Below are 56179 nucleotides of genomic sequence, written 5' to 3'. Positions count from 1 at the left end.
CCGAAGAAAAGGAGTTCTGCAGCCTGGCCGGCGAGGATTGACCCCTCGGCCCCTATTAGCGCGAGCGTGCGTGTTTGTACACGACACGCCGCGAAAACTCAGCCTCATGTGCACGCTCGCGGCCGTGTCGGTGTGGGCAGTTGCGGCGTGTGGCACGGCCGCGCCGCCACCGGCCCCGGCACCCGTCGTCGGCCAGGAACCCATGAAGCTCGGACCGGCAGCGCAGGACACCGTCGGCGGTTGGCTGCCCGACAGTCGCACGCTCAGCCCATTCGACACTCACGATCCGATCGTGGAGTGGCTCGACCCGCAGCTGCGCGAGTCGGTTCAGAAGGCGGCCCGCCGCGCCGAGAGCGACGGCATCGAGATGCGCATCTCGTCGGGGTGGCGATCGAAGGGTTTCCAGGAGAGGCTGTTCGCCGACGGTGTCGTCAAGTACGGAAGCATCGGAGCTGCACGGGAATTCGTGGCCTCGCCGGAGAAGTCGAAGCACGTCACCGGTCAGGCCGTCGACATCGGTCCTGTCGAGGCGGACAAGTGGCTGATCGCCAACGGTCGCGAGTTCGGCCTGTGCCAGGTCTATGCCAACGAGATCTGGCACTTCGAGTTGGCCGTCGTCGACGGGCGCTGTCCGCCGTTGAAGCCCAACGCCGCGGCGGATTGACCGCGCGCTCACGGAGAGCTCAGCGTGCACAAACTGTCGCTGATGCGCGGCGTGTCGTGTGCAAACACGCACGCTCGCGCAACCAAGGAAACAAGGGGAAGCCCAGTCAGTTCTGGTGCAGGGCCTCGTTCAGCGTGATGCCGGTGCCGTCCCGCTTGACCACCTCGACGGCCCCTGACAGCGAATTGCGCCGGAACAACAGATTGTTGGCTCCCGAGAGCTCTCGCGCCTTGACGGTCTTGCCGTCGCCGGTCTGCACCTTGGTGCCCGCCGTGACGTACAACCCCGCCTCGATCACACAATCATCGCCGAGCGAAATGCCAAGGCCCGCATTGGCGCCGAGCAGACACCGCTTGCCGATCGAGATCACCTCGGTGCCGCCGCCCGAGAGCGTACCCATGATCGACGCGCCGCCGCCGACGTCGGATCCGTCGCCGACCACCACGCCCGCCGAGATGCGGCCCTCGACCATCGAGCTGCCGAGCGTGCCCGCGTTGTAGTTGACGAAGCCCTCGTGCATGACGGTGGTGCCCTCGGCCAGATGCGCGCCCAGGCGCACCCGGTCGGCGTCGGCCACCCGCACGCCGGTCGGTAACACGTAGTCGACCATCCGAGGGAACTTGTCCACGCCGTAGACCGTCACGGGGCCGCGCTTGCGCAACCGCGCCCGCACGATCTCGAAGCCGGTGACCGCGCACGGCCCGTGGTTCGTCCACACGACGTTGGTCAGCACCCCGAAGAAGCCGTCGGCGTTCAGGCCGTGCGGCGCGACCAGCCGGTGTGAGAGCAGGTGCAACCGCAGATAGGCGTCGTAGGCGTCGGCGGCCTTGTCATCCAGCGACGAGATCACCGTCCGCACCGCCACGATGTCGACTCCGCGATCCTCGTCGCGCCCGGTCAGCGCGCCCAACTCCTCGGGTACCTCGGCAACCGAGAGCCGGCTGGTGCCCGACGGGCCGTCACCGCCGAGTTCGGGTGCCGGGAACCATGTGTCGAGGACCGATCCGTCGGCGGCGATCGTCGCCAGCCCCATACCTGCAGCAGAAGTCACGCGGATAAGACTAACGTCAGCCGTGTGGGCCTCGATTTGCACGGTGATCCGATCGCGCTGACCGCTGCGCTGGTGGACATCCCCAGCGTGTCGCGCCATGAGACGCGCATCGCCGACGAGGTCGAGGCCGCGCTGCGCGAACAGACGAATCTCGAAGTCATCCGCAACGCCAACGCCGTGCTGGCCCGAACGAACCTGGGCTTGCCATCGCGGGTTCTGCTTGCGGGCCACCTCGACACCGTGCCGGTCGCCGACAACCTGCCGAGCCGCCTCGTCAACGGCGAGTTGCACGGCTGCGGCACCTCCGACATGAAGTCCGGCGACGCGGTGTTTCTGCACCTGGCCGCGACCGTCGCGGAACCGACGCACGACATGACGCTGGTGATGTACGACTGCGAGGAGATCGAGGCGTCCGCCAACGGATTGAACCGCATCGAGAAGGAACTGCCCGACTGGCTGCAGGCCGACGTGGCGATCCTCGGCGAACCGTCCGGCGGCTACATCGAGGCCGGTTGCCAGGGCACGCTGCGGGTCGTGATCAGCGCCACCGGCACCCGCGCCCACTCGGCGCGATCGTGGTTGGGCGACAACGCCATTCACAAGCTCGGCGCGGTGCTCGACCGGCTTGCGTCGTATCAGCCCCGCAGTGTGGAGATCGACGGCTGCACCTACCGCGAAGGCCTTTCCGCCGTGCGCATCGACGGCGGTATCGCGGGCAACGTCATCCCCGACGCAGCATCGGTCACGGTGAATTTCCGGTTCGCGCCCGACCGGGGCGTCGACGAGGCGCTGCACCACGTTCGGGAGGTGTTCGACGGCCTCGACCTCGAGATCGAACTGACCGACGCGGCGGCCGGGGCGTTGCCGGGGCTGACCAAACCGGCCGCGGCGGCGTTGGTTAAGGCCGCAGGAGGCCAGGTTCGCGCCAAGTACGGATGGACCGACGTGTCCCGATTCGCCGCGCTCGGCATTCCGGCGGTCAACTATGGGCCCGGCGACCCGAACCTTGCGCACCGTGTCGACGAGCGCGTCGAGATCGAGAAGATCACCGCCGCGGCCGACGTGTTGCGCCGGTATTTAACCGCTTGACCGCACACCTACCCTGAACACGTGTGAGTTGACGAAGTCTCCGGGTGCTGCCCGGACCGGACCGTCCCTGCTTTCCGTGCGATTCACGAAGAGACCACTCACATGTCTTCCATCGTCTGTTCAGATCTGTCTTTCGCGTGGCCCGATGACACGCCGCTGTTCGACGGCCTGTCCTTCACCGTCGGCGAGGGCCGAACCGGTCTGGTCGCCCCGAACGGTGCGGGAAAGAGCGCGTTGCTCAAGCTCATCGCTGCAGAGCTGACGCCGACGTCGGGCTCCGTCACCGTCGAGGGCCGCCTCGGATATCTGCCCCAGTCGCTGCCCTACATCGCGCATCGCACCGTCGCCGAGCTCTTGGGCGTCGCTCCCGTGATCGAGGCGCTCGACGCCCTCGCCGACGGCAATCCCGACGAGGAGGTCTTCGCCACAATCGGCGACGACTGGGACGTCGAGGAACGCGCGCGGGCGCAGCTGGATCGCCTCGGCCTGAGCCATATCGCGCTCGACCGTCGGCTCGACACGCTGTCCGGTGGCGAGATCGTGAGCATCGGCATCGTCACCCAGCTCCTGATCCGCCCCGACCTGCTCCTGCTCGACGAGCCAACCAACAACCTCGATCTCGACGCGCGGCATCGGCTCTACGGCGCGCTCGACGACTTCGCCGGTTGCCTACTCGTGGTCAGCCACGACCGGATGCTGCTCGACCGGATGGACCGAATCGTCGAGCTGTACAACGGCGAACTCCATTCATACGGTGGCAATTTCACGATGTACACCGAAGCGGTCGAGCTCGAGCAACGCGTCGCCGAGAGCAACGTGCGCAGCGCGCAACAGCTCCTCAAGCGCGAGAAGCGGGAGAAACAACAGGCTCGCGAGCGGGCGGCGCGGCGAGCCGGTACGGCAGCCCGCAACATGAAGGACGCCGGACTGCCGAAAATTGTTGCCGGAGCGCAGAAGCGGCGTGCGCAGGAGTCGGCGGGCCGCGTTGACCGGGTCGGTGCGGCACGGGTAGGCGACGCAAGAGACCGTCTGCAGGAGGCCGAACGCGCGGTGCGAGACGATGACACCCTCGTGCTCGATCTGCCCGACACCGCGGTTCCCGCAGGCCGAGACGTGCTCACCGCTAAAGGGCTACGTTTCTTGGTCGGTGGCCGCTCGGTCCTCGACAACGTCGACCTGTCGGTGCGCGGCCCCGAGCGCATCGCGCTCACCGGTCCGAATGGGACGGGCAAGTCGACGCTGCTGCGCATCGTGACTGCAGATGTGGAACCGGACGGCGGAACGGTGGCTCGCGGTAGCGGTCGCATTGCGTACCTGTCGCAGCGGCTCGACCTGCTCGATCCGCGCGACACGGTCGCCGAGAGTCTGGCCGCCTTCGCGCCGAGCCTCTCGCACACCCGTCGCATGCATCTGCTGGCGCAATTCCTTTTCCATGGCGACCGCATCCATCTGCCGGTGGGCGCGCTGTCCGGCGGTGAGCGACTGCGCGCGACGCTGGCTTGCGTGTTGTTCGCCGAACCGGCACCCGAACTGCTCCTGCTCGACGAGCCCACCAACAACCTCGACCTCGTCAGCGTCGGGCAGCTCCAGGCCGCCCTGAATGCCTACCGCGGCGCGTTCATCGTCGTCAGCCACGACGATCGGTTTCTCGCCGAGATCGGCGTGCAGCGGTGGCTCCGGCTATCCGACGGCAGTCTCCAGGACGTAAGGATGCCCTGATCGCGCGTCGTGCGGGTCGAAATCGGCGCGCGGACAGCTACCGGAGGCACGGTAAGTTTGAGACCCGAAGCGTGTCATCAAGGGGGTCGCGCCATGGGCATCACGCCCGATTCCAGCCCGTACGGTGGCCAGACCGTGACCGGCCCGGGCTGGCCGAACGTCGACGAGGAGACGTTGGCCGCCGCCGCGGCGTCCTACGAGGCGCTCGCGGGCAAGATCAGCGGCAATGTGGTCCCCGAACAGCAGGGCCAGCTGATGAAGCTGTCCGACTCATGGGAGGGCGCGGGCGCGGTCGCCGCGGCGGGCGAGGCCACCACCATCATCGGCGGGCACGAGGCCAATGCGGCGCAGGCGGCCGCGATCGCCGCCAAGCTGCGCGCGATGGAGGCCACCGTCGTGAAGACGAAGACGCTGGCCAACACGATCGCCCAAGAGGTCCAGCAGGAGTGTGAAGCGATTGCGGCGATGCCGTTCAGCAACACCCAGGAGCTGGTGCAGAGCCGGATCAAGATGGGGCTATCTCAGAACATCGCCAACGTCACGGCGAACACCACCGAACTCGCCAACACCCTCGGCGTTCCACCGAGCATCCCGCTGTTCGGCGCTCCGCCGGTGCCCGGCGGCAAGGAGGCGCAAGACAGCAGCAAGGATGCCGCGCAGCAGGCGGGCGACGGCTCCCAACAGGCCATGCAGATGATGAGCCAGATGGGCTCGATGGCCGCGCAGCTGCCCATGCAGCTCGGGCAGTCGCTGATGGCTGTGCCGCAGCAGATGGGCCAGCAGCTCTCGCAGCCGCTGCAACAGCTGACGTCTCTGTTCGGCCAGGGCGGCAAGGCGGACTCGCTCGGGGCCGCGGGGCTTCCGTTCTCGTCGTTCTCCAACCATCCGCTGGCCGGCGGCTCGGGTTCAGGCGGCGGATCGGGCATGGTGCGCGCGGCTTCGCTGCCCGGATCCGGGGGTGCACCGCTGCAGACGCCGCAGATGGCGAATCTTGTTGGCAGCAAGGCCGTCAGCACCGCGCCCGCCCGCGAGGGCGCGACGGCCGGCGCGGCCGCGGCCGGCGGTGCCGTCCCGATGGCCGCCGGTGGCGGGATGGGCGGGATGGCGCCGATGATGGGGCAGCGCGGCGCCAGCGGCGGCACCGTTGCCGGGCTGGCCGTGCCAGCGCCGCTCGAGCACGACTTGGATGATGACGACGATGACGACTGGTGACGAGGAGCGCGCATGGGTGGGCCGCTGAGAAAGCCGGAGGGCATCAGCTGGAACGCGGCGGCGGTCGAGCTGCCCGAGATCCCGACGATCGCGCCGGGACAGGACGCGATGAGCGCCACCATCTCGGCGGTGTTGCCGACCCTGGCCGCTCAGCTGACCGCCAATGTCGCCGCGCTGTCCGCGAAGGAGAACACCTTTTCAGGCAAGGTGGGTGCTGCGCAGGCCGCCTACGAGAATTCCGATGACGTCGGCTCGCAGTCGGTCGGCCAGATCGTCGGGATGCTCGGTCAGGTCGGTCAGCAGGCCGGCCAGATGGGGCAGATGGCGGGTGCGCCATCGCAGGCCCTCGGCGGGCAGACCGGGATGTTCGGCTCGCTGATGCAGCAGGCCATGCAGGGCGCCCAGTCGGCGGGCGGCCCGCCCTCGACCGGCCAGGGTGCCGTGGGCACGGCATCCGGCGGAGGCGCACCTGGTGGTGCCGCAGCCGCGGGCGCTGGTGCCCCGGCGGGACCGACGGCGCAGCAGCCACGCGAGGACGCCCAGCGCGAGGCCGATCAGGCCGACGGTCGCGAGGACCGCCAGCTGCTGCAGCGCGCCGACGACCGCCCGTGGGACGGCGCGTCCGGACCGGAACGTGGCGAGACAGGCGCGGGACCAGTGCCGGTCGCTCCGCCGGAGTCCAGGTCCGACGACGACGCCGCCCGTAACCTGTAGCGCGGGTTTCTGCGGTTAGGGTCGTGATCGCGCCCAGCGAGCAGCCCTCAGCGCAGTATCTGCTGGCTAGCCCACCTGCGGACGCGTCTGCGCAGGCCGCGGCGGCTCTGCGACGACCGGCGGCGCGGAAGGCCGTGCTGGTGTGTCGCCCTGCGGTGCGGCCTGGGCGCTCGGCTCTGCCCGGGCCGCGGGCTCGGGTGGCTCCTCGGGATCCTCGGATCGCGTGTCGGTGTCCTCTGGTTTGCGGTCGCGGCGCTTCGGGTCCTCGGCCGCAGATGTCGTGGCTCCTTGGGCCGCTTGCATGATCTGCTGCGGAACCTGTTGCAGCCCTTGGGCGAGTCCCAGCAGCGGCGCCGTCACCGCACCGGCCAGCGCTCCGACCTGACCGAGCGCCTGGCCGATCATCTGGTTGTTGGCGGCGGCGCCCTCACCGCTCACGGGGACGCCGGCACCCGCAGCCAAATCCGCCACCTGGCCGGGCGTATCCCGTTGATCCGCAAGCTCTTCGGCAGCCATTCGCAACGTCTCGGCGCCCTCGCGGTCGCCTTGTTCGTACAGCTGCTCGGCCTTGCGCAACAGTTCGGAGATTGTCGATCCGTCGTCGGCCGCGCCCTGCACCGTCCCTAGCCGTGCGTTGAGCGCACTCGACAACGCAGCGCCGACGCCGGCCGCGATCGAGCCTTGGCTAGCCTGGACTCCGGCGGCCTCCGGGACACCGCCGCTCAATTGCGAGAGGTCAGTCGCGATGCGGTCGTGGAGGCCAGCCCAGCCCCGCAATCGGTCGGTCCGGGCGAACAATTCGCTCATGGGTGTCAAGCCTAGGACCGCGGCGGCACCGGTCCCGACACCAAATCTCAGCGATGGGCTTCAGCCTGAGCGGCGGCGTCAGAGGCCGCGCCGTGCCACCCGCGCGCCGCGTATCCGTGCGATGCCTCCGCCAGTGCGGCCGCATTCCGGGCCGCGAGCGCCCGACCGTGGCCGAAAGCCAGATGTCCGGCGACACAGTCGCATTCGGCGCTGACCCGCTCGATCGCATCGACAGCCCGCATGTCGCCGAGCCGAACCGCGTCCACCAGAGCGCGCAGCGCGACCGCCGACTGCCCGCCGCGCTCCGCGTTGCGCACCGCCTCACGGGCCGCGGCGACCGCACCGTGCTCGTCGCGACGCGCCCACATCGTCCACGCCCGCGCCAGGGCCAACTCGGGGGCGAACAGCATCGACTTCAAACCGTGTCGAGACTCCGCGCGCGCCAAGGCCTTTCCCGCTTCGGCGCCCGCGCCGAGCTGCCCGAGCGCCTGCGCCAGCAGCATCCACGCCAACGGGCCCCACGAGTAGCCGGTCGGCGACAGTGCGGCCGCCGCCCGACGCAACAGACGCACCGCCTCCTCGAGTTCACCCTTGGCGATCAACACGTCGGCCACCAGCACCTCACCGATCGCGCGCCCGGGTTGCTGCAGCTGCGCGAAGTCGGTGAGCCGCTGCGCCAGCTGTTGCGCCCGGTCCAGCTCACCGGCCATCACCAGCGCCGTCGTCTGACCGAACCCGCTGGTGAACCGCAACAGCCCCGGATGACCCGCGGCCATCGCACGTTCGGCCAACGTGTCGACATCGGCGAAGCGACCGGTCCGCGCCGAACTCAGCGCCGCGGCCGCTGCGGCCCAGCCCACAGCCGTGTCGTCGGCGGCCGGCGAGGCCAGCACCTCTGTGGCGATGTCCATTGCCCGAGTGACGTTTCCGGCGTTCATCGCGAATGTCGCCGACAACGCGTCCAGCGTGGTCTGTGCCATCGGCGTGGACACCCGGTTCCTCGTCGCGCGCAGGAACGCGGTGGCGCGCTCGGGCTCGGAAAGCATCCAGAATTGGTTCGCCGCGCGCGGCAGCGCCCACGCCATCAGCTCGGTCTCCGACAGCGCAGCGCTGTCCACGTCGGCGAGCACCGCGTCCGCGTCGCGGCCGCGCCCCTGCCAGGCCAGCGCGTACGCCAGCGTCAGCCGCGTCGAGAAGTCTTCGGAGCGCTGCAGTGCAGCGCGGCCGAGCCGTTCGCTGAGGACCAGATCGCCGAGTCGCAACGCCTCGGCGGCGGCCGCGGACAACTCGGCGGGCTCCTGCGGGCTGTCGCTGTCCAGCGCCAGCACCGCGCGACGCAACCGGTCGACGACCCCGTATCCGGGCCGCTCGGCCAGCCGGTCGACGAGTTCACCGCGCAGCCTGCGCAACTCGACGCCACCCAACACCCCGCGCACCGCGTCGGCGAACAACGGGTGCGCCGGACGCACCCAGCCGTCGTCGACAACGACCGCGCCCGAAGCCGCTGCGGCCTCGACGGATTCGCGGCCGGTCAACGCTTCGAGCTCACCGATCACCAGCGGATCGTCGACGGCCAGGTACTCCAAAACGCGGTGGGCGGCTGCGGGCAACGCGGCGACGAACTCGTCGACCGAGGCGGCCAGGCGACGGTCGTCGTGACCCGGCGGCTGTAGGTCGATGCGCTCGACGAGGCCGTCGTCCCACAACGCCGAGACCCCGTCGGCCATCACCCCGGCAGGGGCCACCGTCACGATCAGCGTCGCGGCCCCGCTGACCGCGAGCTGGTAGATCAGGACCGCGGACAGCGGGTCGAGCAGATGACCGTCGTCGACCACCAGCAGTCGTCCGTCGCCCAACGTCTCCCGCGCCCTGCGCAGCACATCCGCGGTCTTGCCGGTGTCGGCGACCTCGATCAGCCCGCTGACCGCCGCGAACGGGACCGCGGACATCGGCGCGGTGGCGGTGACCCAGTCGACGCGGTGGTAGTTGGCTGCGAACCGTTCGGCCGCGGCGCGCGCCAGCGATGTCTTGCCCACGCCGGCGGGCCCGATCAGGACGGCACCGGATCGCTTCTGCAGACCGGCTTCGATCGAATCGAGTGCCGGTCCGGGCGGCGAGGTGACCCACTCAATCGGCACCGCCGGAGTCTATGGCTAAATCGATCGCCACACTCCTCAACGCGGCCCAGGGGCCGCTTGATCGTCGTGCCGCTAGGTTGACCTCGTGTCCGGAGAACCCACCCCCCCACGCGAGTCGCACCGTCAGTGGGCGGTCTGCGTCTACTGCGCATCAGGCCCCACACACCCCGAGCTCATCGCGCTGGCCGAAGATGTCGGACACGCGATCGCGGAGCGGAACTGGAGCCTGGTCTCCGGCGGCGGCAACGTATCGGCGATGGGCGCGCTGGCCACCGCGGCCAGGTCCCGCGGTGGGCACACCGTGGGCGTCATCCCGAAGGCACTGGTGCACCGCGAGGTCGCCGACGTCGATGCCGACGAGCTCGTCGTCACCGACACGATGCGTCAGCGCAAGGAGGTGATGGAGGGACGGGCCGACGCGTTCATCGCCCTACCGGGCGGGATCGGCACTCTCGAGGAGTTCTTCGAAGCCTGGACAGCGGGCTATTTGGGTATGCATGACAAGCCGGTCGTGCTGCTCGACCCCATCGGGCACTACGACGGCCTCTTGGCCTGGTTGCACGAACTGCGCGACAGCGGATACGTCGCGCAGGGCGCGCTGGACCGATTGGACGTCGTCGCCGATGTCGAGTCGGCCCTGGCGGCGTGCGCGCCGCGCCAAGAGCACGGTCACTAGGGTGTGCGACAAACGAACAGGGAGGGACGAACGCGCATGACCGAGAAGTCGGGGACTCGCAGCAGCGTCGGGATATTGGACATCGCCGCCCGCGTGCCGGGACTGATCGCGGACGTGCCGACGATAGTCAGCGGCGTGGTTACCGGGTTCAGTGCCCGACCCTCGGCCAAGACATCGATCGGCAAGGTCTTCCAGGAGCGCGCCGCCCGCTACGGCGACAAGGTCTTCCTGCGGTTCGGCGACGATGAGGTCACCTACCGCGAAGCCAACGAGAGCGTCAACCGGTACGCCGCCGTTCTCGCCGCCCGCGGCGTCGGGCACGGCGATGTCGTCGGCATCATGCTGCGCAACTCGGCCGAGCCGGTCCTGCTGATGCTGGCGGCGGTCAAGTGCGGCGCGATCGCCGGAATGCTGAACTACCACCAGCGCGGTGACGTGCTCGAGCACAGCCTCGGGCTGCTGGGCGCCAAGGCTGTCGTCGCCGACACCGACTTCGTCGAACCGATCACCGAGTCCGGGGCCGACACCGACGGCCTGGTCACCATTGACGAGTTGAAGCGTCTGGCCGCCACGGCGCCGACCGGCAATCCCGCGACCACCGCGGCCGTGCTGGCCAAGGACAAGGCCTTCTACATCTTCACGTCGGGCACCACCGGTATGCCGAAGGCCAGCGTGATGACGCACTACCGCTGGCTGCGGGCACTCGCCGGGTTCGGCGGCCTAGGAATGCGGTTGAACAGCAAGGACACGCTGTACTGCTGCCTGCCGCTGTATCACAACAACGCGCTGACGGTCGCGATGTCGTCGGTGCTGAACGCCGGCGCGACGCTGGCCATCGGGAAGTCGTTCTCGGCGTCGAAGTTCTGGGACGAGGTGATCCGCTACGACGCGACCGCGTTCGTCTACATCGGCGAGATCTGTACGTACCTGCTCAACCAGCCCGAGAAGGACACCGACCGCAAGCACAAGGTGCGGGTGATCGGCGGCAACGGCCTGCGACCGGCGATCTGGGACGACTTCACCAAACGCTTCGGCATCGACCGGGTCTGCGAGTTCTATGCCGCCAGCGAGGGCAACACCGCGTTCGTCAACTTCTTCAACCTGGACAAGACCACCGGCATCTGCCCGTCTCCGGTCGCCTTCGTCGAGTACGACCAGGACAGCGGTGAGCCGCTGCGTGACGACAAGGGCCGGGTCAAGAAGGTCCGCAACGGCGAACCGGGCCTGCTGCTGTCCAAGGTGAGCAGCTTCCAGCCGTTCGACGGCTACACCGACGACGAGGAATCAGAGAAGAAGCTGGTGCGCGGCGCCTTCAAGGAGGGCGACGTGTGGTTCAACACCGGCGACTTGATGCGCTCGCAGGGCTTCGGCCACGCGGCGTTCGTCGACCGGCTCGGTGACACGTTCCGGTGGAAGGGCGAGAACGTCGCCACCACCGAGGTGGAGGCGGCCCTGTCGATCGACCCGAGCGTCGACGAGTGCACCGTCTACGGTGTCGAGGTCGAAGGCGCCGGCGGACGGGCTGGCATGGCGGCGGTCAAGCTGAACGACGGCACCGACTTCGACGGCAAGTCGCTGGCGGCGACGCTGTACGACAAGTTGCCCGGATACGCGGTGCCGTTGTTCATTCGGGTGGTCGACGAGCTCGCGCAGACGTCGACGTTCAAGAGCCAGAAGGTCGATCTGCGCAAGCAGGGCTTCGACGCCGAGGAGATCGAGGACCCGATTTACGTTCTCGCGGGCCGCGACGAGGGCTACGTCGAGTTCTACGACGAGTACCCCGAGGAAGTGAAGGCGGGCAAGCGGCCCAAGAATTAGCGATTTGTGCGTGAAAACGTTCGCTGACCGATCGGGATCACGCACGAATCGCACGGCCGTAGCCTGGAAGGCGTGACAACCCACCGCGGCCGATTCCTGGGCCGGCCCGTCGCCGCCGATCGCGCGCTGATCATGGCGATTGTCAACCGAACCCCGGACTCGTTCTACGACCGCGGCGCCGCGTTCACCGACGAGGCCGCCAAGGCGGCGGCGCACCGGGTGATCGAGGAGGGCGCCGACGTCGTCGACGTGGGCGGGGTGAAGGCGGGCCCCGGCAACACCGTCGACGTCGACGAGGAGATCGCGCGCGTCGTCCCGTTCATCGAGTGGCTCCGCGGCACCTATCCCGACCAGCTGATCAGCGTCGACACCTGGCGCTCGACGGTCGCCAAGCAAGCATGCGCGGCGGGCGCCGACCTGATCAACGACACCTGGGCGGGCCACGATCCGGCCTTGCCCGAGGTGGCCGCGGAGTTCGGCGCCGGGCTGGTGTGCTCGCACACCGGCGGCGCCCAGCCCAGGACCAGGCCGTTCCGGGTCAACTACGGCATCACCGAACGCGGCGTCGTCGACGACGTGATCGCCGAAGTGACCGCGGCGGCCGAACGGGCCGTCGCAGCGGGGGTGGCCCGCGACGCCGTGTTGATCGATCCGACGCACGATTTCGGCAAGAACACTTACCACGGTCTTACTTTGTTGCGCCATGTAAAAGAGCTTGTAAACACTGGATGGCCGGTCCTCATGGCGCTGAGCAACAAGGATTTCGTCGGGGAGACTTTGGGTGTGGGTCTGACCGAACGCCTGGAGGGCACCCTGGCAGCCACCGCCTTGGCGGCCGCAGACGGGGCCGCGATGTTCCGTGTGCACGAGGTCGGGCCCACACGACGCGTACTGGAGATGGTCGCGTCGATCCAGGGCGGACGGCCGCCGACGCGCACGGTGAGGGGACTGGCATGACACTCACACCCGAACTTCCCGCTACTGACGTCGTCACCTCTCGGTGGCTCAGCGACCACAGTTGGAACCGGCCCACCTGGACGGTCGCCGAACTGGAGGCGGCCAAACGCGGCCGCACCGTCTCGGTCGTCCTGCCCGCGCTCAACGAGGAAGAGACCGTGGGCAGCGTCGTCGAAACCATCACTCCGCTGCTCGGCGGGCTGGTCGACGAGCTCATCGTGCTGGACTCCGGCTCGACCGACGACACCGAGATCCGGGCCCTGGCCGCGGGCGCGCGGGTGATCAGCCGCGAGGCCGCGCTGCCGGAGGTGACTCCGCAACCCGGCAAGGGCGAGGTGCTGTGGCGCTCACTGGCCGCCACCACCGGCGACGTCATCGTTTTCGTCGACTCGGATCTGATCGACCCCGACCCGATGTTCGTGCCCAAGCTGGTCGGTCCCCTGCTGACCACCGACGGCGTGCACCTGGTCAAGGGCTTCTACCGCAGGCCGCTGAAGGTCAGCGGCAGTGAAGACGCCAACGGTGGCGGGCGCGTGACCGAGCTGGTCGCCCGGCCGCTGCTCGCGTCACTGCGGCCCGAGCTGAGCTGCATCCTGCAACCGCTGGGCGGTGAGTACGCCGGCACCCGCGAGCTGTTGACAGCTGTGCCGTTCGCGCCGGGCTACGGCGTCGAGATCGGGCTGCTGATCGATGCCTACGACCGCCTGGGGCTCGACGGGATCGCCCAGGTCAACCTCGGTGTCCGCACACACCGCAACCGGCCGCTGACCGAGCTCGCCACGATGAGCCGTCAGGTCATCGCGACGCTGTTGACGCGGTGCGGGGTGCCGGATTCCGGGGTCGGGTTGACGCAGTTCTTCTCCGACGGCGAGGGTTACACGCCGCGGACGTCGTCGGTCTCGCTGGCCGATCGCCCCCCGATGGTGACGCTGCGCCCGCGCGGCTGAGCTGTTCTGTGCGCCGAGTGCACGGTTGTTGGCGGACTTTCTCGCGATTCGTGTACACACGCGTGCGCTCGGCGACCCCGCTCGATCGCCGGATGTCAGGACCCTGAGGCAGTATCGAACCCGTGAGCCTGGTTCTGCTGTATCTGGTCGTGCTGGTTCTGATCGCCGTCGTGCTGTTCGCCGTGGGCAGCGCGGTGTTCGGCCGCGGTGAGCCGCTGCCGCCGCTGCCGCGAGACACCACCGCGACGGTGCTACCCGCCTCCGGTGTGACGAGCGCCGACGTCGACGCCGTCAAGTTCACCCAGACGTTGCGCGGCTACAAGACCAGCGAAGTCGACTGGGTGCTCGACCGGCTGGGCCAGGAACTCGACTCGCTCCGCGGTCAGCTCGCCACCCTGCGCGCGGCGCACGGAATCGAGGACGACGAACACATCGAGGGCGGCGCCCACGCCCTTCAGTCGGAGAACGGCGACGAGTCATGACCGCCGCGGTGAAACCCACCGTCGAACCCGACGGCCGCGTCCGCTGCGCCTGGATCGACGAATCTCGTTTGTCGCCAGCCGATTTCCTGCTGTACCGCGACTATCACGACACCGAATGGGGTCGGCCGCTGCGCGACTCGCTCGGCCTGTTCGAACGGGTGAGCCTCGAAGCCTTCCAGAGCGGGCTGTCGTGGCTGGTCATCCTGCGCAAGCGGGAGAACTTCCGCCGCGCTTTCCACGGCTTCGACGTCGACCGAGTGGCCCGCTATACCGAACGCGACATCGCGCGGTTGTTGGCCGACACCGGGATCGTGCGCAACCGCGCCAAGATCGAGGCCACCATCGCCAACGCCCGTGCGGTCGCCGACCTTCGGGACGGCGGCACCGATTTCGCCGAACTGCTGTGGTCCTTCGCGCCGCCGCCCCGACCGCGGCCGGCCACCTTCGCCAACGTCCCGGCTGTAACGCCCGAGTCGACCGCGATGGCCAAGGAACTCAAGCGTCGCGGCTTCCGCTTCGTCGGGCCGACGACGGCGTACGCCTTGATGCAGGCGACCGGGATGGTCGACGATCACACCGCAGACTGCTGGGTACCGCGACCGCGGCGGTGAGGACTACGGATACGAACTTCGAGAAATGAATACGAACTTCGACAACACGACCCCGGTGGCCTCCACAGGCATATTGGTGGCGGCGATCCGGGCCCACGAATCCACGCGCGAAGAGCCGCTGTTCGACGATCCTTTCGCGAGGCGGCTCGCGGGTGACGCGGGCATGCAGATGCTGGCGGGCATGATCGCCGAGGCGGGAGAAGAGGCGACGCTGGAGATCGTGGTGCGCACCCGCTTCTTCGACGAGGCGCTGCTGCGCGCGGCGGCGACGGCCAAACAGGTGGTCCTCGTCGCGGCCGGCCTCGACGCCAGGAGTTACCGCTTGCCGTGGCCGTCGGATACCGCCGTCTACGAGCTGGACCAACCCGGCGTGATCGCCGCGAAGGACGAGCGACTGGAAGGTGAGCAGCCTCGCGCCCACCGCGTCGCGATCGGCACAGACCTCGCGGGTGACTGGGCACCGGCACTGACGACGTCCGGACACGACGCCGCGAGCCCGACGATCTGGTTGATCGAGGGCCTTCTGCAGTACCTCGACGAACCGACGGTTCGCGAGCTGTTCCGCACCGTCGACGCGCTGTCGGCACCCGGCTCGGTGCTGCTCTACGACGCCGTCGGAAAGGCGCTGCTCGAGTCCGACGCGATGGCGGGGCTACTGCAGTCGATGGCCGAACAAGGGTCACCCTGGCTGTTCGGTACCGATGACCCCGGCGAGCTGGCGGAGGCCCACGGGTGGACCGCCGTCGTCACCGACGTCGCCGAACCGGGCTATGCCTGGGGCCGGTGGCCGACACCGCCCGCGCCGAGCGACGCCGAAGGAGTGCCGCGCGGGTACTTCGTCGAGGCGGTCAAAGGCGGCGCCTAGGCACCCGCCTAGCCGACGCAGAAAACCCCCTTAGCCGGGTCTTTGCACACCGAACGGCGCCGATAGGGAACAATAGAGGCGTTCAGTAGCAGTTCAGTGCCGGGAACTGTCAAACGAGTGGGCAGTCTCGGCCCCGACCGAGCCCGCGAATGGGCCGGCTCATGTGGAGGGAGCACTCGATGGCGGCGATGAAGCCCCGGACCGGCGACGGTCCACTGGAAGCAACCAAGGAGGGGCGCGGCATCGTGATGCGGGTACCACTGGAAGGCGGCGGGCGACTTGTCGTCGAGCTGACCCCTGACGAGGCAGCCGCGCTCGGGGACGAACTGAAGAACGTCACGAGCTGACGGTTCGGGTGTGCCCGGCTACGCGGGAGCTCCCACTTTCCGGTAGATCTCCAAGGTCTGATCGGCGATGTGCGCCCAGGAGAACTCTTGGATGCACCGCTGTCGCCCGGCCTCGCCGAACCGTCGGGCCTTCTCGGGGTCGGCGACCAGCTCGTTGACCGTCGTGGCCAACCGACTCTCATAACCCGCCGCGTCCTGCGCGTCGTAGTGCACCAGCCGCCCGGTGTGCCCGTCAGCCACGACCTCCGGAATGCCGCCGACGTCGGAGGCCACCACGGCCGTCGCGCACGCCATCGCCTCGAGGTTCACGATGCCCAGCGGCTCGTACACCGACGGGCATACGAATACCGTTGCCGCCGAGAGTATTTCGCGGATCTTGACGATTGGAAGCATCTCGCGGACCCAGAACACCCCGGTGCGGGCCTGCGACAGTTGCTGAACCGCCTCGGTCACTTCGGCCGCGATCTCTGGGGTGTCCGGCGCTCCCGCGCACAGCACCAACTGCACATCGGGGGCGAAGTCGTGGGCGGCGGCGATCAGATGCGCGACGCCCTTCTGCCGGGTGATCCGGCCGACGAACGCCACCATGGGCCGGGACAGGTCGACGCCGAGTTCGGCCAGCACCGATTCGCCCGGCTCGGGGGCGGCGGGGTACCAGACGTCGGTGTCGATCCCGTTGCGCACCACGTGGACCCGGTTCGGGTCCAGCGCGGGATAGGTCCGCAAGACGTCCTCGCGCATACCGGAACTGACCGCGATGACGGCGTCTGCGGCCTCGACCGCCGTCTTCTCCACCCACGACGACACGCGGTACCCTCCGCCGAGCTGTTCGGCCTTCCAGGGCCGCATCGGCTCCAGCGAGTGCGCGGTCAGCACATGGGGCACGCCGTAGAGCAACGCGGCGAGGTGACCGGCGAGCCCGGTGTACCAGGTGTGCGAGTGCGCCACGTCGGCCCGCGCCGCGGCGTTGACCATGTTGAGGTCCGCCGACAGCATCGACAGCGCGGCGTTGGCGCCGAGCAGCGCCGGATCGGGTTGGGCGACGATCGCGTCGGCGCGCGGAGTGCCCATGCAGTGCACGTCGACCTCGCACAGGTGGCGCAGCTGAGCGACCAGTTCGGTGACGTGCACTCCCGCCCCGCCGTAAACCTCGGGTGGATACTCCCGAGTCATCATCGCCACCCGCATGATTTCGACCCTAGTTCCGGGGGCAAGCCACCGCAGGTGCGGATGGGTTTCGCGCCGGACTCGGGGCACCAATGCCTAGCCCCGGACAGCGGCTGCCGATAGGTTTGTGTCATGAGGGAACTGCCACACGTGCTGGGCATCGTCCTGGCCGGCGGGGAGGGCAAGCGGCTCTACCCGTTGACCGCGGATCGAGCCAAGCCCGCCGTTCCCTTCGGCGGCGCTTACCGTCTCATCGACTTCGTCTTGTCGAATCTGGTCAACGCGCGGTATCTGCGGATTTGCGTGCTGACGCAATACAAGTCGCACTCGCTCGACCGCCATATCTCCCAGAACTGGCGGCTGTCCGGTCTTGCCGGTGAATACATCACGCCCGTGCCCGCACAGCAGCGGCTGGGCCCGCGCTGGTACACCGGCTCAGCGGACGCGATCTACCAATCACTGAACCTGATCTACGACGAGGATCCCGACTACATCGTCGTGTTCGGCGCCGACCACGTCTACCGCATGGACCCCGAGCAGATGGTCCAGTTCCACATCGAGAGCGGCGCCGGCGCCACGGTCGCAGGCATCCGGGTGCCGCGTGCGGAGGCCACCGCATTCGGCGTCATCGACGCCGACGAGTCCGGCCGCATCCGCAGCTTTGTCGAGAAGCCGGCCGATCCGCCGGGGACCCCGGACAATCCCGACGAGGCGTTCGTGTCGATGGGCAACTACATCTTCACGACGAAGGTGCTGATCGACGCGATCCGCGCGGACGCCGACGACGACCACTCCGATCACGACATGGGCGGCGACATCATTCCGCGGCTCGTCGACGACGGCATGGCCGCGGTGTACGACTTCAGCAACAACGAGGTACCGGGCGCGACCGAACGCGATCACGGCTACTGGCGCGACGTGGGAACCCTCGACGCGTTCTACGACGCGCACATGGACCTGGTGTCGGTGCACCCGGTGTTCAACCTCTACAACAAGCGCTGGCCCATCCGCGGTGAGGCGGAGATGCTGGCGCCTGCCAAATTCGTGAACGGCGGATCGGCGCAGGAATCGGTGGTCGGCGCGGGCAGCATCATTTCGGCGGCGTCCGTACGCAATTCGGTGTTGTCGTCGAACGTCGTCGTCGACGACGGCGCGATCGTCGAGGGCAGCGTGATCATGCCCGGCGCCCGCATCGGCCGCGGCGCGGTGGTGCGCCACGCCATCCTGGACAAGAACGTGGTCGTAGGGCCGGGGGAGATGGTCGGGGTCGATCTCGACAAGGACCGCGAACGGTTCGCGATCAGCGCCGGGGGAGTGGTGGCCGTCGGCAAGGGCGTCTGGATCTGAACCCCTAACCCCCTAATCGCGGTCCGTTTCGCAGGCCCCCACCCGCGATCGACGATGGGGTGCTCGCCCCGTTATGTCCAAAAGCCTCTGTGTCTCATGCTGGTTCGACCAGAAGCGGCCGAGGAGGCCACGAACACAGGAGGCATGATGAAACGCACCAGCATCACGGCCGCCGTCGCCGCCGGCGTCATGACCGTCGGCGCGCTGATGGCCGCGACCGCTCCGGCCGCCCACGCGGAGAAGCTGTCGGACCAGACGATCAAGAGCGAATGCAAGGCCGCCGGAGGGACGTATAACAAGACTGGGACGGTGTCCACCTGCGGCTACAAGGACGCCAGCGGCAAGCTGAACATCGACTACTACTCCGGCGGGCATTACGTCACCACCCTCACGTAACGCGCCCGGGGTCAGCCCGGTGCGGCGTTGCGGCGGCGGCGTCGCCGAACAATCCGGAACGCCAGCCACGCCATGGCGGCGATGGCCACCAGCACCAGCGCCGGCAGAAGGATCGCGACGAAGACCAGCCCCGCGCTGACCCCGTCCTCGACGGTGCTCAGCACCGGTGCAGCCACCCCGGCGGTGGCGACGTTGGCGGCCGGCCGAACCGTCGATTTGGTCAGCGACACCACCAATGCGACGACGACGCCGATGACCACCGGGATCCACTGTCCGGATTGGGCGAACGCGCCGGGATCGGTGACCGCCGATGTCTGAGCGGCGGTGCCGGAACCGAACACGATGCCGCCCGCAGTGGGCCGCACGAACGTCTGGACGGCGTCGTTGACGCTGTCCAGGGCGGGCACCTTGTCGGCGACCATTTCGACGACGAGCAGCGCCGCCACGATCGCCATGACCCACCCGTTCTCCAGCCACGTCCAGCCGGCGGGCAGGCTGATGAGGTCGGTGAACCGCGACAGCAGGCCGAGCGCGAGCAGCGGGATGTAGGCGTTGAGCCCCGCCGCGGTGGCCAGGCCGAGGCCGGTCAGCAGTTCCACATCCGCATTATCGGCCGAGCAGAGCCAACCGAAGGTGACTCAACCGATGTGGATCTCCGTCGACCGCGATTCCGGCGATCCTGTCGTCGGCCAGAGTGAACCGCAGCACCAGGCGCAGTCGTCCGGCTGGTGCGACCACGACACCCGGCGCACCGTCGATCACGGCGGGTTCGGCGTACCTGGCGTTCGCGGCGAACCGCTGCGCGTTGCCCGCAATGGCCTGCGCACCGCGAACGGTGGTGGCGGTCCCGCCCGCGGCGGCGTCGACGTGCAGCACCGCGTCGGTGTGCAAGAGCGCGAGAAGCGCCTCGAAGTCACCGTTGCGCGCTGCGGCGAGGAACGCGTCGATGAGCTGTCGCTGCCGCACGAATTCGATGGCCGGCGGGGCGTCCTGGCCGCGGACGCGGCGGCGCGCTCGGGAGGCGAGCTGAGCGGCGGTGTTCTCCGACCGACCGACGATCGGGGCGATCTCGGCGAACGGCAGATCGAACATGTCGTGCAGGACGAACGCGAGCCGCTCGTCGGGCGACAGCGTCTGCAACACGACGAGCAGCGCGACGCCGACGGAGTCGGCCAGGACGGCCTCCTGCTCGGGGTCCAAACCGGAAGCGGGTGGGGCGTCGCTTCCACCGAGATCGTCGAGCGGTTGTTCGGCTCGCGCGGCCCTGGCGCGCAGCATGTCCAGGCAGATACGGGCGACGACAGTGGTCAACCAGCCGCGGAGGTTGCGCACGGCGGTGATGTCGGCGCGCCGCATGCGCAGCCACGTCTCCTGCACCGCGTCGTCGGCGTCGCTCGCCGAGCCGAGCATCCGGTACGCCACCGCATGTAGGTGGTCGCGATGCTCGTCGAATGTCGTCAGCTGTTCGCCGCCCATGATCATCGAGGTGCTCCCGTCGTCATATCGCCCGACCCTGTTCCGTCATCTGTTCGACGGATGTCGACGGCCGGATATGACAGCAGGCGGATATGACCACACTACGAGCGGTTCTCGTGGTGACGGATGGTCACCAGACGTAGGGCAGGAGGCGGTAGCCCACCTGCTTCGTGTACTCGGGGTAGCCCGCCAGTTGCTGACGCAGCACGGATTCCTCGTCGACGATCCTCGCCGCCAGCAGAGGCAGCGCGGCGACGACCGCGATCAGCGCCCAGAACGAGCCGAGCGCAAGAGGGGTGCCGAGCATCATGACCAGCGTGCCGGCATACATCGGATGCCGCACGATGCCGTACATCCCCGTCGTCACCACGGTCTGGCCGGTCTCGACGGTGATCGTCGCTGCGGCGTAGGAGTTCTCGATGACCACCCACTGCGCGGCGACCAAGCCGACCGCTACCAGGATCTCACCGGCGACGACGAGCACGGTCGGCACGTGTGACCACCCGAACCGGTGGTCGAGCGCGCTGATGACGAGAACCGCGACGACGGCAGTGATGATCCCGCTCATGATCAGTTTCTCCGAGGTTCTGGTTTCGGCGCCGGGACCGGCCTTCATTCGTCGCTGTAATGCCGCGGGATCGCGCACCGCGAGGTAGAGGCTCGGCACAAGGGTCGCGACCATGAAGACGGCGATGAAAACCCAAGCGTGCCAATAGTTCAGCGTGCCGGCGGGAACGAACAGCAGCATCGCGAAGAAGGCGATACCGAAGACCGCCGACGCGAACGCCTGTAGAAGGAGCTTCATGAGACCACCCACCTTTCACCAGATGTAGGGCACGAGGCGATGACGAACCCGGCCGGCGTACTCGGAGTATCCAGGTAACTCGTCGCGCAGTAGCTTCTCCTCGTCGAGGATGCGGAGCACGAAGATTGCCGTCCCCGGCACGAGTAGGGCCAGCCCCCAGAGCGAGTCGAGCGCCGGCGGACACCCAACCATCATGATCATCACGCCGAAATACATTGGGTGCCTGACGAATCCGTAGAGTCCATTGGACACCAACTGTTGATCCGGTTGCACCGTCACCGTGGCGGCGGCGTAGCTGTTGACCAGGATCACCGCCATCCCGATGCCCAGCCCGACGGCGACCAGTACCTGACCCACTACGACGACCGCCAACGGAACCGTCGACCAACCGAACCGATGGTCGAGCGCGCTGACGACGGCGATGGCCACGAACAGCAGCGGATAGCCGATGCTGACGTATTTCTGCATGGTTCTGCGTTCGGCGGTCGGCCCGGAGCGCATGCGACGGCTCAGCACATCGGGCCGCCGCAACGCGAGATAAAAGTTCGGCACCGTGGTCGCCAGCGCGAAGATGGCGAGGAATACCCACGCCTGCCAGTAATTCAGCGTGCCCGCGGGCACGAACAGCAGCAGGGCGACGAAGAGGAGACCCGCGATGGTCGACAGTGTCAGCTGGACAAGGAGTTTCATGACCGCCCCATCGCTTCAGATCGCGTCGCGCCTGCGGTACAGGGCACCGGCGAACCACGTCAGAGCCGCGGCGACGACGACCATGACGACGAGCGCGGTCACGGGGTAGTCGCTCGGCGCCGTGGTTCGGCTGACCGGCGACAGGTCGATGACCCACCGGGGCAACCGCAGCAGCGGTCCGAGGTAGAGCGTGACGACGACCGCCGTCACCGCCAGCCAACCGATCCAGGGTCGACGGACCGCGACGGCCAGCGCGGCGACGCCGGCCATCACGGCCATGGCGGGCACGTAGGCGAACCCGGCCACGGTCAGCCGAACCACCGTCGAGGCGTCGCCGACGGTGACGCCGGCGCCCAGGCCGTTGCCGAGACCGGCGACGAACATCAGCAGGACCGAGCCGAGCAGCGCCGAGCCCACCGCGGTGAGAAGCCAGCGCCACCGCGAAACCGACCCGGCCAGCACCACCTCGCCGAGACCCCGCTCCTCGTCGGTGTACACGCGCAGCACCGCGCCGACGACGTACGCGCTCGCCGCGGCCGCAAGGAACTGCGTCATCATGGTCTGGGCGCTGTCGGCACCCTGCTGCGCGATCAGACGCTGGATCACCTCATTGGTCGCGGCCGCGTCGAGCAACGACTTGGTCATCGACCCGAACGCCAGGCCACCGAGGAACAACCCGACGGTCCACCCGATCGTCTGGCCGCGCTGCAATGTCAGGTGCAGCCCCAGAACGGATGTGATGGGACGGGCGTCGGGGCGCTCGCCCGAGGAGGGCAATGTGCCGTCGTCGTACTGGCGTCTGCCCTCCAGCACCGCGGCCAGCACGATCAGGACACCGGTGAGCGCGACCAGCAGCGTGACCGGCCACCACCGCAGGTCCACGAACGCGCGCATCTGCTGGGCCCACGCGATCGGGGAGAACCAACTCAGCGCACTGCCGGAGTTGTCGATCACGTCGCCGACGCCACGGACCACCGCGGCAACAGCCAGCGCGGCCATCGCGGCGCCGGACGCCGTACGCGACTGCCGCCACAGCTGTGCGGTCACGGCGGTCACGGCGCCGAACACCATGGCCACGCCCGTCACACCGATGCTCATCGCCGCGGCATCGACGACGTCGAGCCCGTTGGCGGCCATCGCCAGCGTCAGCGTCACCGCGAGCACGGCGTTGACGGCACCGATGAGGATCAGCGCGGCCGCGGTTCTGGCGTACCGGCCCACGACCGACGACAACACCAACTCTGCTGCGCCGCTTTCCTCTTCGGCGCGGGTGTGCCGAATCACGGTGAGGATCGCGAGAATCGATGCGGCGACGATCAACGTCAGCATCATCTCGTTGGCCATCATCGCGCCGAGATCGGTCTCGTTCCGGCCGAACATGGGGCCGCCCATCATCATGCCGGCGGGGGTCTTGAGCAGCTCGACGCGCGTCAGCCGTTGCAGCTCTTCGGGATAGGCCAGTTCCACTGCGGCGGGCGCGTAGGCCATCAGCGACGTCAACACCGCGATCCAGACGCTGAGCCGTACCTTGTCGCGGCCCAGCGCAAGGCGCAGCAATTCCAAGGTTCCCGTCCACGCGGTCGAAGCGCCGCGCCGTAATTCCGTCGGGGCAACGATCGTCGTCATGGCGCGACCCCTTGGTACTCGCGCAGGAACATGTCTTCCAGCGAGGCCGGGGTGACCGTCAGGTCCAGAATCCCGAGATCGCTCAGAAGGCCCATCGCCCGGTCGAGGTCGTTGCGGTCGACCGCGAAGACGTAGTGGCCGTCCCGGATCGCGAAGTCGTGGACGAAGGGTGCATCCTGAAGACGCCTGCCGTCCTGGCGGGTTCGCGCGGTCACGGTCGTTCGCATCAGGTGGCGCAACTCGTCGAGGGCTCCGGCCCGCACTGTTCGGCCGGCGCGGATGATCGTGACGCTGTCGCAGAGCTTTTCGACCTCGGCCAGGATGTGGCTGGACAACAGCACCGCGGCGCCGCGTTGTGCGACTTCGCCGACGCACTGCTGAAACGCCCGTTCCATCAAGGGGTCCAGTCCCGACGTCGGCTCGTCGAGTATGTACAGCTCGGCGTTGGTCGAGAACGCGGCGATGATCGCGACCTTCTGCCTGTTGCCCTTGGAGTACGTGCGCGATTTCTTGTGCGGGTCGAGTTCGAAGCGCTCGATCAGTTGATCGCGTCGAGAGGTGTCCACACCGTTGCCGCGGAGTCGGGCCAGGAAGTCGATCGCCTGAAGCCCGGTTAGGTTGGGCCACAAGGTCACATCGCCCGGCACGTAGGCGATACGGCGGTGCAACGGCACCGCGTCGCGCCACGGATCGCCACCGAGCAGCCGGACCGTGCCGTTGTCCGCCCGCAACAGCCCGAGCAACACGCGGATGGTGGTCGACTTACCCGCGCCGTTCGGTCCGAGGAACCCGGTGATCTGGCCAGGCGCGACGGTCAGATCCAGGCCGTCGAGCGCTCGAGTGCGCCCGAACGACTTTGACAGGCCGTGGATTTCGACTGCTGGTTCGTCGCCCCGGCGGTCAGCTCGCCGCAGTGGTCCCGCCGTCTGAGCCGTCATCGCGATCTCCCTTCTGGGTGCTGCTGAACGGAATTCCCTTCTCCCGCTGCGCGAGGAACGCGTCGTACATCGTCGAATCGGCCATCAACCCTTGCGTGTAGACCTCGAGCGCGGGAAGAACCATCTCCTCGGCGTAATCGTGAAGCGCCACGCGCAAATCCGCGGACTCGTGCAGCTGCAGATACAGCAGGAAACCCCCGCCGCTGGCCATCGCCAGGAACCGAGCTCTGGCCCGTGGGTCGCGGCTCGGTCTGAGCAGCCCGGACCGGACCCCCTCGTCCAGGTACTGTTCGGCGTTGTCGATCATCCGCTGCCAGAACGACTTGGCCAGCTCGCTGCCCGACTGCAGGCTGCGCACGAGGTAGGCCATCAGCGGCGCGTACGACTCGATCTCGGCCATCTGCGACAGCCAGGTGGCGGGGTCGTGCGTCTGCAGCGATTCGGTCTTGGTTTCGCGGATCACGTCGGCGACATGGGTGTCACACGCCTTGCGCAGGCCTTCCTTCGAACCGAAGTGATGGATCACCAGCGCGGCCGACACCCCGGCCGCCTCGGCGACGGTCCGAAGGCCGACGTTGAAGCCGTGTTGGCCCCACTGTTCGATCGCGGCGTCGCGGATCCGTGCGACCGCCGTCAGATCGTTCGATGCTGAACGCATGTTCAGTAGGCTAAACGAGCGTTCAGCCAGCGGTCAAGAGGGCGCGGCGCGATGGCCGTCGACCAGGTACCGCGAGCAGACGCGAAACTGCCTGAAAATCGGCGAAAAGCGGCAGGTTTACGTCTGCTCGCGGGAAGAAATCTCGCGGGGAGAAATCCCGGGAGAAGTTCAGTCGCGCGCAGCGGCGAGCAGGCCGTCGCCCAGCGGAATCAGCACCGGGGTCAGCCGTTCGTCCTCAGCGATCAGCCGGGCGGCCTCGCGCACGGCGGCAACCTCGGCGTCGTTGGCGGTGGCGTCGCCGGCACGGCCGCCGAGTGCCGCGCGGTGCAGCACGATTGCGCCCCCCGGGCGCAGCAGCCGGACGCCTTCGGCGACGAACTGCGGCTGGTCGACCGGGTCGGCGTCGATGAACACCAGGTCGTACGACTCGTCGGCGAGCCGGGTCAGCACCTCCTGGGCGCGACCGCTGATCAACCGGCTCCGCCCCGGGCCGATCCCGGCCTCGCTGAACGCCTGCTTGGCCAGGCGCTGGTGTTCGGGTTCGAGGTCGATGGTCGTCAGCACGCCGTCCTCGCGCATACCCGACAGCAGCCACAGGCCGCTGACCCCGACGCCCGTGCCGACCTCCACGACTGCCTTGGCCGCCGTCAGCTTGGCGAACACGCACAGCAGGGCCCCGACCGCGGGGGTGACGGCGCCCGCGCCGATGTCGACGGCGCGTTCGCGGGCCGCGGCGACGATCGAGTCCTCGGAGATCGACTGCTCAGCGTGCGACACGATCGATTCGGCACGGTTGTGCGGTCCGATGACGTCGTCGGTGCCCGGCATGCCCGCAGCGTAGCCAACCGGCGGGGGTCAGCATCGCGACACGCCCGTTCTCGAGCGCCGGACTAGACGAAAATCCACTGGGTTCGCGCAGGTCAGAAATGGGTAGAAATGCTTTCTCAGGAAATGCTCAGTTTGCTCATATGCCAAGCACGGAACGGTCGGAGAACGTATGTCCCATGGAAAACGGCGGACGCTGGCATCCAGGGGACCTTGCAGGGAATACCTATGCGGATCTCCGCGTTGCGGCCAATAGCGAACCGCCGCTTATCGATGGCGGCTGCGACCAGGAGGATGTGACGACCACCATCAAGATGGCGCCGACTTCAATGGCCCACCTCGAACAGTTTTCGGACGGGCAATGGGTCGAGCCCACAGACGAGATGACCGGCACCGCGGTGTTCGACGCCACGGGCGATAAATCGACCATGCCATCGTGGGATGAGCTCGTGCGCCAGCACGCCGATCGGGTATACCGGCTGGCCTACCGCCTGTCGGGTAATCAGCACGACGCCGAGGACCTGACCCAGGAGACCTTCATCCGGGTGTTCCGATCGCTGCAGAACTACCAACCCGGCACGTTCGAGGGGTGGTTGCACCGCATCACCACCAACCTGTTCCTCGACATGGTTCGCAGACGCGGACGCATCCGCATGGAGGCGCTACCCGAGGACTACGACCGGGTTCCGGCCGCCGATCCCAATCCCGAGCAGATCTTCCATGACTCGCGGCTGGGCCCCGACCTGCAGGCCGCGCTCGACTCGCTGCCCCCGGAGTTCCGCGCCGCGGTCGTCCTGTGTGACATCGAGGGACTCTCCTACGAGGAGATCGGCGCGACGCTGGGCGTCAAGCTCGGCACGGTGCGCAGTCGTATCCACCGCGGTAGGCAGGCGCTTCGCGACTACCTCGCCAATCACGGCGGCACCTCCGCCTCCGGTCAGCCCGGCGACGTGGCCAAAACGGCCTGACGTTCGCCGTCTTTCGCACAGCGCGCCGCGCTACATTCGAATGGACGCCGTGACACGCAGCGAGAGGAGCTGGGCGATGGTCGACCCGGGACATTTGTTCCGTCGGGCCTTCTCATGGCTGCCCTCTCAGTTCGCCTCCCAGAGCGACTCACCGGTCGGCCCGCGCCAGTTCGGCTCGACCGAACACCTCTCCACGGAGGCCATCGCCGCTTTCGTGGACGGCGAACTGCGACTGACCCCGCATCTTCGCGCCGCGCACCATTTGTCGCTGTGTTCGCAGTGCGCGGCTGAGGTCGACGCGCAGCGCCAAGCGCGCGCGGCGTTGCGGGAATCGCGACCGGTCGCCGTGCCGAGCTCACTTTTGGGCCTATTGTCCGAGATCCCACACCATTCTCCGCCGGAGCCGCCCGTCGAGACGCAGCAGTCGCAGTTTGCTGACGGCACACAGCGTCCGCGGCGCAAGCGCCGGTAGGGTAAGTGCGAAGACGAGCAGCGATCCGCGCCGGCGTTGGCGGGCGCTTTCACAGAGGGTGATGACCGGGTGACCAATCTCGACCAGACCGGGCGCGAGCGCCTGGAACCCCGCCCTGTCTCGCGTCCGCCCGTCGATCCGGCGGCGCAACGCGCGTTCGGCAGGCCCGACGGTGTCGAAGGCTCGTTCGTGGGCCTGGACAAGTACCGCGAGCAGGGTGAGTTCACGCCGACCAACCAGCCGCCCGATCCGGTGTTGGCCGAGGCGTTCGGCCGGCCCTATGCCAACGGCGAGTCGCTGCAGCGCCATCCCGCCGACGCGGGCGCGCTCGAGGCCGAGCGCGACGGGCAGGACGGCGACATGGCCGACGATCCCTGGCGGGATCCGTCCGCGCCGGTCGCCCTCGGCGGCCCCGCGGTCCACGAGGCGCCGCGCCCCCAGGCGAACGTTCCGACGGGCAAGTTGGGCGTGCGCGACGTGCTGTTCGGCGGTCGGGTCTCCTACGTCGCGTTGGCTTCGCTGGCGATCATCGCGTTGGTGATCGGCTTCGCCGGTGGTTGGGTCGGCCGCAAGACCGCAGAGGTGGTCGAGGCGTTCACCACGTCGAAGGTCACGCTCAACACCTCCGACGATGGTCCGCCGCCCGAGGGCCAGATCGCCAAAGTGGCTGCGGCCGTTGCCGATTCGGTGGTGACGGTGGAGGCGACCAGCGATCAGGAAGGTTCGCAGGGCTCCGGCGTCGTCATCGACGGCCGCGGTTACATCGTGACCAACAACCACGTGATCTCCGAGGCCGCCAACAATCCGAGCAAGTACAAGATGAAGATCGTCTTCAACGACGGCAAAGAGGTGCCGGCCAACCTCGTGGGGCGCGATCCCAAGACCGACCTCGCCGTGCTGAAGGTCGACAACGTCGACAACCTGACCGTCGCGAAGATGGGCGACTCGGACAAGCTGCGCGTCGGCGACGAGGTGATCGCCGCCGGCGCCCCGCTCGGCCTGCGCAGCACCGTCACCGCGGGCATCATCAGCGCACTGCACCGCCCGGTCCCGCTGTCGGGTGACGGATCGGACACCGACACCGTGATCGACGGGCTGCAGACCGACGCGCCGATCAACCACGGCAACTCGGGCGGCCCCTTGATCGACATGAACGGCAACGTCATCGGCATCAACACCGCGGGTAAGTCGCTGTCCGACAGCGCCAGCGGACTGGGCTTCGCGATCCCGATCAACGAGGTCAAATCGGTCGTCGAGTCCCTGATCAAGGACGGCAAGATCGCCCACCCGACGCTGGGCCTGACCGCTCGCTCGGTCAGCAACGACGTCGCCTCCGGCGCGCAGGTGGCCAACGTCAAGGCCGGCAGCCCCGCCGAGAAGGCCGGGATCCTGGAGAACGACGTCGTCGTCAAGGTCGGCGACCGGACCGTGGCCGACGCCGACGAGTTCGTCGTTGCCGTGCGTCAGCTCAAGATCGGACAGGACGCGCCGATCGAGGTGATGCGTGATGGTCGGCGGGTGACGCTGACCGTCAACCCGGGTCCCGACAACACGTAGCCATGTTCGCGAACGTCGGCTGGGGCGAGATGCTCATCCTGGTGATCGCCGGTCTGGTGATCCTGGGACCCGAGCGGCTGCCCGGCGCGATCCGGTGGACGACTGGTGCGTTGCGGCAGGCCCGCGACTACATCAGCGGTGTCACCAGCCAACTGCGCGAGGACCTCGGCCCGGAGTTCGACGACCTGCGCGAGCCGCTCAGCGAGCTCAACAAGCTGCGCGGTATGACGCCGCGCGCGGCGCTGACGAAGCATCTGCTCGACGGCGACGATTCGTTCTTCACAGGCAATTTCGACCGGAAGTCCGCCGACCGGCCCGCCGACAAACCTGCCAACACATCGCAGCCGCCGCCGGCCGTTGCACCGGAATCGCCCGCGACGACCCCGTTCGACACCGACGCCACCTAGCGCCGCGCCCCTCTAGATGAAGTAGTGCTCGTCGCCGGTCGGGTAGCCGCCGCCGTTGGTGGCGATGTGCACGTGGTCGAAATGGTTAGCCGTCTCGTTGCCGTAGTCCGCCGTCCAACTCGGCGCGCCGACGCCGGGATAGAAGCCCTGCCGCCAGATCACGTGGATGACGCCCCAGCGCTGCGCGTTCGCCAGCGCGATTCCGGCGATCTGGTTGCCTAGCGCGATGCCCTCTTCGCTGCTGTGGTTGGGGATCATCACGTCGAGCGCCAAACCGTTGGGATGCCACTTCAGCGGGTCCTGGCGATACCCGCCGATCGTCTTGATCTCGGGAAACAACACGCTGATCGCGCGGGCCACCCGAATCGTGTTGACCTGTAAACCGCCTTCGGGTGCCAGACCCGCGGGCAACTCGAACGGGGTCGCCGCGCTGGCAACCGGAGCGCTCGCTGCGAGCAACTCCGCTTCGGTCGGCATCTTGAGCGTCGGCGCACCTGCGGGCGCGTCCTGACGCGCGGCCACCGGCGGGGCGGGATGCTCTTCCGGCGCCTTCGCGGACTGGGCGTAGAACAGGGCGGCAGACAACGCGACCGAGGAGACGAGGGCCAGCAGCTTGCCCCGCCCGTTAGCTAACATCGCCCTACCCACGAACAGCACTGTAACGCCATGTGGGACAGGTGTGACGTAGTTCGGCCTCGAACACGAGACCGTTATCTACCGGCCGGATCCAGGCCCAGCGACATCCCCGCCAGCCCGCGCTTACGGCTGGACAGGGCATCGGCGACGCTGCGCAACTCCTTACCCGCCGCCGAGTCCGGCGCCGACAGCACTAACGGGACACCGGAGTCGCCGGCCGACACCAGGGCCGGGTCGAGCGGAACCTGTCCCAGCAACGGCACGTCGGCGCCGATCGCACGCGTCAGGCGCTCGGCGACCTGCTTGCCGCCGCCCTCGCCGAAGATCTGCATGGTTGTGCCGTCGGGCATCTGCAGCCCGGACATGTTCTCCACCACGCCGACGATGCGCTGACGGGTCTGCAGCGCGATCGCGCCGGCTCGCTCGGCCACCTCGGCGGCCGCCAGTTGGGGCGTCGTCACCACTAAGATCTCCGCGCCGGGAATGAGCTGCGCCACCGAGATCGCGACGTCGCCCGTGCCCGGCGGGAGGTCGAGCAGCAGTACGTCCAGATCGCCCCAGTAAACGTCGGCCAGGAACTGCTGCAGCGCGCGGTGCAGCATCGGGCCGCGCCAGACCACCGGGGTGTTGCCCTGGGTGAACATCGCGATCGAGATCACCCGAACGTCGTGGGCGACCGGCGGCAGGATCATCGACTCGACCTGGGTGGGCCGGTCGGTGATGCCCATCATGCGCGGGACCGAGTGGCCGTAGATGTCGGCGTCGAGCACGCCCACCGAGATGCCCCGAGCGGCCATGGCCGCCGCGAGGTTCACCGTGACGCTGGACTTGCCGACGCCGCCCTTGCCGGAGGCCACCGCGTAGACGCGGGTCAACGAGCCGGGCTGGGCGAACGGGATGACGGGTTCGCGCGAGTCGCCACGCAGCTGTTTGCGCAGCTCGGTGCGTTGTTCGTCGTTCATCACGTCGAGGCTGACCCGCACGGAGCCGGTACCGGGCACGTCGGCGACGGCGCGGCTGACCTGATCGGAGATCTCGGTCTTCTTCGGGCACGCGGCGGTGGTCAGGTAGATCTCGACGTGGACGGCCCCGCCGGATTCGACGGTGACGTTCTTGACCATGCCGATCTCGGTGATCGGCCGCCGCAGTTCGGGGTCGATCACTTTGGCCAGCGCGCGACGGATCGCGGCTTCCAGGTCAGAGGGTGATTGAGACATCACCGTCGAGTCTAGGCCGACTCGACGGCGGCCTTTAACCGACCGGTCCGGGCGCCGGACCCGGCGCGGTGGCTGGACCGGGTGCCGGTCCCGGCGGGGTCTCCGGTCCGGGTGCCTGAGCGGGGGCGGGCGCGCCGACGGCCGGAGCGGGTGCGCCGACCGATGCGGGCCCCGGCGGGACGGCGCCAGGGGCGGGACCCGGCGCGACGGCGCCAGGGGCGGGCGGCGCCAGGGGAGCCGGAGCGGACGGAAGCATCGGCTGGGCGACCGGCGGTCCGCCGAGCGCGGGCTGCAGCGGGGGCGCCGGGTTGTCCTGAATGCAGAACACCGCGCATTCGGGGCGCTGCGGCTGCATCCACGGCGGGGCCCACGGCGGCGGCGCGGGTGGCGCCTGCGGCGAGGCCGCCGGCCCTTGTGGTGCAGGTCCGGGCAGCGGTCCGAGTCGTTGACCTGGGGCGAAGCCCGGCATGTTGCCCATCTGGCTGGCGACGGCGTCGCGTTCGAGCAGCGGCATGAGCGCCAGCGGATCGTTGGACGGCAGCCCGAGCGCGTTGAGCGGAAGTCCAGGGCCCAGACCCTGGTACGCCTTCAGGTCGGTCAGGTGCAAGCTGTTGTCGGTTTCATCGAGCGTCGGCACCGATCCGGTGATCGGGGGCAGGTCCATCGGCACCACGCCGGTCGCGTAGGCCGCGGCCCAACCCAGCACGTTGCGGGCGTAGGCCACCGAGTTGTTGTACCGAAGGATCGCCGTCATGACGTGGTTCGGGTCGCGCAGGTTGAGGTTGCCGCTGCACAGGTAGCGGGCGGCGGCCAGCGTCGAGTCGTAGAGGTTCTGCACCTCGGCCTTGCCGTCGCCGTCGCCGTCGGAGGCGTACCGCGACCAGGTTCCCGGCAGGAACTGCATCGGGCCCATGGCTCGGGCATAGGTGACCCGGTCGGCCACGCGGCTCTGCACGATGACCTCGTTGCCGGGCAGAGTGCCGTCGAGCGCGGGCCCGTAGATGGGGCGGATGGCGGTGCCGCTGGCGTCGGTCGCGCCGCCGTTGGCGTGCATCGACTCGATGCGTCCGATACCGGCCAGCAGGTTCCAGCTGATGCCACAGCCCGGATACGCCGAGGCCATGATGCGCTCGGCGTTGCGGTACGCCGACAGGGCCATCGCCGGAATGCCCAGTGTGCCAGGCGAATTCACCACCGCTGCGGGCGGGGGAGCGGACGCCGTCGAGGCGGCGATGTGAAAGGCCATGGGTTCCTTGGCCACCGCGACCACCGACGCGCCCGAACGCGCTCCCGGTGACGGTTCGACCGCGGCCAGTGGCGTCACCGCCGCATCCGAGGTGGATGTGCGCGGTGACGGCGCCGACGCGCCGACGCTGCCGGCAAGGATGATCGGGGTGATGATCGCGACGCCGAGGCCGGCGCGCATGCCGTTGGCGGATGCCAGTTTCTGCACTCGAGGGCCCGGGATACGCCGCAGACGCCCCGTTTGACGCCGCACGGCCTTGAGGGCGGCTCCTCCCCTTATGTGCACTCAACCGTCCTAGGTCCGCAGTCGCTTGTGAACCAAGTCACCATACCCACTAGACAATCGCCGCGTTACAGCAATGCGTTAGCTGCCCACACTCGGTTTTTTGCTCCGACGCTCGCCCTGCTCGCTTCGGCCGTCGCCGTCGTCGCCGGTTTCGCCTGTCTGTGGCTGCAGCGCGGCGAGCATCTCCCGCATCTCGTCGAGCTCCCTGCGCAGGTAATCACGGGTGACGACCTCGCCGATCGCCAGCCGCAAGGCCGCCAGTTCGCGCGCCAGGTACTCGGTGTCGGCCTTTGTTTGCAGGGCGCGGCGGCGGTCCTCGTCCAGCGACACGCGGTCCCGGTTCTCCTGGCGGTTCTGTGCCAACAGGATCAGCGGCGCCGCGTAGGCCGCCTGGGTGGAGAACGCGAGGTTGAGCAGGATGAACGGATACGGGTCCCAGCGCAGCCCGACCGCGAACAGGTTCAGCGCGATCCAGACGATGACGATGATGGTCTGCCACGCCAGATAGCGGCCGGTGCCGAGGAACCGGGCGATCCGCTCGCTGAAGTTCCCGACCGCCTCGGGGTCGACATTGAACGAGAACCGCCGCGTGGCCAGCGGAGTGTCGAGGCGGCTGCGATCGGTCATGAGGTGCCCTCGGCGCCGGTGAGTTCGGGTTCCTCGGTTTCGCGCCAGTCGTGGGGCAGCAGGTGGTCGAGCACGTCGTCGACCGACACGGCGCCCAGCAGGTGGTTCTCTTCGTCGACGACGGGCCCGCAGACCAGGTTGTAGGCCGCGAAGTAGCGGGTCACCGCGCCCAGCGAGTCGGCGGGGGACAGGTTCGGCAGATCGGTGTCGATGATGCCGCTGACCAGGTCGGCCGGTGGCTCTCGCAGGAGGCGCTGAAGATGAACGCAGCCCAGGTAGTGACCGGTGGGCGTGGCCGTCGGGGGGCGGGTGACGAACACCAGCGAGGCCAGCGCAGGGGTCAGGTCGGGGTCGCGAACCCGGGCCAGCGCCTCAGCGACGGTGGTGTCCGGTGCCAGCACCACGGGCTCGGACGTCATCAGGCCGCCCGCGGTGTCAGGCGAGTGCGCCAGCAGGCGGCGGACGTCCTCGGAATCCTCGGGATCCATCCGACGCAGGAACTGCTCGGCATCGGTCGGGGCCATCGACCCCAGCAGGTCGGCCGCGTCGTCCGGGTCCATCGCCTCGAGAACGTCGACGGCCCGGTCGCCGGGCAGCCGCCTGAGCACATCGAGCTGGTCGTCGTCGGGCAGTTCCTGCAGCACGTCGGCCAGTCGCTCGACGTCGAGGGCGTTGACCAGCTCGTAGCGGCGCTTGGTCGGCAGTTCTCGCAGGGCCTCGGCGACTTCCACGGCGCGCTGGCCCTCGAAAAGCTCGAGCAGCTGCGCGACGCCCTGATCGGGCATCGCCAGACCGGAGGGGGTGAGGCCGTGAACGTTCTGCCAGTCGACCACGTGCACGTTGGCGCGCCTGCCCAGGCGCCGGTGCGGACGCACGGCGACCTTGGTGACCATCCAGTCCCGCGTGCGGGTCTGCTCGATCCCGAGGTCGACGACGATCACGTCGACGTTGGCCAGCTCCGGCAGGTCGGGATCGTCGACGCGGACCCGGGTTTCGATCACCTGCCCGAGCACCAGCACCTCGCCGGGACGCTGGGCGAACCGGCGCAGCGACACACTACCGGTGGCCAGTGTCACGGCGCCGGGCTCGATCGACGTCACCCGCAGGATCGGCACGAAAATCCGTCGCCGCGTGAGCAATTCGACAACCAGGCCGAGCACGCGCGGCTGCTGGCGCACCAGGCTGATGCTGACCACCACATCCCGGACACGGCCGATGGACTCGCCGTCGGGGCCCAAGACCACCAATCCCGCGAGTCGGGCCGCATAGACCCTGTTGACCGCCGCCATGACTCAAAGGGTAGAGAGTGTGGTTGTGGAAAACCGGTATCGACCCCGCCGAACGGTACTTTCCGTTCCCGGGAGCAGCGCAAAAATGGTCGAGAAGGCGAAAACCCTGTCAGCCGACGAGGTGTTCCTCGATCTCGAGGACGCCGTCGCACCGCACGCCAAGGACGAGGCCCGCACGCGGGTGGCGACCGCGCTCGCCGAACCGGGCTGGGCCGGCCAACTACGCGGTGTGCGCGTCAACGACTGGACGACGCCGTGGACCTACGCCGACATCATCGAGGTGGTGTCGACCGCCGGTGCGGCACTCGACATCGTGGTTCTCCCGAAGGTCAGCGACGCCACCCACATTCAGGCGCTGCACTTGGTGCTGAATCAACTCGAAGCCACCCACGGACTGCCCGTCGGCCGCATCGGCATCGAGGCGCAGATCGAGAATGCGCAGGGCCTCACCAACATTGACGCGATCGCGGCCGCACCGCGGGTGCAGGCGCTCGTGCTCGGCCCTGCCGACATGGCCGCGAGCCTGAACATGCGCACGCTCGAAGTCGGCGAACAGCCGGAGGGCTACGACGTCGGCGACGCGCACCACCACGTGCTGATGCGGATTCTCGTGGCGGCCCGCGCGCACGGCGTGCTCGCGATCGACGGCCCGTACCTGAAGATCCGCGACGTCGACGGCTTCCGCCGTGTCGCGGGCCGTTCGGCGGCGCTGGGATATGACGGCAAGTGGGTGCTGCATCCGGACCAGATCGCCGCGGGCAACGAAATTTTCAGCCCCCGGCAAAAGGACTACGACCACGCCGAGCTGATCCTCGAGGCCTACGAGTGGTACACCTCGCGTGCCGGCGGGGCCAGGGGCGCGGCCATGCTGGGTGACGAGATGATCGACGAGGCCAGCCGGAAGATGGCCCTGGTGATCGCCGGAAAGGGCCGCGCCGCGGGCATGGAGCGTCAAGGCGAGCCGTTCCGTCCGCCCGAGTGATGCTCAGGTCCACTGCCACCCGGTGGTGAGCAGGCTCAGATACAGCAGGATGTAGACGAGGAACCCGGCGACCGCAAGTCCGCCGATAATGGTGCCAGCCAACGCAATTCCGAAACCGTCCTGTCCGGTGCGTTTGGTTTCGCGCATGGCCATCACGCCGAGGATGACCCCGACGATGCACGTCACCCCGCAGCAGAAGACGCCGACCAGCGAGCACACGAGCGAGCCGATCGCCATCCCGTTCGTGCCGGGAGGCCTCGCAGGCCGGTACGGGTCGTAGCCGTAACCGGTGGGCGGGTAGTGGCCCTGGCCGGCCGCGGACGTGTAGGGCGGCGGGTAGCCCGACGCCGGTGGCGGATACAGCGGCGGAGGCAACCCCGCATCGGTGGGGTAGTCCACCGATGCGAACGGGTCGGGCCGTTCGGCTCCGTACGGGTCGCTCCCGCTCACCACTCAGCTGCTCATCATGGCGATGGCGAAGATGATGTTGAGCACGAGCGTGACCGCGCCGACGGCGATGCCGGCGATCGCCAGACCGCGGCCGCCTTCACCGGAGGTCTTGATCTGGTTGAGCGCCACGATGCCCAGCACGATGCCGACGAGCGAGCCGACACCGCACAGGACGCCGACCGCCGAGGCCACCAAGGAGCCGATGGCCAAACCGTTCGTCTTGTCCTGCTGTAGGCCGTAACCGCCGCCGTAGCCGGGCGTGCCGTATCCCGGCGCGCCGTAGGGCGGAGGCGGATATCCCTGCCCGACGTTCGATGCGCCAGGGTAGGCCGGGGGATAGGACCCCGGCGGCGGTGGTGGATAGGCGCCCGGCGGAGGGTAGGCAGGAGGCGGCGGATAGGCGCCCTGCGGGGGCGGGGGATATCCCGATGACGGGTCGTACGCCGGCGGCGCCTGGTAGCCGTACGCCGGCTGATCGGGCTGGGCACCCTGTGTCTGTTCGGTCGACGGCGCCTCGTATCCGGACGATGTCGGCTCGGACGCACCTCCGTGGGGTTCGGATGATGCGGTTTCTGCTGCGTCCTCCCCGGGATTTGTCATGCTTGTCAACCTAGCGCAATTCTCGGGCACGATTGCGGCCATCGCGGCGTTGTCCCTTACGAGGCAGCAACTTAACGAATCGCGGCGACAGAGGAGAAAGAAGACCGATGACCAGCCCGTTTCAACCTGGAGCAAGTTCGGGCGCAACGCCTGGTAACCCGAATTTGGGTCGTGGCCCCGCGGGTCTGCCCACACCGCCGAAGGGTTGGCCGATCGGTTCCTACCCGACCTATGCCGAGGCGCAACGCGCTGTGGACTACCTGTCGGACCAGGAGTTTCCGGTGCAGCAGGTGACGATCGTCGGCGTCGACCTCATGCAGGTCGAGCGGGTCACCGGCCGGCTGACGTGGCCCAAGGTGCTCGGTGGCGGCGTGTTGACCGGTGCGTGGCTGGGCCTGTTCATCGGCCTCATTCTCGGTTTCTTCAGCCCCAACCCGTGGGGCGCGCTCGCCACCGGCCTGATCGCGGGTGTGTTCTTCGGCCTCATCACGTCGGCGATACCGTATGCGATGGCGCGTGGCACAAGAGATTTCAGTTCGACGCTGCAACTCGTCGCGGGCCGTTACGACGTGCTGTGCGATCCGCAGAACGCCGAACGCGGACGGGATCTGCTGGCGCGCTTGACCATCTGACATTCCCGTCGCGCGGAGCGCCGAAGTTTGCCCAGGTTCCCGATTGCGTAACGGTGTGCGACGCGCGCCGCTGAAGTGTTGCAAACCACACGGTTGTGGCAATACGGTTTGCGCGCGGGAGATTCCCGTTGGAGCTGCTGCGGCGGCGACATCGAACGCGGCGCCGCCGCGGCGGCGACGTTCGACGGCGACATCGAAGCGGGACGGAGGCGGGTGGTGCGCTTCCCCAGTTCCCCACCGGCGTGGGGGGCCATACGCGGAAGCCAACGGCGGCTGGGTGCCGCGGCGGTTGCTGCGCTGACGACGGCGTCAGCGCTGACGGCGTGTGGATCCGACAGCGGCGGCATCGTCATCAATTACTACACGCCCGCCAACGAGGCGCAGACCTTCACGGCCGTCGCCAAACGATGCAACGAGGAGCTCGGCGGGCGCTTCCGGATTCAGCAGATCAGTTTGCCGAAGGGGGCCGACGATCAACGGCTTCAGCTCGCGCGGCGGCTGACCGGAAACGACAGAAGCCTCGACGTGATGGCGCTCGACGTGGTGTGGACCGCCGAGTTCGCCGAGGCCGGTTGGGCGCTACCGCTTTCCGACGATCCCGCGGGACAAGCCGAGGCGGACGCGAACAACAACACGCTGCCCGGCCCACTGCAGACCGCCACCTGGCAGGACAAGCTGTACGCCGCACCCGTCACCACCAACACCCAATTGCTCTGGTACCGAGCGGATCTGATGCCGGAGCCGCCGCCGACGTGGGACGCCATGGTGTCCGAGGCCACCCGGTTGCACGCCGAGGGCGGTCCGAGCTGGATTGCGGTACAGGGAAAGCAATACGAAGGCCTGGTGGTCTGGTTCAACACCTTGCTCGAAAGCGCAGGCGGACAGGTGCTTTCCGATGACGGCGAGACTGTCACCCTGACCGACACCGAAGAACATCGCGCCGCCACCGTCAAGGCACTGCAGATCATCAAGAACGTCGCCACCGCACCGGGCGCGGACCCGTCGGTCACCCAGACCGACGAGACCACCGCACGGCTTGCGCTCGAACAGGGCAAGGCCGCGCTCGAGGTGAACTGGCCGTACGTGCTGCCGTCGTTGCTGGAGAATGCGATCAAGGGCGGCGTGTCATTCCTCCCGCTCAACAAGGATCCCGCGCTCGCCGACGCCATCAACGATGTCGGAAGTTTCTCGCCCAGCGACGAACAATTCGAGGCCGCGTTCGAAGCGAGCAGGAAGGTGCTGGGCTTCGCCCAGTACCCGGGCGTGAAGCCGGGCGAGGCGGCGAAGGTCACCATCGGCGGCCTGAACCTCGCCGTGGCGAGAACGACCCGGCACAAGGCCGAGGCATTCGAGGCGATCCGGTGCCTGCGCAACGTCGAGAACCAGCGCTACACCTCGGTGGAGGGCGGGCTGCCCGCGGTGCGCACATCGCTCTACAGCGATCCGGCCTTCCAGGCGAAATACCCCCAGTACGAGATCATCCGCGAACAACTCACCAACGCCGCGGTGCGTCCCGCCACGCCGCAGTACCAAGCGGTCTCCACCCGCATCTCCACCACGCTGGCGCCGATCACCGACATCGACCCGGAGCGCACTGCCGACGAACTCGCCGAGCAGGTGCAGAAGGCCATCGACGGGAAGGGGCTGATCCCGTGACCGCGCCACCGGCCGCCGCGACCGCACCGGCTGCGACCGGCAGCGACGACATCCGCTCGGAACGCAGGCTCGCGTTCCTGCTGATTGCCCCCGCCGTTCTGCTGATGCTCGCGGTGACCGCGTATCCGATCGGTTATGCGGTGTGGCTGAGTCTGCAGCGCAACAACATGGCGGCCCCGCAGGACACCGAGTTCGTCGGGCTGTCCAACTACGTCACGATCCTGACCGATCAGTACTGGTGGACAGCGTTTTTCGTCACGCTCGGCATCACCGTGGTATCGGTGGCCATCGAGTTCGTGCTCGGAATGGCGCTGGCGCTGGTGATGCACCGCACCATTTTCGGCAAGGGTGTGGTGCGCACGGCGGTCCTCATCCCGTACGGCATCGTCACCGTGGCAGCGTCGTACAGCTGGTACTACGCGTGGACACCCGGCACCGGATATCTGGCCAACCTGTTGCCCGAGGGCAGCGCCCCTCTGACCGAACAGCTTCCCTCGCTGGCGATCGTAGTGCTCGCCGAGGTGTGGAAGACGACGCCGTTCATGGCACTGCTACTTCTGGCCGGATTGGCGCTCGTCCCACAGGATCTGCTCAACGCCGCCCAGGTCGACGGTGCGGGAGCGTGGAAGCGCCTGATCAAGGTCATCCTGCCGCTCATCAAGCCGGCGATCCTGGTGGCGCTGCTGTTCCGCACCCTCGACGCGTTCCGGATCTTCGACAACATCTACGTCCTCACGGGAGGGGCGAACAATACCGGATCGGTGTCGATCCTGGGTTATGACAACTTGTTCAAGGCGTTCAACGTCGGTCTGGGTTCGGCGATCAGCGTGCTGATCTTCCTGTGCGTGGCGATCATTGCGTTCATCTACATCAAGATCTTCGGTGCAGCGGCACCGGGGGCGGCCGAGGAGAGTCGCTGATGACCGAGCGGGCTCCTACGTCGCGCGTGACCGAATGGACCGTCGTCAACGTGCTGGTCGTCATCTACGCCCTGTTCCCGGTGCTGTGGATCCTGTCCCTGTCGCTGAAACCGACGTCAAGTGTCAAGGACGGCAGGCTGATTCCCGTCGAGATCACCTTCGACAACTACAAGGCGATATTCCAAGGCAACATCTTCACCTCGGCGCTGATCAACTCGATCGGAATCGGCCTGATCACCACCGCCATCGCGGTCGTGATCGGCGGAATGGCCGCATACGCGGTCGCACGGCTCGACTTCCCCGGCAAGCAATTGCTGATCGGGGTCGCACTGCTGATCGCGATGTTTCCCCACATCTCGCTCGTCACACCGCTTTTCAATATCGAGCGTGCGGTCGGCCTGTTCGACACCTGGCCCGGCCTGATCATCCCGTACATCACGTTCGCGCTTCCGCTCGCGATCTACACGCTGTCGGCGTTCTTCCGGGAGATCCCCTGGGATCTGGAGAAGGCGGCGAAGATGGACGGCGCGACACCGGCACAGGCGTTCCGCAAGGTCATCGCCCCGCTCGCGGCGCCGGGCATCGTCACCGCGGCGATCCTGGTGTTCATCTTCGCGTGGAACGACCTCCTTCTGGCGTTGTCGCTGACCGCCACCCAACGCGCGATCACGGCGCCGGTGGCGATCGCGAACTTCACCGGCAGTTCGCAGTTCGAGGAACCGACGGGATCGATCGCCGCGGGCGCGATGGTCATCACCATCCCGATCATCATCTTTGTGCTCATCTTCCAACGACGGATCGTCGCCGGCCTGACGTCCGGCGCGGTGAAGGGGTAGTTCCATGGCCGAAATTGTGTTGGACCGGGTGACGAAGAGTTACCCCAACGGCGCGACGGCCGTCCACGAGTTGTCGATGACGATCGCCGACGGCGAATTCATCATCCTCGTCGGCCCGTCGGGATGCGGAAAGTCGACCACGCTCAACATGATCGCGGGTCTCGAGGACATCACCTCGGGTGAACTGCGCATTGGCGGGGAACGCGTCAACGAGAAAGCGCCCAAGGACCGCGACATCGCGATGGTGTTCCAGTCTTACGCCTTGTATCCGCACATGACCGTCCGGCAGAACATCGCGTTCCCGCTCACGTTGGCCAAGCTGAAGAAGGACGAGATCGCCCGCAAGGTCGACGAAGCCGCGAAAATCCTTGACCTGAGCGAGCTTTTGGACCGGAAGCCCGGTCAGCTCTCCGGCGGTCAGCGCCAGCGCGTCGCGATGGGCCGCGCGATCGTGCGTGATCCCAAAGCGTTCCTGATGGACGAGCCGCTGTCGAACCTCGACGCAAAGCTGCGCGTGCAGATGCGTGCGGAGATCGCCCGCCTACAAGACCGGTTGGGCACCACCACCGTTTACGTCACCCACGACCAGACCGAGGCGATGACGCTCGGCGACCGCGTCGTGGTGTTGCTCGCCGGGGTGGCCCAGCAGATCGGAACTCCCGAGGATCTCTACAACCGGCCCGCGAACCTGTTCGTCGCCGGTTTCATCGGTTCGCCCGCGATGAACTTCTTCCCCGCGACGATCACCGACGTGGGCGTGCGGCTGCCGTTCGGCGAGGTCACTCTCACCCAGGAGAACCACGACCTGCTGGCCCGCCGCAACGCGCCGACCAACGTGATCGTCGGCATCCGGCCCGAACACTTCGAGGATGCCGCGGTGCTCGACGGGTACGCGCGGATCCGCGCCCTCTCCTTCGACGTCACGGTGGACATGGTGGAGTCGCTTGGCGCCGACAAGTACCTCCACTTCAAAACCGAGGGCGCCGGCGCGCGATCGGCGCAGCTAGCCGAGCTGGCCGCGGAATCCGGCGTGGGCGAAAACGAGTTCGTCGCAAGGGTTTCCGTTGACTCGACGGCCCGCCAAGGCGATTCGATCCAGTTGGCCTTCGACACCTCGAAGTTGGCGGTGTTCGATCCCGAGTCGGGCAAGAACCTCAGCCTGCCCGACACCGACTCATCCGCTTCGTCGGCCGAGTGATCGACGTTCCCGCGACGGTTCGCGCCCACCTGCTCGAGCACTTCGCGCGTCGGGGCATCGACGCGGAGCCTGACGAAGCCAACGTCACGTTCCTGGGCACCGAGACCATCGACGTGCTGCGCTTCGGGCCCGACCCTGACGGCGTCGTTCACTATGTGTCGCTTGGCTGTTCGCGCCATCCGATGTTCGACCCCACCGAGATGGTGACCGACGCGCTGCACGGCCCGCGCGCGGAGGTGGCGGTCGCGCTGCGCGGACCGTCGCCGCGGGGGCTGCACCGCGCGATCGCGATCGTGGCCGCCGCGCCCGCGGTGGAGGGGCTGGTCCTGGCGCCCGACGCGTTGATCGACCTCGAGACCCCGTTGTGGGAATCCTCACCGTTCACGGCGTTCCTGTTGAGCGACAGCATGATCGACGACGTCGCGCTGACCGCGCCGCTCGAGCCGGTGAAGGTGTTGGCCGCCACGCCGATCACCGCCACCGAGGCGGCGTGGGTGCGGCTCAAGGGCGCCGACGCGATGCGCGAGGCGTGGCAGCAGGACGGTGTCGACGTGCTCGATCCCGCACGCCCGGCGGCCAAACCGAGCTAGAGCCAGTTGTTGCGGCGGAATGTGCGGTACAGCAGCGTGCACACCGTCGCCATCAACAGCAGCACCGCGGGATACCCCCACGACCACGCCAGCTCCGGCATGTGTTCGAAGTTCATGCCGTAGATGCCCGCGATCGCGGTCGGAACCGCGGCGATGGCCACCCACGCCGAGATCTTGCGCATATCGGTGTTCTGCTGCATCGCGACATTGCCGAGAGCGGCCTGCACCAGGGACGTGAGCATTTCGTCGAAGCCGGCGATGCGGTCGGAGGCCTGGGTGTTGTGGTCGAACACGTCGCCCATGTACCGCCGGATCTCGACCGAGATCAGGTCGTTGTGATCCGAGAGGATCCGCTGCAGCGCCAGCGTGAGCGGGTAGACGGCCCGGCGCAATTCGACGACCTCACGCTTGAGCAGGTAGATGCTGCCGATATTGGTCGGCCGGTTCGGCGAGAAGACATCCTCTTCCATCGCGTCGATGTCGGCCTCGACGAGCGAGGTGACGTCGAGATAACTGTCGACGACGTGGTCGGCGATGGCATGCATGACGGAGTAGGGGCCGAGTTCGAGGGAACCGGGGGACGACTCCAAGTCCTTGCGCACGCCCGCCAGGCCGGTGTGGTCGCCGTGCCGCACGGTCACCACGAAGGTGTCGCCGACGAAGATCATGATCTCGCCGGTCTCGACGATCTCGCGCGCCTTGGCCATGGATTCGTGCTCGACATAGTTGACCGTCTTGAGCACCAGGAACAACGTGTCGTCGTAGCGTTCGAGCTTCGGGCGTTGGTGCGCGTGCACGGCGTCCTCGACGGCCAGCGAGTGCAACCCGAACACGTCGGCGACCGACTGCATCTGCTCGTCGTCGGGCTCGTGCAAGCCGATCCAGACGAACGCGTTTTTGCCCTCGCGCTGCAGTTCGCGCACCTTGTCCAGTGCCTCAGCGGGTCCGAGCGTGTCGGCCTGCCGGATGCCCGAACAGTAGATGCCGCAGTCGACGGTCGCGTTCTCGATGGGTGCCTGGCCGGCACCGTCGGACCCGGGCCCCGCCTTCGTCCGGGTACGAGGTAACGCACGAAACGACGGCATCGGGTCCCTCTCCCCAGGACGTTGTCGGCCGTGGTCGATGCTACGCGGCTGGGCCGGTCGGCTGCCTGCTAGTTTCGTTCCCGACCGCAATCCGCCCGCGGTGCGGGCAACGTACATCTGTGCAAGGAGCATCTGACGTGAGCACAACACCCCTCAAGGTCGCAGTCACCGGTGCCGCCGGCCAGATCGGCTACAGCCTGCTGTTCCGCCTCGCGAGCGGATCGCTGCTCGGCCCCGACCGGCCGATCGAGCTCCGGCTGCTCGAGATCGAGCCCGCGCTCAAGGCGCTCGAGGGTGTGGTGATGGAACTCGACGACTGCGCATTCCCGCTCCTGGCCGGCGTAGAGATCGGCTCCGATGCAAACAAGATCTTCGACGGCGCGAACCTGGCGCTGCTCGTCGGCGCCCGGCCCCGCGGCCCGGGCATGGAGCGCAGCGACCTGCTCGAGGCCAACGGCGCGATCTTCACCGCCCAGGGCAAGGCGCTCAACTCGGTGGCCGCCGACGACGTGCGCATCGGGGTGACTGGTAACCCCGCCAACACCAACGCGCTGATCGCGATGACCAACGCCCCCGACATCCCCAAGGAGCGGTTCTCGGCCCTGACCCGCCTGGACCACAACCGCGCCATCAGCCAGCTGGCCCGCAAGACCGGCGCCAAGGTCACCGACATCAAGAAGATGACGATCTGGGGCAACCACTCGGCCACCCAGTACCCCGACATCTTCCACGCCGAGGTCGGCGGCAAGAACGCCGCGGAGGCCGTCAACGACCAGGACTGGATCGAGAACGACTTCATCCCGACGGTCGCTAAGCGCGGCGCGGCGATCATCGACGCCCGCGGCGCCTCCTCGGCCGCGTCGGCCGCCTCGGCGACTGTCGACGCCGCCCGCGACTGGCTGCTGGGCACCCCCGCCGACGACTGGGTGTCGATGGCGGTGGTCTCCGACGGCTCCTACGGTGTCCCGGAGGGCCTGATCTCGTCGTTCCCGGTGACGACGAAGGACGGCAACTGGTCGATCGTGCAGGGCCTGGACATCGACGACTTCTCGCGCAGCCGCATCGACAAGTCGACGGCCGAGCTCGCCGACGAGCGCAAGGCGGTCACGGACCTCGGCCTGATCTGAGGGGCGAGCGGGCGATTAGGTTACCTACCAGTTCGTCGTTAACCTGGGCGCCGTGTCGCAAGCGGTGAGAGACCTTCCATTGAACGGATCCAATATCGTCCTCAGCGATGAGGAGATCTTCGCCGCCCACGTAGGCGGCAAGCTCTCGGTTGCGCTGAACGCGGCCCTCGACACCGAGCGCGCGCTGTCCGTCGCGTACACCCCCGGCGTGGCCCAGGTCAGCCGGGCGATCGCCGCCGATCACACGCTGGCCGCGCGCTACACGTGGGCCAGCCGAATGGTGGCGGTCGTCAGCGACGGCAGCGCGGTGCTGGGGCTCGGTGACATCGGCCCGGCCGCGTCGCTGCCGGTGATGGAGGGGAAGAGCGCCCTGTTCAAGGCGTTCGCCGACCTCAACTCGATCCCGATCGTGCTCGACACCAACGACACCGACGAGATCGTCGAGACCCTCGTCCGGCTGCGCCCCACCTTCGGCGCCGTCAACCTCGAAGACATCTCGGCGCCGCGGTGTTTCGAGATCGAGCGGCGCCTCGTCGAGGCGCTGGATTGCCCGGTCATGCACGACGACCAGCACGGCACGGCGATCGTCGTGCTGGCCGCCCTGCTGGGTGCGGCCAAGGTCGTCGACCACAAGATCGAATCCCTTCGGGTGGTGGTCAGCGGGGCCGGTGCGGCCGGTGTCGCGTGCGCGAAGATCCTGATGGCGGCCGGGGTCAGCGACATCACGCTGCTCGACTCGCAGGGCATCGTGCACCGGGGCAGGCAGGACCTGAATACTTACAAAGCCGACCTGGCGCAGACGTCCAACCCGCGCGGACTGACCGGGGGAATCGCCGAGGCGCTCGAGGGCGCCGACGTGTTCCTCGGCCTGTCCGCTGGCGTCGTGCCCGCCGACCTGATCGCCTCGATGGCGCCCGATTCGATCGTGTTCGCGCTGTCGAACCCGGATCCCGAGATCCATCCGGACGACGCGAGTCGGTACGCGGCCGTCGTCGCGACCGGGCGCAGCGACTTCCCCAACCAGATCAACAACGTGCTCGCATTCCCCGGCGTGTTCCGCGGTGCGCTCGACGCCGGAGCGCGACGCATCACCGAGCGGATGAAGGTCGCGGCCGCCGAGGCGATCTTCTCGGTGGTCGGCGACGACCTGGCCCACGATCGCATCGTGCCGAGCGTGCTGGACCCTCGGGTCGCGCCCGCCGTCGCGCAGGCGGTGGCCGAGGCATCGGAAGGCTGACCCCGGTGGGCCGGCGGTTGGCGCTGGCGCTCGTCGCGGTGATCGTGGCGGGCTGCGCCGCGTGCGGCGGGCAGACCGAGCGACCGTCGATAGCCGTCGGCGCCACGGTCGATCCCGAGTCGACGCTGACCGCCCACCTCTACGCCGCTGCGCTGCGGTCCTACGGGAGCGCGGCGCACGTCGAGATCGAGGACGATCCGCTGGCTGAGATGGACTCCGGGGCGATCACGGTGGTGCCTGGTTTCACCGGTCGGCTGCTGCACAGGTTCGACCCCGAGGCGACGGCCCGCGCGCCGACGCAGGTGTATAGGGAGATGGTCTCGGCGCTGCCCGAGGGCGTCGCCGCGGGTGACTACACCACGTCGGCGGAGGACAAGCCCGCGCTCGCGGTGGCGAAGTCGACCGCCGAGAAGTGGGACGGACGCGACGTCACCGCTGCGGTGCGCAACTGCGACGGGCTGACCGTCGCCGCGGTCGCCGATGCGCCCCGGCCGTCGGCGATCGGTCCGTGCAAACCGAAGGTGACCGAATTTCGTGACAGCAAAGCTGTTTTCGACGCCGTGCGTTCGGGCCGGTTCCCGGCGGCGTGGACGACGACCGCGGCGCCGGGCATCCCGGCCGAACTGCTGATGCTGTCGGACCGCACGTCGCTGATCCGAGCGGAGAACCTGGTGCCGTTGTCGCGGCGCAACGAACTCAACGAGTCACAGGTGCTCGCGCTCAACGAGGTGGCCGGTGTGTTGGACACCGCTGCGCTCGCGGAGATGCGCGCCGCGGTCGCCGACGGTAGGGATCCCGGCCACGTCGCCGACGCGTTCCTCGCCGAACACCCGCTCGGCGACTCTTGACGCGTCAGTGCGCGTTGGGCACCAGTCGCTTGACCACGCCCAGGAACAGTGACTGATAGCCCGACCCGGTGATCCTCACGATCACGTCGAGGATCTTCGCGTCGGCGCCGACCAGTACCCGCGCCCGGTTCTTGCGGACGCCGTCGAGGATGATCTTCGCGGCCTCCTCGGGCGTGGTCCGCGTCAGCCTGGTGTCGAACGTCTTGGTCAGGCCCTCGCGGTCGACGCCCTCGGCGGCCGTCGAGTTGCGCATGATCGCGGTCTTGATCCCGCCGGGGTGGATCGTCGTCACCTTCACCGGGCGACCCGATGCCAGCATCTCCTGACGCAGCGCCTCGGTGAACCCGCGCACCGCGAACTTCGCCGAGTTGTACGCCGCCTGACCCGGAACCGAGAAGATGCCGAACAGGCTGGAGACGTTGACGACGTGCCCGTCGCCCGAGGCGATCAGGTGCGGGAGGAAGGCCTTGGTGCCGTTGACGACGCCCCAGAAGTCGACGTCCATCACCCGCTCGATGTCCTTGTACGGCGTCACCTCGACGTCGCCGACATACGCGATGCCCGCGTTGTTGTAGATCTGGTTGACCTTGCCGAAGTGCTCGACGACCGCGTCGGCATACAGCTCAAAGGCCTCGCGCTCGGTGACGTCGAGGCGGTCGGTCTTCACCGGCGCGCCGATCGCCTTGATCCGCTCTTCGGTGGCAGCCAGGCCCTCGGTGTCGACGTCGCTGATCGCGACGCTGGCGCCCGACTTGGCCAGCTCGATGGCCAGCGCCTGTCCGATACCCGACCCGGCGCCGGTGACCACGGCGACCTTTCCGGCGAAGCCCTGCATTACCACTCCCTCGTGTCGGTTGACTCGCGTTCGAGGTTAGCCGGTACCGCGGGTTCGCCCTCTAACGGGTTGATCCCACGCAGCAGCGGCGCGGGATCAACCGGTCAAGGACTGCGAGTCGTCAGGCGAACGCCTCGTGCCGGTTGTCGTCTCCTCGGCGCCGCCTTCGTGTTGAATTGCCCGGCTTCCCCTCGGGGCTCGTCCCTCGCCCCGCATCGTCGCCGGGCGCTCTCAGGCGAACGCCTCGTCGATGATCTCCTGCTGCTCCACCGCGTGCACCTTCGACGAACCCGACGACGGCGCAGACATCGCCCGCCGCGAGATCCGCGTGATGCCCGTCAGCTTCTCGGGCAGCACCTCGGGAAGCGTCAGACCGAACGTCGGCCATGCGCCCTGGTTCGCCGGCTCCTCCTGCACCCAGAAGTACTGCTCGACGTTCGGGTACCGATCGAGCGTCTCGGCCAACCGCCGGCGCGGCAGCGGGGCGAGTTGCTCGACGCGCACGATGGCCACGTCGTCGCGCTGATCCTTCTTCTTGCGTGCGGCCAGCTCGTAGTAGAGCTTGCCGCTGCACAGCAGCATCCGCTTCGCTTGATTGCGGTCGCCGTCACCGTCGGTGTACGTCGGCTCCTCGATCACCGAGCGGAACTTCTGCTCGGTGAAGTCGCGAATGTCGCTGACGGCGGCCTTGTTCCGCAGCATCGACTTCGGCGTGAACACGATCAGCGGCCGGTGGATGCCGTCCAGGGCGTGGCGCCGCAGCAGGTGGAAGTAGTTCGCCGGCGTCGACGGCATCGCGATGGTCATCGACCCTTCCGCCCACAGCAGCAGGAAGCGCTCGATGCGACCCGAGGTGTGGTCGGGGCCCTGGCCCTCGTGTCCGTGCGGCAGCAGCAGCACGACGTCCGAGCGCTGGCCCCACTTGGCCTCACCCGAGCTGATGAACTCGTCGATGATCGACTGCGCACCGTTGATGAAGTCACCGAACTGCGCCTCCCACAACACCATTGCGTCGGGATTGCCCACCGAGTAGCCGTACTCGAAGCCGACGGCCGCGAACTCGGACAGCGGCGAGTCGTACACCATGAACCTGCCGCCGGTCGGGTTGCCGTCCTTGTCGACGGTCAGCAGATCGAGCGGGGTGAACTCCTGGCCCGTCTTGCGGTCGATGATCACCGAGTGCCGCTGGGTGAACGTGCCGCGGCGGGTGTCCTGACCCGACAGCCGCACGGTCTTACCCTCGGCGATCAGCGAACCCAGTGCGAGCAACTCGGCGAACGCCCAGTCCACCTTGCCCTCATAGGCCATCTCGCGGCGCTTCTCGAGCACCGGCTTGACGCGCGGATGCACGTTGAAGCCTTCGGGCACCGCCAGATGCGCATCGCCGATGCGCGCCAGCAGCGACTTGTCCACCGCGGTGTTCATTCCCGCGGGCACCATCTGGTCGGCCTCCACCGAGGAGCTCGGTTCGATCTCGTGTTTCTCGAGTTCGCGCACCTCGTTGAAGACCCGTTCCAGCTGTCCCTGGTAATCGCGCAGCGCGTCCTCGGCCTCTTTCATCGAGATGTCGCCGCGGCCGATCAACGCTTCGGTGTAGCTCTTGCGCACACCGCGTTTGACGTCGATCGCGTCGTACATGGACGGCTGCGTCATCGATGGGTCGTCGCCCTCGTTGTGCCCGCGGCGGCGGTAGCACAGCATGTCGATGACGACGTCCTTCTTGAACTTCTGCCGGAAATCGACCGCGAGCCGGGCCACCCACGCGGCGGCCTCGGGGTCGTCGCCGTTGACGTGGAAGATCGGCGCGCCGATCATCTTTGCGACGTCGGTGCAGTACTCCGAGGACTTGGCGTCGTCGGGCGATGTGGTGAAACCGATCTGGTTGTTGACGATGATGTGAATCGTCCCGCCGGTGCGATATCCCCGCAGCAGCGCCAGGTTCAGCGTCTCGGCGACCACACCCTGACCGGCGAACGCGGCGTCGCCGTGCAGCATCAGCGGCACGACGCTGAACGCGCCCGCCCCCTCACCGTCGCCGTCCCCCTTGTCGATCATGTCCTGCTTGGCGCGGACCAGGCCCTCGAGAACCGGGTCGACGGCCTCGAGGTGTGATGGGTTCGCGACCAGCGACACGTCGATGTCGTTGTCGCCGAACATCTGAATGAATCGGCCCGTGGCGCCCAGGTGGTATTTCACGTCGCCGGAACCGTGCGCCTGCGACGGGTTCAGGTTCCCTTCGAACTCCGAGAAGATCTGCGAGTAGGGCTTTCCGACGATGTTGGCCAGCACGTTGAGCCGACCGCGGTGCGGCATCGCGATCACGACCTCGTCGAGCGCGTGCTCGGCGCACTGGTCGATCACGGCGTCCATGGTCGGGATGACGGTCTCGGCACCCTCCAGTGAGAATCGTTTCTGACCAACGTATTTCGTCTGCAGGAACGTCTCGAACGCCTCGGCCGCGTTGAGCTTGCTCAGAATGTACTTCTGCTCCGCGACGGTCGGCTTCTCGTGCTTCTTCTCGATGCGGTCCTGCAGCCACTGCTGCTGTTCGGGCTCGAGGATGTGTGTGTACTCGACGCCGATGTGGCGGCAGTACGAGTCGCGCAGCAGGCCGAGCACGTCGCGCAGCTTCTTCTGCTGTGCACCGGCGAACCCGTTGACCTTGAACTCGCGGTCCAGGTCCCACAGCGTCAGCCCGTGCGTGAGCACGTCGAGGTCGGGGTGGCTGCGGAACCGGTTCTTGTCCAACCGCAACGGGTCGATGTCGGCCATCAGGTGGCCGCGGTTGCGATACGCGGCGATCAACTCGATGACGCGAGCGTTCTTGTCCTCGATCGAGTCCGGGTTGTCGGTGCGCCACCGCACGGGCTCGTAGGGGATGCCGAGCTCGCGGAAGATCTCGTCGAAGAAGTCGTCGTCGAGCAGGAGTTGGTGCACGGTGCGCAGGAAGTCGCCCGACTCCGCACCCTGGATGATGCGGTGGTCGTAGGTCGACGTCAGTGTGACCAGCTTGCCGACACCCAGTTCGGCGATGCGCTCCTCGCTCGCGCCCTGGAACTCGGCCGGGTACTCCATCGCGCCCACGCCGATGATCGCGCCCTGCCCGCGCATCAGCCGCGGCACGGAGTGCACGGTGCCGATGGTGCCGGGGTTGGTCAACGAAATCGTCACTCCGCCAAAGTCTTCGGCGGTCAGCTTGCCGTTGCGGGCACGGCGGACGATGTCCTCGTAGGCGGCGATGAACTGGCCGAACGACAGGTTCTCTGCGCCCTTGATGCCTGCCACCACGAGCTGGCGGCTCCCGCCCTTGCCCTGCAGGTCGATCGCGAGCCCGAGGTTGACGTGTTCGGGCGTCACGGCATTCGGCTTGCCGTCGATCTCGGCGAAGTGGCGGTTCATGTTCGGGAACTGCTTGACCGCCTGCACGACCGCGTAGCCGATGAGGTGGGTGAACGAGATCTTCCCGCCGCGGGTCCGCTTGAGGTGGTTGTTGATGACGATCCGGTTGTCGATCATCAGCTTGGCCGGGATGGCGCGCACGCTGGTCGCGGTCGGCACGTCCAGCGACGCCGACATGTTCTTGACGACGGCCGCCGCGGCGCCCCGCAGCACCTGGGTCTCCTCGCCGCCGGAATCTTTGTCGTCGGCGCCCTTGGCCTTGGCCGCCGACTCCTTCGCCGATTCCTTCGCCGGCGCCTTGGACTCCTTCGACTCCTTGGGGGACGACTCCTTGGGCTTGGCCGCGGGCGCCTTGGTGGGCGCCGACGATTTCGGTGTGCTCTCGGCCGCGTCCTTGGGTTTCGTTTCCGACTTGTCCTTGTCCTTCGCGGGCCGCGCGGCGCCGTTGCTGTCCGACTGCTTGGGCGCCGGCGCGGGCGCGGGCTCCGGCGGGCTCACCGGCCCGGCGGAACGTTGGCCGTTGCCCTGCGTCTGACTCTCGGTGGTCGGCTCAGGGGAGTAGTCGACGAGGAATTCGTGCCAACTGGGATCTACCGACGAGGGATCCTCGCGGAACTTGCGATACATCTCCTCGACCAACCACTCGTTCTGTCCGAATGGTGAAGGTGAGCTCACGGTAGCTACTCGCCTCGATTCTTCGCTTCGCGCGAGCGCATCTCAACGCTCGCCAGGTTCTCTACGGTTACCCCGCATCCCGCCGCCTAAAGGCTAGCGCCGAAGCAACGGCCAGACCACGACAACGGCTTTATGGTTGTCGCGGTCGTCGCGGTGCAGTCAGTCGCGCGGCGCCGGCAACACATGCAGTGTCGCCGGCCATCGCGGTGGCGCGGTGCCGAACGCCTTGTGGGCGTTGGCCACGATGCGCTTGCCCATCAGGCGATTTCCTACGCCGCCGACGACGGCCCCGATGCCGACGGGCAGCAGCTTGCCGAACGCGATCGCCCCGCGCTTCAGTGTGTAGCGCTTGACGAAGTACTTCAGCAGGCGTGAGTTCAGTTGTGACACCGCGGGCAGCGGCAGCGTCGCCGCGCCGTCTGCGATCCAGGCGCCCTTGGTCCGGCCCGGGCCGATCAGGTCGGCGATCGCGTGCTTGCTGTCCTCACCGACGAGCACCGACAGCACCAGGGCACGTCGCCGCTCCCGGTGTTCGGCCGGAATACCGTGCACCTCGGCGACGGCCAGCACGTAGAGGGACGTCGCTTCGAGGAACACCACGGTCTCGCCCGCGACCGCCGACGCGGCGGCCAGTGTCCCGAGTCCCGGGAACGCCGCGGCCGATCCGACGGCTGCGCCGCTGGCCATCACCGCGCCGAGGTAGTGCTTCTCGAGCCTGGAGATGATTTCCGCGGGTGACGCATCCGGGCTCTGCTTGCGCAGGCGATCCACGTAGGCCTTGACCGCGGGGCCCTGGACGCGCGCGCCTCGTTCGATGATCTGCGACAGCACCTTGGCGGCAACGCTGGGATCGTCGGCGGAGCCGTCGTTGACCGCCGGTAACTGGCTCTTGGCCTTCGACCGGGCACTCATATGGGCCTCCTGTCCGAACGACTCGTTCCAGGCTATCGCTTAGTCCAACGAACGGTGGCCACCCGGTGTGCCCGGCCGTGATCGCGCTCACGGTCTGCCAGAGCGGGAAGAAAATAATGAGAAGCGACGCTAATCGTTCTCATGGCACCATCACCGGCTGTGGATCTGACGACTGCCCCGACTCCCCTCCAGGAGGGCAAGACTCCCAGCCGGATCCGGATGATCGTCGTGCTGGGTGTCATGGTCGCGCTGGGTCCGTTGACCATCGACATGTATCTGCCCGCGCTGCCGAGGATCGCCGACGAACTCGGGGTGTCGTCGTCGGTCGCGCAGCTGACGCTGACCGGAACGCTCCTCGGGCTGGCGCTGGGCCAGCTGCTCGTGGGCCCGCTGTCGGACTCGCTGGGTCGCCGCCGGCCGCTGATGGCCGGGATCGTGCTGCACATGCTCGCCTCGCTGGCGTGCCTGTTCGCGCCCAACATCGAGGTGCTCGGTGTGGCCCGCGGCCTGCAGGGGATGGGCGCGGCCGCGGGCATGGTGGTGGCGATCGCCGTCGTCGGCGATCTGTTCACCGACTCCGCCGCGGCGATCGTCATGTCGCGGCTGATGCTGGTGCTCGGGGTCGCGCCCGTGTTGGCGCCGTCGCTGGGCGCCGCGGTCCTGCTGAAGGCCTCATGGCACTGGGTGTTCGCCGCGCTGGTGTTGATCGCGGCTGCTCTGCTGCTGGTGGCGGCGACGGCGTTGCCCGAGACGCTGCCCGTCGCCCATCGGCGGCCACTGAAGGTGCGCGGCATCGCGGCGACCTACGTGGAGTTGCTACGCGACGCGCGCTTCGTGGTGCTGGTTCTGGTCGCCGCCCTCGGCATGTCCGGGTTGTTTGCCTACATCTCGGCGGCGCCGTTCGTGCTGCAGGGTCGCTATGGGCTCGATCAGCAGGCCTTCGCGCTCGTCTTCGGTGCCGGCGCGATCGCGCTGATCGGCGCCACGCAGTGCAACGTCCTGCTGCTGCGCCGCTACACGCCGCAGACCATCGTGCTGTGGGCGTTGACGGTGGCTTCGCTCAGCGGTGCCGTCTTCGTCGGAATCGCACTCGCGGACATCGGCGGGCTGGCCGGGTTCGTCATCCCGGTGTGGGTGGTGCTGGCCGCGATGGGTCTGGTCATCCCGAACGCGCCCGCGGTGGCGCTGACGCGGCATCCCGACGCCGCGGGTACGGCGGCCGCTCTGCTGGGCGCCGCACAGTTCGGGCTTGGCGCCGCGATCGCCCCACTGGTCGGAGCCCTCGGCAACAACGAGTTCGCTCTGGCGGCGGTGATGACGGTGGGTATGGTGATCGCGTTGCTCGCGCTCATGGCCGTCGGTGTGTCGTCGACCGAACGCGCGGATGACTCCGAATGCGACGTCAGCGACGACGTCGTGCCCGAACCCGCCTGACGCCCGCAGCGCGCGGTCCCGCTTTGTCGGGATCGGCAACGCTGCGTAGCGTCGGCGGGATCGCCGAGTGCTAGTCGACCCAGGATGCTCTCAACCCTTTTCACCAGGCAGAACGCGTCATCGAACCCGTGGCATGCGCTGTGGGCGATGATGGTCGGCTTCTTCATGATCCTGGTGGACGCGACCATCGTGGCGGTCGCCAATCCGTCGATCATGGCCAGGTTCGACGCCGGCTACGACGCCGTTCTGTGGGTCACCAGCGCCTACCTGCTCGCGTACGCGGTGCCGTTGCTGGTGGCGGGACGCCTCGGCGACCGGTTCGGGCCGAAGAACCTCTATCTGCTGGGGCTAACGGTGTTCACCGTCGCCTCCTTGTGGTGCGGGCTGTCGCACACGATCGGCATGCTGATCGCCGCGCGGGTCGTGCAGGGTGTGGGCGCAGCCCTGCTGACGCCCCAGACCTTGTCGACGGTCACCCGCATCTTCCCCGCTGACCGGCGCGGCGTGGCGATGAGCGTGTGGGGTGCGACGGCCGGCGTCGCGACGCTGGTCGGCCCGCTGGCCGGCGGGGTCCTGGTCGACGCGCTCGGGTGGCAGTGGATCTTCTTCGTCAACGTGCCGATCGGCGTGGTGGGCGTGGCGTTGGCGATGCGGTTGGTGCCCGAGCTGCCGCGCCAGCGCCAGCGCCTCGACGTGCCGGGGGTGCTGCTGTCGGGGGTCGGGCTGTTCCTGATCGTGTTCGCCCTGCAGGAGGGTCAGGCGCACCAGTGGACGCACTGGGTGTGGGGCTTGATGGCGCTCGGCACCGGGGTGGTGGCCGCGTTCCTGTTTTGGCAGTCGGCCAATCGCAAGGACCCACTGCTGCCGCTCGAGATCTTCCGTGACCGCGACTTCTCGCTGTCGACGTTCGGCGTCGCGACGATCGGGTTCGTGGTGACGGGCATGATCGTGCCGATCATGTTTTACGCGCAGGCGGTGTGTGGGCTCTCGCCGACGCGCTCGGCGCTGCTGACCGCGCCGATGGCGATCGCGACGGGTGTGCTCGCACCGATCGTCGGGCGGATCGTCGACCGGTGGCATCCCCGCCCGGTGGTCGGATTCGGTTTCTCGGTGCTGGCGATCGCGATGACGTGGCTGTCACTGGAGATGGCGCCCGATACCCCGATCTGGCGACTGGTGCTGCCGCTGACCGCCACGGGTATCGGGATGGCGTTCATCTGGTCGCCGCTGGCCGCGACCGCCACCCGTAACCTGCCGGGGCGGTTGGCCGGTGCGGGGTCGGGTGTCTACAACACCACCCGCCAGGTCGGCGCCGTGCTGGGCAGCGCGAGCATGGCCGCGTTCATGACCTGGCAGGTCAACTCCGAAATGCCGCCGCGGGCGGGCGATTCGGTGCAAGGTGAGGCGGGTGCGACGCAGTTGCCGTCGTTCCTGCACACGCCGTTCGCGGCCGCCATGGCGCAGTCTCTGTTACTGCCCGCGTTCGTCGCGCTGTTCGGTGTGGTCGCCGCGGTGTTTCTGCTCGGTTATGCCCGGCGGCCGCTCGACGACGCGGCGCCCGAGGTCGCGCAGGACGACGACGAAACCTTCGACGACGACGACGATTACGTCGAGTACACCATCAGTTGGGATGACACCGGTGTCGCGTCATGGGTGCCCGCCGAGCGGGAGGCGACGACCACGCCGCTGGCCTCCCGTGACGAGCGGCCGACCGAGCAGTCCGACGAGTCGTGGCGCGCGATACTCGACCAGCTGCTCGCCGACGATCCGCCGCCCCACAAACCCGTCGACGAGGCGATCGGCTTGACGCACAACGGTTTGCACGTGAACGACGAGACGCGGCAGTCGTGGCTGAATTCGCCGCGTCCGCGGGCCTACCCGCGCGACGGTCACCGTGAACGGCCGGGCCGGGCTGAGCGATCCAACGGGCGGCATGCCCAGGGTGACGACCTCGACCGCTGATATAGCTCGAGTTAGTCCTTCTCAAATGCCTCCGGAGGTGTCAGGAAGGGATCTGTAACTGATTCCTTTTCG

Annotated in this window: 54 protein-coding genes; 31 read left to right on the top strand and 23 right to left on the bottom strand. The window is 68.0% G+C overall.

The features are described 5' to 3' along the window. Nucleotides 1-106: 106 nt before the first annotated feature. Nucleotides 107-664, top strand: a complete 558-nt coding sequence (locus tag A5650_RS12305; protein ID WP_067288725.1) for a M15 family metallopeptidase — start codon at nt 107-109, stop codon at nt 662-664. 106 nt (nt 665-770) lie between these two features. Here A5650_RS12305 and dapD read toward each other — a convergent pair whose 3' ends face one another. Beyond that, a complete protein-coding gene (dapD, locus tag A5650_RS12300; RefSeq protein WP_067291160.1) occupies nt 771-1715 on the bottom strand; it encodes a 2,3,4,5-tetrahydropyridine-2,6-dicarboxylate N-succinyltransferase in 945 nt (314 codons plus the stop codon). A gap of 24 nt (nt 1716-1739) precedes the next feature. Between dapD and dapE the strand changes: the two genes are divergently transcribed. The 4 genes from dapE (at nt 1740) to A5650_RS12280 (ending at nt 6449) form a co-directional block, all read left to right on the top strand. Continuing rightward, a complete protein-coding gene (gene dapE, locus A5650_RS12295; RefSeq protein ID WP_067291156.1) occupies nt 1740-2804 on the top strand; it encodes a succinyl-diaminopimelate desuccinylase in 1065 nt (354 codons plus the stop codon). A gap of 102 nt (nt 2805-2906) precedes the next feature. Next, entirely contained in the window at nt 2907-4523 is a 1617-nt protein-coding gene (locus tag A5650_RS12290; RefSeq protein WP_067291154.1) for an ABC-F family ATP-binding cassette domain-containing protein, read from the top strand. 93 nt (nt 4524-4616) lie between these two features. Continuing rightward, nucleotides 4617-5735 (top strand): hypothetical protein, encoded by a 1119-nt coding sequence (locus tag A5650_RS12285; RefSeq protein WP_067291145.1) that lies wholly within the window; start codon nt 4617-4619, stop codon nt 5733-5735. A 12-nt stretch (nt 5736-5747) separates the two neighbouring features. After that, the gene (locus A5650_RS12280) at nt 5748-6449 is read left to right on the top strand and encodes a hypothetical protein (RefSeq protein ID WP_067291143.1); all 702 of its coding nucleotides are present in this window, start codon (nt 5748-5750) and stop codon (nt 6447-6449) included. 66 nt (nt 6450-6515) lie between these two features. Here A5650_RS12280 and A5650_RS12275 read toward each other — a convergent pair whose 3' ends face one another. Together A5650_RS12275 and A5650_RS12270 are read right to left on the bottom strand one after the other, a co-directional pair. Then, complete coding sequence (locus A5650_RS12275) at nt 6516-7256, bottom strand: type VII secretion target (protein ID WP_067291141.1); 741 nt, start codon at nt 7254-7256, stop codon at nt 6516-6518. Nucleotides 7257-7303: 47 nt separating this feature from the next. Beyond that, the gene (locus A5650_RS12270; RefSeq protein WP_067291139.1) at nt 7304-9394 is read right to left on the bottom strand and encodes an AAA family ATPase; all 2091 of its coding nucleotides are present in this window, start codon (nt 9392-9394) and stop codon (nt 7304-7306) included. Nucleotides 9395-9479: 85 nt separating this feature from the next. On the opposite strand from A5650_RS12270, the gene log reads away from it, so the two are divergent. The 8 genes from log to A5650_RS12230 all read left to right on the top strand — a co-directional run bounded on the left by log (nt 9480) and on the right by A5650_RS12230 (nt 16097). Next, on the top strand, nt 9480-10070 hold the full coding sequence (log, locus tag A5650_RS12265) for a cytokinin riboside 5'-monophosphate phosphoribohydrolase (RefSeq protein ID WP_067291137.1): 591 nt from the start codon (nt 9480-9482) through the stop codon (nt 10068-10070). 36 nt (nt 10071-10106) lie between these two features. Continuing rightward, nucleotides 10107-11888 carry a long-chain-acyl-CoA synthetase FadD6 gene (gene fadD6, locus A5650_RS12260; RefSeq protein WP_067291135.1) on the top strand — a complete coding sequence of 594 codons (1782 nt, stop codon included), beginning with the start codon at nt 10107-10109 and terminating at the stop codon, nt 11886-11888. A 132-nt stretch (nt 11889-12020) separates the two neighbouring features. Then, complete coding sequence (gene folP / locus A5650_RS12255; RefSeq protein WP_067291187.1) at nt 12021-12845, top strand: dihydropteroate synthase; 825 nt, start codon at nt 12021-12023, stop codon at nt 12843-12845. Further along, nucleotides 12842-13792, top strand: coding sequence for a glucosyl-3-phosphoglycerate synthase (locus A5650_RS12250; protein WP_067291133.1), 951 nt, complete (start codon nt 12842-12844; stop codon nt 13790-13792). Before folP ends, A5650_RS12250 begins: the two co-directional genes overlap by 4 nt. A gap of 122 nt (nt 13793-13914) precedes the next feature. Then, on the top strand, nt 13915-14274 hold the full coding sequence (locus A5650_RS12245) for a DivIVA domain-containing protein (protein WP_067291129.1): 360 nt from the start codon (nt 13915-13917) through the stop codon (nt 14272-14274). Beyond that, nucleotides 14271-14885 (top strand): DNA-3-methyladenine glycosylase I, encoded by a 615-nt coding sequence (locus A5650_RS12240; RefSeq protein ID WP_067291126.1) that lies wholly within the window; start codon nt 14271-14273, stop codon nt 14883-14885. Before A5650_RS12245 ends, A5650_RS12240 begins: the two co-directional genes overlap by 4 nt. Nucleotides 14886-14910: 25 nt before the next feature. Then, complete coding sequence (locus tag A5650_RS12235; RefSeq protein WP_067291123.1) at nt 14911-15750, top strand: SAM-dependent methyltransferase; 840 nt, start codon at nt 14911-14913, stop codon at nt 15748-15750. A gap of 179 nt (nt 15751-15929) precedes the next feature. Next, nucleotides 15930-16097, top strand: a complete 168-nt coding sequence (locus tag A5650_RS12230; protein WP_005059648.1) for a DUF3117 domain-containing protein — start codon at nt 15930-15932, stop codon at nt 16095-16097. Between the two features lie 18 nt (nt 16098-16115). On the opposite strand, the gene glgA is transcribed toward A5650_RS12230, so the two are convergent. Continuing rightward, on the bottom strand, nt 16116-17285 hold the full coding sequence (gene glgA, locus A5650_RS12225) for a glycogen synthase (protein ID WP_067291120.1): 1170 nt from the start codon (nt 17283-17285) through the stop codon (nt 16116-16118). 111 nt (nt 17286-17396) lie between these two features. Between glgA and glgC the strand changes: the two genes are divergently transcribed. After that, complete coding sequence (gene glgC, locus A5650_RS12220; protein WP_067081572.1) at nt 17397-18611, top strand: glucose-1-phosphate adenylyltransferase; 1215 nt, start codon at nt 17397-17399, stop codon at nt 18609-18611. A 147-nt stretch (nt 18612-18758) separates the two neighbouring features. Further along, nucleotides 18759-19007, top strand: a complete 249-nt coding sequence (locus A5650_RS12215) for a hypothetical protein (RefSeq protein WP_156744108.1) — start codon at nt 18759-18761, stop codon at nt 19005-19007. 11 nt (nt 19008-19018) lie between these two features. On the opposite strand, the gene A5650_RS12210 is transcribed toward A5650_RS12215, so the two are convergent. The 8 genes from A5650_RS12210 to A5650_RS12175 form a co-directional block, all read right to left on the bottom strand. Further along, complete coding sequence (locus A5650_RS12210; RefSeq protein ID WP_067291118.1) at nt 19019-19606, bottom strand: DUF4126 domain-containing protein; 588 nt, start codon at nt 19604-19606, stop codon at nt 19019-19021. 7 nt (nt 19607-19613) lie between these two features. Further along, complete coding sequence (locus tag A5650_RS12205; RefSeq protein ID WP_502687066.1) at nt 19614-20489, bottom strand: sigma-70 family RNA polymerase sigma factor; 876 nt, start codon at nt 20487-20489, stop codon at nt 19614-19616. A gap of 124 nt (nt 20490-20613) precedes the next feature. Continuing rightward, a complete protein-coding gene (locus tag A5650_RS12200; RefSeq protein WP_067291115.1) occupies nt 20614-21288 on the bottom strand; it encodes a methyltransferase family protein in 675 nt (224 codons plus the stop codon). Between the two features lie 15 nt (nt 21289-21303). After that, nucleotides 21304-21978 carry a methyltransferase family protein gene (locus A5650_RS12195; protein ID WP_067291112.1) on the bottom strand — a complete coding sequence of 225 codons (675 nt, stop codon included), beginning with the start codon at nt 21976-21978 and terminating at the stop codon, nt 21304-21306. 15 nt (nt 21979-21993) lie between these two features. After that, nucleotides 21994-23604, bottom strand: a complete 1611-nt coding sequence (locus A5650_RS12190; protein ID WP_067291109.1) for an ABC transporter permease — start codon at nt 23602-23604, stop codon at nt 21994-21996. After that, entirely contained in the window at nt 23601-24542 is a 942-nt protein-coding gene (locus tag A5650_RS12185; RefSeq protein ID WP_067291105.1) for an ABC transporter ATP-binding protein, read from the bottom strand. Before A5650_RS12185 ends, A5650_RS12190 begins: the two co-directional genes overlap by 4 nt. Next, the gene (locus tag A5650_RS12180) at nt 24505-25200 is read right to left on the bottom strand and encodes a TetR/AcrR family transcriptional regulator (RefSeq protein ID WP_067291101.1); all 696 of its coding nucleotides are present in this window, start codon (nt 25198-25200) and stop codon (nt 24505-24507) included. Before A5650_RS12180 ends, A5650_RS12185 begins: the two co-directional genes overlap by 38 nt. A 168-nt stretch (nt 25201-25368) precedes the next feature. Continuing rightward, nucleotides 25369-26028: an O-methyltransferase gene (locus A5650_RS12175; RefSeq protein ID WP_067291098.1), complete on the bottom strand. Its 660-nt coding sequence runs from the start codon at nt 26026-26028 to the stop codon at nt 25369-25371. A gap of 176 nt (nt 26029-26204) precedes the next feature. Between A5650_RS12175 and sigE the strand changes: the two genes are divergently transcribed. The 4 genes from sigE (at nt 26205) to tatB (ending at nt 29429) form a co-directional block, all read left to right on the top strand. Then, complete coding sequence (gene sigE, locus A5650_RS12170; RefSeq protein WP_067291095.1) at nt 26205-26993, top strand: RNA polymerase sigma factor SigE; 789 nt, start codon at nt 26205-26207, stop codon at nt 26991-26993. Between the two features lie 76 nt (nt 26994-27069). Next, entirely contained in the window at nt 27070-27465 is a 396-nt protein-coding gene (gene rseA, locus A5650_RS12165) for an anti-sigma E factor RseA (protein ID WP_067291177.1), read from the top strand. A gap of 69 nt (nt 27466-27534) precedes the next feature. Continuing rightward, complete coding sequence (htrA, locus tag A5650_RS12160) at nt 27535-29022, top strand: serine protease HtrA (RefSeq protein ID WP_067291174.1); 1488 nt, start codon at nt 27535-27537, stop codon at nt 29020-29022. 2 nt (nt 29023-29024) lie between these two features. Beyond that, the gene (gene tatB, locus A5650_RS12155; RefSeq protein WP_067291092.1) at nt 29025-29429 is read left to right on the top strand and encodes a Sec-independent protein translocase protein TatB; all 405 of its coding nucleotides are present in this window, start codon (nt 29025-29027) and stop codon (nt 29427-29429) included. Between the two features lie 12 nt (nt 29430-29441). Here tatB and A5650_RS12150 read toward each other — a convergent pair whose 3' ends face one another. From A5650_RS12150 to A5650_RS12130, 5 genes are all read right to left on the bottom strand, one after another. After that, complete coding sequence (locus A5650_RS12150) at nt 29442-30065, bottom strand: VldE C-terminal domain-containing protein (protein ID WP_197501855.1); 624 nt, start codon at nt 30063-30065, stop codon at nt 29442-29444. 74 nt (nt 30066-30139) lie between these two features. Continuing rightward, entirely contained in the window at nt 30140-31282 is a 1143-nt protein-coding gene (locus A5650_RS12145) for an Mrp/NBP35 family ATP-binding protein (protein ID WP_067291088.1), read from the bottom strand. 34 nt (nt 31283-31316) lie between these two features. Next, complete coding sequence (locus A5650_RS12140; RefSeq protein WP_067291085.1) at nt 31317-32813, bottom strand: lytic transglycosylase domain-containing protein; 1497 nt, start codon at nt 32811-32813, stop codon at nt 31317-31319. A 78-nt stretch (nt 32814-32891) separates the two neighbouring features. Continuing rightward, the gene (locus A5650_RS12135; protein WP_067291081.1) at nt 32892-33440 is read right to left on the bottom strand and encodes a DUF1003 domain-containing protein; all 549 of its coding nucleotides are present in this window, start codon (nt 33438-33440) and stop codon (nt 32892-32894) included. After that, on the bottom strand, nt 33437-34729 hold the full coding sequence (locus tag A5650_RS12130) for a magnesium transporter MgtE N-terminal domain-containing protein (RefSeq protein WP_067291078.1): 1293 nt from the start codon (nt 34727-34729) through the stop codon (nt 33437-33439). Before A5650_RS12130 ends, A5650_RS12135 begins: the two co-directional genes overlap by 4 nt. Before the next feature lie 25 nt (nt 34730-34754). Here A5650_RS12130 and A5650_RS12125 point away from each other — a divergent pair, with 25 nt between their 5' ends. Next, nucleotides 34755-35711, top strand: coding sequence for an HpcH/HpaI aldolase/citrate lyase family protein (locus tag A5650_RS12125; RefSeq protein ID WP_156744106.1), 957 nt, complete (start codon nt 34755-34757; stop codon nt 35709-35711). Between the two features lie 3 nt (nt 35712-35714). Here A5650_RS12125 and A5650_RS27120 read toward each other — a convergent pair whose 3' ends face one another. Both A5650_RS27120 and A5650_RS12115 read right to left on the bottom strand, forming a co-directional pair. Then, on the bottom strand, nt 35715-36161 hold the full coding sequence (locus A5650_RS27120) for a DUF4190 domain-containing protein (protein WP_067291167.1): 447 nt from the start codon (nt 36159-36161) through the stop codon (nt 35715-35717). 3 nt (nt 36162-36164) lie between these two features. Further along, complete coding sequence (locus A5650_RS12115) at nt 36165-36761, bottom strand: DUF4190 domain-containing protein (RefSeq protein WP_067291071.1); 597 nt, start codon at nt 36759-36761, stop codon at nt 36165-36167. A 107-nt stretch (nt 36762-36868) separates the two neighbouring features. Between A5650_RS12115 and A5650_RS12110 the strand changes: the two genes are divergently transcribed. From A5650_RS12110 to A5650_RS12085, 6 genes are all read left to right on the top strand, one after another. Beyond that, a complete protein-coding gene (locus tag A5650_RS12110; protein ID WP_067291068.1) occupies nt 36869-37393 on the top strand; it encodes a YflT domain-containing protein in 525 nt (174 codons plus the stop codon). A 252-nt stretch (nt 37394-37645) separates the two neighbouring features. Next, a complete protein-coding gene (locus tag A5650_RS12105; RefSeq protein ID WP_067291166.1) occupies nt 37646-39049 on the top strand; it encodes an ABC transporter substrate-binding protein in 1404 nt (467 codons plus the stop codon). Then, nucleotides 39046-39969, top strand: a complete 924-nt coding sequence (locus A5650_RS12100) for a carbohydrate ABC transporter permease (RefSeq protein ID WP_067291065.1) — start codon at nt 39046-39048, stop codon at nt 39967-39969. Before A5650_RS12105 ends, A5650_RS12100 begins: the two co-directional genes overlap by 4 nt. Then, the gene (locus A5650_RS12095) at nt 39969-40805 is read left to right on the top strand and encodes a carbohydrate ABC transporter permease (RefSeq protein ID WP_067291062.1); all 837 of its coding nucleotides are present in this window, start codon (nt 39969-39971) and stop codon (nt 40803-40805) included. The genes A5650_RS12100 and A5650_RS12095 overlap by 1 nt, the downstream gene beginning before the upstream one ends. A gap of 4 nt (nt 40806-40809) precedes the next feature. Continuing rightward, complete coding sequence (locus A5650_RS12090; RefSeq protein ID WP_067291059.1) at nt 40810-42003, top strand: ABC transporter ATP-binding protein; 1194 nt, start codon at nt 40810-40812, stop codon at nt 42001-42003. Beyond that, on the top strand, nt 42000-42593 hold the full coding sequence (locus tag A5650_RS12085) for a suppressor of fused domain protein (RefSeq protein WP_067291055.1): 594 nt from the start codon (nt 42000-42002) through the stop codon (nt 42591-42593). The genes A5650_RS12090 and A5650_RS12085 overlap by 4 nt, the downstream gene beginning before the upstream one ends. Here A5650_RS12085 and corA read toward each other — a convergent pair. Further along, nucleotides 42590-43678, bottom strand: coding sequence for a magnesium/cobalt transporter CorA (gene corA / locus A5650_RS12080; protein ID WP_067291052.1), 1089 nt, complete (start codon nt 43676-43678; stop codon nt 42590-42592). The two genes, A5650_RS12085 and corA, sit on opposite strands and share 4 nt — an antisense overlap. Before the next feature lie 137 nt (nt 43679-43815). Here corA and A5650_RS12075 point away from each other — a divergent pair, with 137 nt between their 5' ends. From A5650_RS12075 to A5650_RS12065, 3 genes are read left to right on the top strand one after another with little or no spacing between them, the layout of a single operon-like run. After that, a complete protein-coding gene (locus A5650_RS12075; RefSeq protein WP_067291049.1) occupies nt 43816-44805 on the top strand; it encodes a malate dehydrogenase in 990 nt (329 codons plus the stop codon). 52 nt (nt 44806-44857) lie between these two features. Continuing rightward, nucleotides 44858-46042, top strand: coding sequence for an NAD(P)-dependent malic enzyme (locus A5650_RS12070; protein ID WP_197501851.1), 1185 nt, complete (start codon nt 44858-44860; stop codon nt 46040-46042). 5 nt (nt 46043-46047) lie between these two features. Beyond that, a complete protein-coding gene (locus A5650_RS12065) occupies nt 46048-46890 on the top strand; it encodes a glycine betaine ABC transporter substrate-binding protein (RefSeq protein WP_067291047.1) in 843 nt (280 codons plus the stop codon). Nucleotides 46891-46894: 4 nt separating this feature from the next. Here A5650_RS12065 and A5650_RS12060 read toward each other — a convergent pair whose 3' ends face one another. The 3 genes from A5650_RS12060 to A5650_RS12050 form a co-directional block, all read right to left on the bottom strand. Next, on the bottom strand, nt 46895-47725 hold the full coding sequence (locus A5650_RS12060) for an SDR family NAD(P)-dependent oxidoreductase (RefSeq protein ID WP_067291044.1): 831 nt from the start codon (nt 47723-47725) through the stop codon (nt 46895-46897). 231 nt (nt 47726-47956) lie between these two features. Beyond that, nucleotides 47957-51751, bottom strand: coding sequence for a multifunctional oxoglutarate decarboxylase/oxoglutarate dehydrogenase thiamine pyrophosphate-binding subunit/dihydrolipoyllysine-residue succinyltransferase subunit (locus A5650_RS12055; RefSeq protein WP_231992601.1), 3795 nt, complete (start codon nt 51749-51751; stop codon nt 47957-47959). A gap of 207 nt (nt 51752-51958) precedes the next feature. Continuing rightward, nucleotides 51959-52711 (bottom strand): hypothetical protein, encoded by a 753-nt coding sequence (locus tag A5650_RS12050; RefSeq protein ID WP_067291039.1) that lies wholly within the window; start codon nt 52709-52711, stop codon nt 51959-51961. Between the two features lie 141 nt (nt 52712-52852). Here A5650_RS12050 and A5650_RS12045 point away from each other — a divergent pair, with 141 nt between their 5' ends. Beyond that, the gene (locus A5650_RS12045; protein ID WP_067291036.1) at nt 52853-54145 is read left to right on the top strand and encodes a multidrug effflux MFS transporter; all 1293 of its coding nucleotides are present in this window, start codon (nt 52853-52855) and stop codon (nt 54143-54145) included. An 84-nt stretch (nt 54146-54229) separates the two neighbouring features. Then, nucleotides 54230-56107 carry an MFS transporter gene (locus A5650_RS12040; RefSeq protein ID WP_067291034.1) on the top strand — a complete coding sequence of 626 codons (1878 nt, stop codon included), beginning with the start codon at nt 54230-54232 and terminating at the stop codon, nt 56105-56107. Nucleotides 56108-56179 lie beyond the last annotated feature (72 nt).

This window comes from Mycobacterium sp. 1164985.4, from assembly GCF_001668575.1.
In the GTDB taxonomy this organism is placed as follows: domain Bacteria; phylum Actinomycetota; class Actinomycetes; order Mycobacteriales; family Mycobacteriaceae; genus Mycobacterium.
Note: the sequence above shows the minus strand (reverse complement) of the source record. Positions and strands in the feature narration are given on the sequence as shown.

Coding starts and splice junctions, on each gene's coding strand:
- A5650_RS12305 (WP_067288725.1), top strand. CDS start 107: ATGTGCACGCTCGCGGCCGTGTCGGTGTGGGCAGTTGCGGCGTGTGGC.
- A5650_RS12290 (WP_067291154.1), top strand. CDS start 2,907: ATGTCTTCCATCGTCTGTTCAGATCTGTCTTTCGCGTGGCCCGATGAC.
- A5650_RS12285 (WP_067291145.1), top strand. CDS start 4,617: ATGGGCATCACGCCCGATTCCAGCCCGTACGGTGGCCAGACCGTGACC.
- A5650_RS12280 (WP_067291143.1), top strand. CDS start 5,748: ATGGGTGGGCCGCTGAGAAAGCCGGAGGGCATCAGCTGGAACGCGGCG.
- A5650_RS12275 (WP_067291141.1), bottom strand. CDS start 7,256: ATGAGCGAATTGTTCGCCCGGACCGACCGATTGCGGGGCTGGGCTGGC.
- fadD6 (WP_067291135.1), top strand. CDS start 10,107: ATGACCGAGAAGTCGGGGACTCGCAGCAGCGTCGGGATATTGGACATC.
- folP (WP_067291187.1), top strand. CDS start 12,021: ATGGCGATTGTCAACCGAACCCCGGACTCGTTCTACGACCGCGGCGCC.
- A5650_RS12250 (WP_067291133.1), top strand. CDS start 12,842: ATGACACTCACACCCGAACTTCCCGCTACTGACGTCGTCACCTCTCGG.
- A5650_RS12240 (WP_067291126.1), top strand. CDS start 14,271: ATGACCGCCGCGGTGAAACCCACCGTCGAACCCGACGGCCGCGTCCGC.
- A5650_RS12235 (WP_067291123.1), top strand. CDS start 14,911: ATGAATACGAACTTCGACAACACGACCCCGGTGGCCTCCACAGGCATA.
- A5650_RS12230 (WP_005059648.1), top strand. CDS start 15,930: ATGGCGGCGATGAAGCCCCGGACCGGCGACGGTCCACTGGAAGCAACC.
- glgA (WP_067291120.1), bottom strand. CDS start 17,285: ATGCGGGTGGCGATGATGACTCGGGAGTATCCACCCGAGGTTTACGGC.
- glgC (WP_067081572.1), top strand. CDS start 17,397: ATGAGGGAACTGCCACACGTGCTGGGCATCGTCCTGGCCGGCGGGGAG.
- A5650_RS12215 (WP_156744108.1), top strand. CDS start 18,759: ATGAAACGCACCAGCATCACGGCCGCCGTCGCCGCCGGCGTCATGACC.
- A5650_RS12205 (WP_502687066.1), bottom strand. CDS start 20,489: ATGATCATGGGCGGCGAACAGCTGACGACATTCGACGAGCATCGCGAC.
- A5650_RS12200 (WP_067291115.1), bottom strand. CDS start 21,288: ATGAAGCTCCTTCTACAGGCGTTCGCGTCGGCGGTCTTCGGTATCGCC.
- A5650_RS12195 (WP_067291112.1), bottom strand. CDS start 21,978: ATGAAACTCCTTGTCCAGCTGACACTGTCGACCATCGCGGGTCTCCTC.
- A5650_RS12190 (WP_067291109.1), bottom strand. CDS start 23,604: ATGACGACGATCGTTGCCCCGACGGAATTACGGCGCGGCGCTTCGACC.
- A5650_RS12185 (WP_067291105.1), bottom strand. CDS start 24,542: ATGACGGCTCAGACGGCGGGACCACTGCGGCGAGCTGACCGCCGGGGC.
- A5650_RS12180 (WP_067291101.1), bottom strand. CDS start 25,200: ATGCGTTCAGCATCGAACGATCTGACGGCGGTCGCACGGATCCGCGAC.
- A5650_RS12175 (WP_067291098.1), bottom strand. CDS start 26,028: ATGCCGGGCACCGACGACGTCATCGGACCGCACAACCGTGCCGAATCG.
- sigE (WP_067291095.1), top strand. CDS start 26,205: ATGGAAAACGGCGGACGCTGGCATCCAGGGGACCTTGCAGGGAATACC.
- rseA (WP_067291177.1), top strand. CDS start 27,070: ATGGTCGACCCGGGACATTTGTTCCGTCGGGCCTTCTCATGGCTGCCC.
- tatB (WP_067291092.1), top strand. CDS start 29,025: ATGTTCGCGAACGTCGGCTGGGGCGAGATGCTCATCCTGGTGATCGCC.
- A5650_RS12150 (WP_197501855.1), bottom strand. CDS start 30,065: ATGTTAGCTAACGGGCGGGGCAAGCTGCTGGCCCTCGTCTCCTCGGTC.
- A5650_RS12145 (WP_067291088.1), bottom strand. CDS start 31,282: ATGTCTCAATCACCCTCTGACCTGGAAGCCGCGATCCGTCGCGCGCTG.
- A5650_RS12135 (WP_067291081.1), bottom strand. CDS start 33,440: ATGACCGATCGCAGCCGCCTCGACACTCCGCTGGCCACGCGGCGGTTC.
- A5650_RS12130 (WP_067291078.1), bottom strand. CDS start 34,729: ATGGCGGCGGTCAACAGGGTCTATGCGGCCCGACTCGCGGGATTGGTG.
- A5650_RS12115 (WP_067291071.1), bottom strand. CDS start 36,761: ATGACAAATCCCGGGGAGGACGCAGCAGAAACCGCATCATCCGAACCC.
- A5650_RS12110 (WP_067291068.1), top strand. CDS start 36,869: ATGACCAGCCCGTTTCAACCTGGAGCAAGTTCGGGCGCAACGCCTGGT.
- A5650_RS12095 (WP_067291062.1), top strand. CDS start 39,969: ATGACCGAGCGGGCTCCTACGTCGCGCGTGACCGAATGGACCGTCGTC.
- A5650_RS12090 (WP_067291059.1), top strand. CDS start 40,810: ATGGCCGAAATTGTGTTGGACCGGGTGACGAAGAGTTACCCCAACGGC.
- corA (WP_067291052.1), bottom strand. CDS start 43,678: ATGCCGTCGTTTCGTGCGTTACCTCGTACCCGGACGAAGGCGGGGCCC.
- A5650_RS12060 (WP_067291044.1), bottom strand. CDS start 47,725: ATGCAGGGCTTCGCCGGAAAGGTCGCCGTGGTCACCGGCGCCGGGTCG.
- A5650_RS12055 (WP_231992601.1), bottom strand. CDS start 51,751: ATGTATCGCAAGTTCCGCGAGGATCCCTCGTCGGTAGATCCCAGTTGG.
- A5650_RS12050 (WP_067291039.1), bottom strand. CDS start 52,711: ATGAGTGCCCGGTCGAAGGCCAAGAGCCAGTTACCGGCGGTCAACGAC.
- A5650_RS12045 (WP_067291036.1), top strand. CDS start 52,853: ATGGCACCATCACCGGCTGTGGATCTGACGACTGCCCCGACTCCCCTC.
- A5650_RS12040 (WP_067291034.1), top strand. CDS start 54,230: ATGCTCTCAACCCTTTTCACCAGGCAGAACGCGTCATCGAACCCGTGG.